The organism is Streptococcus infantis (genome assembly GCF_047464215.1).
Lineage (GTDB): Bacteria > Bacillota > Bacilli > Lactobacillales > Streptococcaceae > Streptococcus > Streptococcus infantis_P.
The window spans coordinates 1-49,546 of record NZ_JASHCG010000017.1 but is presented as its reverse complement, the minus strand read 5'-3'; the positions used below and the strand labels follow the sequence as shown (position 1 = coordinate 49,546).

The 49,546-nt window shown below is 41.5% G+C and carries 40 protein-coding genes and 5 pseudogenes; 36 read left to right on the top strand and 9 right to left on the bottom strand.

What is annotated here, in order from left to right; all coding sequences use genetic code 11:
• Window positions 1–633: pseudogene (locus QM469_RS09200) on the bottom strand (IS3 family transposase); the annotation flags it as partial.
• Window positions 634–826: 193 nt separating this feature from the next.
• Here QM469_RS09200 and QM469_RS09195 point away from each other — a divergent pair.
• The 7 genes and pseudogenes from QM469_RS09195 to tnpA all read left to right on the top strand — a co-directional run bounded on the left by QM469_RS09195 (window position 827) and on the right by tnpA (window position 5,159).
• Entirely contained in the window at window positions 827–1,027 is a 201-nt protein-coding gene (locus tag QM469_RS09195; RefSeq protein WP_414276612.1) for a hypothetical protein, read from the top strand.
• A gap of 3 nt (window positions 1,028–1,030) precedes the next feature.
• Window positions 1,031–1,225: a hypothetical protein gene (locus QM469_RS09190; protein ID WP_006154913.1), complete on the top strand. Its 195-nt coding sequence runs from the start codon at window positions 1,031–1,033 to the stop codon at window positions 1,223–1,225.
• Window positions 1,212–2,096 carry an ABC transporter ATP-binding protein gene (locus QM469_RS09185; RefSeq protein ID WP_281335290.1) on the top strand — a complete coding sequence of 295 codons (885 nt, stop codon included), beginning with the start codon at window positions 1,212–1,214 and terminating at the stop codon, window positions 2,094–2,096. The genes QM469_RS09190 and QM469_RS09185 overlap by 14 nt, the downstream gene beginning before the upstream one ends.
• Before the next feature lies 1 nt (window position 2,097).
• Window positions 2,098–2,835: an ABC transporter permease gene (locus tag QM469_RS09180; RefSeq protein ID WP_315640359.1), complete on the top strand. Its 738-nt coding sequence runs from the start codon at window positions 2,098–2,100 to the stop codon at window positions 2,833–2,835.
• Window positions 2,835–3,932 carry a sensor histidine kinase gene (locus QM469_RS09175; protein ID WP_414276611.1) on the top strand — a complete coding sequence of 366 codons (1,098 nt, stop codon included), beginning with the start codon at window positions 2,835–2,837 and terminating at the stop codon, window positions 3,930–3,932. Before QM469_RS09180 ends, QM469_RS09175 begins: the two co-directional genes overlap by 1 nt.
• Window positions 3,933–4,532: a response regulator transcription factor gene (locus QM469_RS09170; RefSeq protein ID WP_281335293.1), complete on the top strand. Its 600-nt coding sequence runs from the start codon at window positions 3,933–3,935 to the stop codon at window positions 4,530–4,532. It abuts the gene before it with no gap.
• A 168-nt stretch (window positions 4,533–4,700) separates the two neighbouring features.
• A pseudogene (gene tnpA, locus QM469_RS09165) lies at window positions 4,701–5,159 on the top strand (IS200/IS605 family transposase).
• A 189-nt stretch (window positions 5,160–5,348) separates the two neighbouring features.
• Here tnpA and dusB read toward each other — a convergent pair.
• Together dusB and hslO are read right to left on the bottom strand one after the other, a co-directional pair.
• Entirely contained in the window at window positions 5,349–6,329 is a 981-nt protein-coding gene (gene dusB / locus QM469_RS09160; RefSeq protein WP_414276610.1) for a tRNA dihydrouridine synthase DusB, read from the bottom strand.
• Complete coding sequence (hslO, locus tag QM469_RS09155) at window positions 6,316–7,188, bottom strand: Hsp33 family molecular chaperone HslO (RefSeq protein ID WP_414276609.1); 873 nt, start codon at window positions 7,186–7,188, stop codon at window positions 6,316–6,318. The genes dusB and hslO overlap by 14 nt, the downstream gene beginning before the upstream one ends.
• 165 nt (window positions 7,189–7,353) lie before the next feature.
• Here hslO and QM469_RS09150 point away from each other — a divergent pair, with 165 nt between their 5' ends.
• The 14 genes from QM469_RS09150 (at window position 7,354) to QM469_RS09085 (ending at window position 23,663) form a co-directional block, all read left to right on the top strand.
• Window positions 7,354–8,781 carry a helix-turn-helix domain-containing protein gene (locus tag QM469_RS09150; protein ID WP_414276608.1) on the top strand — a complete coding sequence of 476 codons (1,428 nt, stop codon included), beginning with the start codon at window positions 7,354–7,356 and terminating at the stop codon, window positions 8,779–8,781.
• Between the two features lie 158 nt (window positions 8,782–8,939).
• Entirely contained in the window at window positions 8,940–10,448 is a 1,509-nt protein-coding gene (gene glpK, locus QM469_RS09145) for a glycerol kinase GlpK (protein WP_075232366.1), read from the top strand.
• A 51-nt stretch (window positions 10,449–10,499) separates the two neighbouring features.
• Window positions 10,500–12,326 (top strand): type 1 glycerol-3-phosphate oxidase, encoded by a 1,827-nt coding sequence (glpO, locus tag QM469_RS09140; RefSeq protein WP_414276607.1) that lies wholly within the window; start codon window positions 10,500–10,502, stop codon window positions 12,324–12,326.
• Between the two features lie 70 nt (window positions 12,327–12,396).
• Complete coding sequence (locus QM469_RS09135; RefSeq protein WP_414276606.1) at window positions 12,397–13,101, top strand: MIP/aquaporin family protein; 705 nt, start codon at window positions 12,397–12,399, stop codon at window positions 13,099–13,101.
• Window positions 13,102–13,330: 229 nt separating this feature from the next.
• On the top strand, window positions 13,331–13,462 hold the full coding sequence (locus tag QM469_RS09130) for a teichoic acid D-Ala incorporation-associated protein DltX (RefSeq protein WP_000358457.1): 132 nt from the start codon (window positions 13,331–13,333) through the stop codon (window positions 13,460–13,462).
• A 20-nt stretch (window positions 13,463–13,482) separates the two neighbouring features.
• On the top strand, window positions 13,483–15,033 hold the full coding sequence (gene dltA / locus QM469_RS09125; RefSeq protein WP_414276605.1) for a D-alanine--poly(phosphoribitol) ligase subunit DltA: 1,551 nt from the start codon (window positions 13,483–13,485) through the stop codon (window positions 15,031–15,033).
• The gene (gene dltB / locus QM469_RS09120; protein WP_414276604.1) at window positions 15,030–16,274 is read left to right on the top strand and encodes a D-alanyl-lipoteichoic acid biosynthesis protein DltB; all 1,245 of its coding nucleotides are present in this window, start codon (window positions 15,030–15,032) and stop codon (window positions 16,272–16,274) included. Before dltA ends, dltB begins: the two co-directional genes overlap by 4 nt.
• Before the next feature lie 13 nt (window positions 16,275–16,287).
• On the top strand, window positions 16,288–16,527 hold the full coding sequence (gene dltC / locus QM469_RS09115; protein WP_000351968.1) for a D-alanine--poly(phosphoribitol) ligase subunit DltC: 240 nt from the start codon (window positions 16,288–16,290) through the stop codon (window positions 16,525–16,527).
• Window positions 16,520–17,788 carry a D-alanyl-lipoteichoic acid biosynthesis protein DltD gene (gene dltD, locus QM469_RS09110; protein WP_414276603.1) on the top strand — a complete coding sequence of 423 codons (1,269 nt, stop codon included), beginning with the start codon at window positions 16,520–16,522 and terminating at the stop codon, window positions 17,786–17,788. Before dltC ends, dltD begins: the two co-directional genes overlap by 8 nt.
• 141 nt (window positions 17,789–17,929) lie before the next feature.
• Window positions 17,930–19,963, top strand: coding sequence for a cell surface ecto-5'-nucleotidase Nt5e (gene nt5e / locus QM469_RS09105; RefSeq protein WP_414276602.1), 2,034 nt, complete (start codon window positions 17,930–17,932; stop codon window positions 19,961–19,963).
• A 244-nt stretch (window positions 19,964–20,207) separates the two neighbouring features.
• The gene (gene adcR / locus QM469_RS09100; protein ID WP_414276601.1) at window positions 20,208–20,648 is read left to right on the top strand and encodes a zinc-dependent transcriptional regulator AdcR; all 441 of its coding nucleotides are present in this window, start codon (window positions 20,208–20,210) and stop codon (window positions 20,646–20,648) included.
• On the top strand, window positions 20,648–21,352 hold the full coding sequence (locus tag QM469_RS09095) for a metal ABC transporter ATP-binding protein (protein WP_414276600.1): 705 nt from the start codon (window positions 20,648–20,650) through the stop codon (window positions 21,350–21,352). The genes adcR and QM469_RS09095 overlap by 1 nt, the downstream gene beginning before the upstream one ends.
• Window positions 21,345–22,151, top strand: a complete 807-nt coding sequence (locus tag QM469_RS09090) for a metal ABC transporter permease (protein WP_060956260.1) — start codon at window positions 21,345–21,347, stop codon at window positions 22,149–22,151. The genes QM469_RS09095 and QM469_RS09090 overlap by 8 nt, the downstream gene beginning before the upstream one ends.
• A gap of 9 nt (window positions 22,152–22,160) precedes the next feature.
• Entirely contained in the window at window positions 22,161–23,663 is a 1,503-nt protein-coding gene (locus QM469_RS09085) for a zinc ABC transporter substrate-binding protein AdcA (RefSeq protein ID WP_414276599.1), read from the top strand.
• Window positions 23,664–23,805: 142 nt separating this feature from the next.
• On the opposite strand, the gene QM469_RS09080 is transcribed toward QM469_RS09085, so the two are convergent.
• On the bottom strand, window positions 23,806–24,663 hold the full coding sequence (locus QM469_RS09080; RefSeq protein WP_223339512.1) for a 5'-nucleotidase, lipoprotein e(P4) family: 858 nt from the start codon (window positions 24,661–24,663) through the stop codon (window positions 23,806–23,808).
• Window positions 24,664–25,093: 430 nt separating this feature from the next.
• Here QM469_RS09080 and QM469_RS09075 point away from each other — a divergent pair, with 430 nt between their 5' ends.
• The 3 genes from QM469_RS09075 (at window position 25,094) to QM469_RS09065 (ending at window position 33,274) form a co-directional block, all read left to right on the top strand.
• On the top strand, window positions 25,094–28,696 hold the full coding sequence (locus QM469_RS09075) for a DNA-directed RNA polymerase subunit beta (protein ID WP_301559182.1): 3,603 nt from the start codon (window positions 25,094–25,096) through the stop codon (window positions 28,694–28,696).
• Between the two features lie 32 nt (window positions 28,697–28,728).
• A complete protein-coding gene (rpoC, locus tag QM469_RS09070) occupies window positions 28,729–32,391 on the top strand; it encodes a DNA-directed RNA polymerase subunit beta' (protein ID WP_414276598.1) in 3,663 nt (1,220 codons plus the stop codon).
• A 319-nt stretch (window positions 32,392–32,710) separates the two neighbouring features.
• The gene (locus tag QM469_RS09065; protein WP_414276597.1) at window positions 32,711–33,274 is read left to right on the top strand and encodes a sugar O-acetyltransferase; all 564 of its coding nucleotides are present in this window, start codon (window positions 32,711–32,713) and stop codon (window positions 33,272–33,274) included.
• Between the two features lie 137 nt (window positions 33,275–33,411).
• On the opposite strand, the gene QM469_RS09060 is transcribed toward QM469_RS09065, so the two are convergent.
• Both QM469_RS09060 and QM469_RS09055 read right to left on the bottom strand, forming a co-directional pair.
• Window positions 33,412–34,095 carry a DUF4956 domain-containing protein gene (locus QM469_RS09060; RefSeq protein WP_049530160.1) on the bottom strand — a complete coding sequence of 228 codons (684 nt, stop codon included), beginning with the start codon at window positions 34,093–34,095 and terminating at the stop codon, window positions 33,412–33,414.
• Window positions 34,088–34,863: pseudogene (locus QM469_RS09055) on the bottom strand (polyphosphate polymerase domain-containing protein). Before QM469_RS09055 ends, QM469_RS09060 begins: the two are co-directional and overlap by 8 nt.
• A 207-nt stretch (window positions 34,864–35,070) precedes the next feature.
• Here QM469_RS09055 and QM469_RS09050 point away from each other — a divergent pair.
• The 4 genes from QM469_RS09050 to QM469_RS09035 all read left to right on the top strand — a co-directional run bounded on the left by QM469_RS09050 (window position 35,071) and on the right by QM469_RS09035 (window position 38,903).
• Entirely contained in the window at window positions 35,071–36,306 is a 1,236-nt protein-coding gene (locus tag QM469_RS09050; protein ID WP_006154049.1) for a carbohydrate-binding domain-containing protein, read from the top strand.
• A gap of 133 nt (window positions 36,307–36,439) precedes the next feature.
• Window positions 36,440–37,156 carry an ABC transporter ATP-binding protein gene (locus QM469_RS09045; RefSeq protein WP_021144116.1) on the top strand — a complete coding sequence of 239 codons (717 nt, stop codon included), beginning with the start codon at window positions 36,440–36,442 and terminating at the stop codon, window positions 37,154–37,156.
• 1 nt (window position 37,157) lies between these two features.
• Complete coding sequence (locus QM469_RS09040) at window positions 37,158–38,240, top strand: ABC transporter permease (RefSeq protein ID WP_006154045.1); 1,083 nt, start codon at window positions 37,158–37,160, stop codon at window positions 38,238–38,240.
• A gap of 39 nt (window positions 38,241–38,279) precedes the next feature.
• On the top strand, window positions 38,280–38,903 hold the full coding sequence (locus QM469_RS09035) for a TetR/AcrR family transcriptional regulator (protein ID WP_049508119.1): 624 nt from the start codon (window positions 38,280–38,282) through the stop codon (window positions 38,901–38,903).
• Window positions 38,904–39,065: 162 nt separating this feature from the next.
• On the opposite strand, the gene QM469_RS09030 is transcribed toward QM469_RS09035, so the two are convergent.
• The 3 genes from QM469_RS09030 to QM469_RS09020 all read right to left on the bottom strand — a co-directional run bounded on the left by QM469_RS09030 (window position 39,066) and on the right by QM469_RS09020 (window position 40,573).
• Window positions 39,066–39,269 carry a CsbD family protein gene (locus tag QM469_RS09030; protein ID WP_006153995.1) on the bottom strand — a complete coding sequence of 68 codons (204 nt, stop codon included), beginning with the start codon at window positions 39,267–39,269 and terminating at the stop codon, window positions 39,066–39,068.
• A 222-nt stretch (window positions 39,270–39,491) separates the two neighbouring features.
• Window positions 39,492–40,124, bottom strand: a complete 633-nt coding sequence (locus QM469_RS09025) for a DUF421 domain-containing protein (RefSeq protein ID WP_414276596.1) — start codon at window positions 40,122–40,124, stop codon at window positions 39,492–39,494.
• Complete coding sequence (locus tag QM469_RS09020) at window positions 40,121–40,573, bottom strand: DUF3290 family protein (protein ID WP_075232385.1); 453 nt, start codon at window positions 40,571–40,573, stop codon at window positions 40,121–40,123. Before QM469_RS09020 ends, QM469_RS09025 begins: the two co-directional genes overlap by 4 nt.
• A 188-nt stretch (window positions 40,574–40,761) precedes the next feature.
• On the opposite strand from QM469_RS09020, the gene QM469_RS09015 reads away from it, so the two are divergent.
• From QM469_RS09015 to QM469_RS08980, 8 genes and pseudogenes are all read left to right on the top strand, one after another.
• The gene (locus QM469_RS09015) at window positions 40,762–41,526 is read left to right on the top strand and encodes a nucleoside phosphorylase (protein ID WP_414276595.1); all 765 of its coding nucleotides are present in this window, start codon (window positions 40,762–40,764) and stop codon (window positions 41,524–41,526) included.
• 33 nt (window positions 41,527–41,559) lie between these two features.
• Window positions 41,560–42,939, top strand: coding sequence for a TrkH family potassium uptake protein (locus tag QM469_RS09010; protein ID WP_414276594.1), 1,380 nt, complete (start codon window positions 41,560–41,562; stop codon window positions 42,937–42,939).
• A gap of 13 nt (window positions 42,940–42,952) precedes the next feature.
• On the top strand, window positions 42,953–43,618 hold the full coding sequence (locus tag QM469_RS09005) for a potassium channel family protein (protein WP_075232388.1): 666 nt from the start codon (window positions 42,953–42,955) through the stop codon (window positions 43,616–43,618).
• Between the two features lie 158 nt (window positions 43,619–43,776).
• Window positions 43,777–46,451, top strand: a pseudogene (locus QM469_RS09000) (SSURE domain-containing protein).
• 123 nt (window positions 46,452–46,574) lie between these two features.
• Window positions 46,575–47,273 carry a response regulator transcription factor gene (locus tag QM469_RS08995; RefSeq protein WP_414276593.1) on the top strand — a complete coding sequence of 233 codons (699 nt, stop codon included), beginning with the start codon at window positions 46,575–46,577 and terminating at the stop codon, window positions 47,271–47,273.
• On the top strand, window positions 47,270–48,322 hold the full coding sequence (locus QM469_RS08990) for a sensor histidine kinase (protein WP_414276592.1): 1,053 nt from the start codon (window positions 47,270–47,272) through the stop codon (window positions 48,320–48,322). Before QM469_RS08995 ends, QM469_RS08990 begins: the two co-directional genes overlap by 4 nt.
• A gap of 194 nt (window positions 48,323–48,516) precedes the next feature.
• Window positions 48,517–49,128, top strand: a complete 612-nt coding sequence (rpsD, locus tag QM469_RS08985) for a 30S ribosomal protein S4 (protein ID WP_000092756.1) — start codon at window positions 48,517–48,519, stop codon at window positions 49,126–49,128.
• A gap of 204 nt (window positions 49,129–49,332) precedes the next feature.
• Window positions 49,333–49,546 (top strand): annotated as a pseudogene (locus QM469_RS08980) (sigma-70 family RNA polymerase sigma factor); the annotation flags it as partial.

The following is a 49,546-nucleotide window of genomic DNA, read 5'->3' as shown; positions in this document are numbered from 1 at the left end:
AAATGGATTGAATTTTAGCTTTAAGCTCTTGGTCCTTATCTGGTTTGTCTAGCTGTTTCAAGTGATAGTAGTAGGTCGAACGAGCTAGTTTAATGGCTTTTAGAAGAATATCTAACGAAAACTCAGTGATTAATTCTTGAACAATTTCTGTCTTTCTTCTTTCTCTTTTTCCTCCTTCAATCGGAGTTCTCTCAACTTTTTTAGAATGGCATTCTCCGCTCTCAGGTACTCATTTTCTGCTTGAAGACGTTCTAATTCTGTCATCTCTTCAGGTCTCTTTTTTGGCTTACGTCCCATTTTAGGTGGTCTCCCTCTTGTTTTCTCAACAATAGTATACCCGTTTTTCTTGTATTGTGCTAGCCAATTAAGAAGTATCGTACGACTTGGGAGACCGTATTCAAGAGAAGCTCTATCTTTAGTCCAGCCTTCATGTAAGACTTTATTAATCATTTCTTGTTTTAAATCAGGAGAATAGTAACGATTTTTTCCTTTTTTGACGAACTCTATTCCATAACGATCAATCAATTTAATCATGTACTGAAGATTAGAAATGTTTATCCCAAATTGATCTGAAAGCTTTCTAAAGCTCTCTCCTTGCTTTTTGAGTTCATAGATCCGATAAGTTAATTTCATAATAAAAACACCCCAAAAGTTAGATTTTTATGTCTAACTTTTGGGGTGCAGTTCAGATTTTCCCGACCTCTTTTTGATTTGCAGAGAATTCTATTTTCATAGCTGAGTGAACTTTTTGTGACATTTGTCATATCTCCTCATGACAGAAGCTTCTAGTGACACAACCTTCAAAGAATTATACTAGATGTATCAAATGGAGGAAGAAAAAATGAAACATAAAGTAATTGTCGCAATGAGTTTAGTAGCAGCAGGAGTCATGACTTATCTCATGTTTTCAGGATTGGATGAAGGTTTCTATCATTTTCCTTGGGAGCTATTTGCAGGATTTGGGATCATGTCTTGGTTGATCCGAGAAGGTTTGAAATTGGTCTCAGATGTGAAAAAAGGAGTTTGAAAAATGAAAAAAGCGATTCTCTATCTCTTTATTGGACTGTCACTAGTGGTATGGTTGGTCGAAATGTTTACAGGTTGGTTTGACCAAGCCTTCCTTCACCAAGCCATTCGCGGTGCCTGGGGTCTAGGATTTATGATTTTTATCGCCTTTCCGATGGGAAAGGAGTGGTTGAAAGGAGAATATCATGAACATGATTAAGGTAGAAGGCTTAAATAAAAACATCAAGGGCAAGGCTATATTGAAGGATATTTCCTTTGAGGTGGCTGAAGGTGAATGTGTCGCCTTGATTGGGCCCAATGGTGCTGGTAAGACAACACTCTTGGACTGTTTGCTTGGAGATAAACTGGTCACCAGCGGTCAAGTATCCATCCAAGGATTGCCAGTGACGAATTCTCAGTTAGACTATATTAGAGGCTACCTCCCTCAAGAAAATGTCATTGTTCAGAAATTAAAGGTTAAAGAGTTGATTGCTTTCTTTCAAAGCATTTACCCAAATCCCTTGAGCAACCAGGAGATTGATCAACTATTGCAGTTTGACAAGCAACAAAAAGAGCAGTTGGCAGAAAAATTGTCAGGTGGGCAAAAACGTCTCTTCTCTTTTGTCTTGACCTTGATTGGGCGACCAAAACTTGTCTTTTTAGATGAGCCAACTGCGGCCATGGATACTTCAACCCGTCAACGTTTTTGGGAAATTGTCCAAGACTTAAAAGCGCAGGGAGTTACCATTCTCTATTCGTCTCATTATATCGAGGAAGTAGAGCATACAGCAGACCGGATTTTGGTCTTAAATAAGGGAGAATTGATCCGTGATACGACACCTCTAGCCATGCGCAGTGAGGAGATTGAAAAGCACTTTGTCCTACCTCTAGCTTACAAGGAAGTCGTCGAACAGTCTAACTTGGTTGAAAACTGGTCACAAAAACAAGATGCCCTGCAAGTAGTCACACGCGAAGCGGATGCTTTCTGGGAACGGTTAGTCCAGGCAGGATGTAGGATTCAAGAAATTGAAGTCACTAACCGTAGCTTGCTGGATACAATCTTTGAAGAAACACAAAAGGGAGATGACTAAGATGAAACGATGGATTGCACTAAACAAGATAGAATTTCTATTGACCAAACGACAATTAGTCTATTATCTATTATCTGTAGGGATGCCGACGGCCTTCTATTTATTCTTTTCAGGCATGTACCAGGATACACCAAGTGGGCCGGCTAATTTTATGCGCGACTACCTTATCTCTATGACGGCCTTTTCCATGATGTCGACAGCTATGTTTTCATTCCCAGCTGTTTTACATACCGATAAGATCAACAACTGGCAGAAAACATTACGCCATACTCCAGTAAATATGGTAGAATATTATCTATCAAAGATAACAAGTATGATGGTTGATTATTTGGTTTCAATCCTGGTTGTTTTCTCAGTTGGGCACTTGGTCAGGGGTGTGGATATGCCTCTAGGAAGCTGGATTGGGGCTGCGCTCTTGCTTATTGCGGGAAGTGTAGCTTTTGTAGCGCTTGGCTTGATCCTGACACTCTTACCGTCTAGTCAGCTGATGTCTGTCGTGGGCAATCTTCTCTATCTAGGATTGGCTGTTTTAGGCGGACTCTGGATGCCCATCACTTTATTTCCAGACTGGATGCAAGCAATCGGGAAGTGTCTACCAACCTATCAGTTGATGGAGTTGCTCAAGACCTTCTTAAACGAGGGTGGCATCAATTTATCAGCCACAGTTTATCTACTTGTTTTTTCAGCAGTTTTATTTGGTTTGACTATTTACCTTCAAGGTCATAAGGAGAATTCTTAATGCTTGAAAAACTGAAAAGCATACATTATATGTTTTGGGCCAGTTTGATTTTTATGGTTTTTCCTATCCTCTCTGCAGTAGTTGGGGAGATTCCTAGCTGGCATTTACTAGTTGATATTCTATTTGTGGTGGCTTACTTAGGCGTTTTGACAACCAAGAGCCAGCGATTATCCTGGCTCTTTTGGATTATCATGCTAGCCTATGTAGCTGGGAATACCGTCTTTATTTATGGCAACTATGTCTGGTTCTTCTTTTTCCTTGCCAATCTCTTGATTTATCATTTTAGAGTGCGTAGCCTACGTTCTCTTCATGTCTGGACTTTCCTTCTTGCTCAAGTTCTTGTTGTTGGACAACTCATGATGTTTCAGTCAGTCGAAACTGAGGCTGTAGCCTTTGAACTTGGGATTCTCACTTTTGTCGATTTGATGACATTGGGCTTGGTTCGGATTCGCATTGTCGAGGATTTGAAAGAAGCTCAGGCCAAGCAAAATGCCCAGATAAATCTATTGCTTGCTGAAAATGAACGTAGTCGTATCGGTCAGGATTTGCATGATAGCCTGGGGCATACCTTTGCCATGCTGAGTGTCAAGACAGATCTGGCCCTGCAGTTATTTCAGATGCAGGCCTATCCACAGGTGGAGAAGGAATTAAAAGAAATTCACCAGATCAGCAAGGATTCCATGAATGAAGTGCGAACCATCGTGGAAAATCTGAAATTACGGACTTTAGCATCAGAGCTTGAGACTGTCAAGAAGATGCTGGAGATTGCTGGAATTGAAGTTGAGGTTGACAATCAATTGGACAAGGCTAGCCTGACCCAAGATGTGGAGTCGACGGCTGCTATGATTTTGTTAGAACTGGCGACCAATATCATCAAGCATGCCAGCGCTAATAAAGCCTATCTAAAACTGGAACGTACAGATCAGGAATTGCTCCTGACAGTTAGAGATGACGGGAAAGGTTTTGTAACTGTAAAAGGGAATGAACTCCATACAGTCCGAGATCGTGTAGCAGCCTTCTCAGGTCAAGTAGAGCTGGTCAGTTTGAAACATCCAACAGAGGTGCGCGTGCATCTGCCTTATAAGGAGAGAAAGTAGATGAAAGTATTAGTCGCAGAAGATCAAAGTATGCTTAGAGATGCCATGTGCCAGCTCTTAAGCTTTCAACCAGATGTGGAGACTGTCTTGCAGGCGAAAAATGGAGCTGAAGCTATCGAGGTTTTGGGGAAAGAAACAGTAGATATTGCCATCCTTGACGTCGAAATGCCAGTCAAAACAGGACTAGAAGCGCTCGAGTGGATCAAACAAGAAGTGCCTGAAATCAAGGTGGTTATCGTTACGACCTTTAAACGCCCAGGTTATTTTGAACGAGCGGTCAAAGCAGGAGTCGACGCCTATGTCTTGAAAGAGCGAAGCATCGCCGAACTCATGCAAACCCTGCATACGGTGTTAGAGGGACGCAAGGAATATTCTCCAGAGCTGATGGAAGTCATGATGACCCATCCCAATCCCTTGACCGAGCAAGAAGTCGCTGTTTTGCATGGAGTTGCACAGGGGCTGTCCAACCAAGAAATTGCGGATAAGCTCTACCTCTCAAACGGCACCGTCCGTAATTACATGACCAATATCCTCTCCAAACTAGGCGCCAGCAACCGAACCGAAGCAGCCAAAACTGCCGAAGAAGAAGGCTGGTTGTGAGGGAGAGAAAGAAAAAATCTCTTAGAAATGAATCTAAGAGATTTTTTGTGTTATGTGACTATTAGTCCGTCTCGCTCCGTTAGGTGCGCGTCGAAGGTTATACTAAAAAACTCCAAACGCGATACAATAAAGGTGTTCAAGTCAATTGTAAAGCGAAAGGAGAAAACCATGGCACAAAAGTCTCATAGTTTATCACACACAAAGTGGATGTGTTCCATCACATTGTGTTCACCCCTAAGTATAGACGAAAAATCATCTATAATCAATATCGAAGTAGTTTAGGCGAAATATTTCATCGCTTGTGTAGTTATGAAGGTATTGAAATTATCGACGGACACTTAATGCGTGATTATGTACATATGTTGGTAAGTATTCCACCAAGGATAATTCATGGGTTATTTAAAAGGCAAAAGTGCACTCATGATGTTTGATAAACACGCCAACCTCAAGTATAAGTTTGGAAATCGGTATTTCTGGGCGGAAGGTTATTATGTGAGTACAGTAGGGCTCAATGAAGCCACAATTAAGAAATATATTCAAGATTAAAGAAATTATCCAGTGGATGATTTCTTCACGAGTATGAAAATTTGAGAACGAGTAAAGCATGATATAGCACTAGATAAATGAAGTGTGAAAGAATATGAGGATCCCTTTAGGGATGGTGGTAAGTAATACTCACGCCTCTTTAAGAGGCAAGTGACGAGTCAAGAGCAATGAGGCTTGAACAACGCGTGAAAGCCAGCGTCTTTAGGCGCTGGCTGGTAATTTGGGCTTATAGCCCTGGTGCAAACCACCCGTTAGACGGGTGGTTATGATTTATGCTTTCTCTAACTGTAAGAGTGCTTCAATCTCAGTCAGTGTGCTTGCTTGTGAGATAGCTCCACGAAGTTTAGCTGCACCTGATGTTCCACGGAGGTAGTGAGGAGCGAGTCCACGGAATTCACGGACCGCAACCTTTTCTCCCTTGAGGTTGATTAAGCGTTTCAAATGCTCGTAGGCGATGTTCATCTTATCTTCAAAGGTTAAATCAGGAAGGATTTCTCCAGTTTCAAAGTAGTGATTGATTTGATTGAAGAGGTAAGGATTTCCCATGGCTGCGCGTCCAATCATAACGGCATCAGCACCGACTTCTTCGATGCGTTGTTTGGCTTCTTGGACAGTGCGAATGTCACCGTTAGCGATAAATGGAATTTTTGTCAGAGCTTGTGCAACCTTGTGAAGGGTCTCAAGGTCTGCGTGACCAGTATACATTTGTTCACGAGTACGACCGTGCATAGCAAGGGCAGAAACACCTGCAGCTTCCGCAGCGAGGGCATTTTCCACAGCTAGAGATGGATCAGACCAGCCTGTACGCATTTTGACAGTGAGAGGGATATCAAGGACTGATTGAACTTTGTTAATGATAGAGTAGATCTTGTCTGGATCCTTGAGCCACATAGCGCCAGCTTCGTTTTTGACGATTTTATTAACTGGGCATCCCATGTTGATATCCACAATATCGGTCTTGGTATTTTCTTGGATGAATTCTGCTGCGCGTGCTAGGCTGTCTTCATCGCTACCAAAAAGTTGGATAGAGACTGGGTTTTCGCCTTCATCAATATGAAGCATGTGAAGAGTTTTTTCGTTGTTGTATTGGATTCCCTTGTCAGAGACCATTTCCATGACAACGAGTCCAGCTCCGAGTTCTTTAGCAATGGTACGAAAAGCTGAGTTAGTCACGCCGGCCATGGGTGCTAAAACGGTACGATTGGGAATCTCAACATTGCCAATCATAAAAGGTGTATTAAGATTTGTCACGAATGAGTTCCTCCAGGTCATTTTCGTTAAAGTTGTAAGTTGTTTGACAGAATTGACAAGTGATTTCTGCCCCGTGATCTTCATCCTTCATTTCCTGCAAGTCTGAGCTTGGGAGACTAGAAAGAGCCTTCATAAAGCGTTCTTTGCTGCAGTCACATTGGAAACGAATCTCTTCTTCAGACAAGCGTTTGTATGGCTCGTCGCCATAGATGGCTTTAAGAAGAGATTCAATATGGTCTTCACTTTCGAGAAGGGTTGAAATGGCAGGCATTTCTTGGATGCGTTTTTCAAAGCGAGCAATCTCTTCTTCCTTGGCTCCTGGCAAGACTTGAACTAGGAAACCACCTGCAACCTTGACCTTGTCTTCTTCGTCCAAAAGGACATTGAGACCAACTGCTGACGGAGTTTGCTGGCTTTCTGTCAGGTAAAAGGCAAGGTCTTCTCCGATTTCTCCAGAGATGAGGGGAGTCATGGAGTTGTATGGATTTCCAGTGCCGTAGTCTGTGATAACGAGAAATTGACCATTGCCGACGAAAGGTCCGACTAGAACTTCACCAGTTGCAGTCTTTTTGATGTCAACACCAGGATTTTGAACGTAACCTTTGACGTTCCCCTTGGTATCAGCTACGGTGATGATGGCACCTAGAGAGCTAGTTCCAAGAACTTTAACCGTTAGCTTGGTATTTCCTTTTTCATTGGCTGCGAGAATCTGGCTAGCAATAAGGGTGCGACCAAGTGCTACAGTTGAGCTAGCTTGGGTTTGATGTTTTTCTTGAGCAGTGCTGACGGTTTCAGTGCTATCAAGAACATAAGCACGAAAAGCCCCACTTTCTGATATAGTTTTAATAATTTTATCCATAGCTACTATTTTAGCATAAAAATGCCCAAAGGGGGAGTGGCGTGTTTGCTGATTCTGAGGATTATTTGAGTTTGAAACTAGGGAAAAACCGAAAAGATAAACAGATTATTTTAGCATTTTTTTAATTTATGCTATGCTTGAAGAAGAAAATGAAAGGGGTAACAAATGTATTTAGGAGACTTGATGGAAAAAGCTGAAGCTGGTCAATTTTTAGTCCTTTCTTTTTTATTGCAGGAGTCACAAACGACCTTAAAAGCACTGATGGAGGAGACGGGCTTCTCTAAAGCGACTGTGACCAAGTACATCTTATTCACAAATGAAAGAGCGCAAACAGTTGGTCTAGATGTACAGATTCATTTACAGGAAGAGCAGGTCAACTTGTCAGTCGGTGCGACTACTAAGGGGCGTGATATTCGTCGTCTATTTTTAGACAATGCGGTGAAATACCAGATTTTACTGTATCTGCTCTATCACCAGCAGTTTCAAGCCCATCAGCTGGTTCAAGAATTGATGGTCAGTGAGGCCACGCTTGGGCGCCACTTATCTGGTTTAAATCAGATTTTATCCGAATTTGATTTATCTATCCAAAACGGACGTTTGCGAGGTCCAGAGCACCAGATTCGTTACTTTTATTTCTGTCTTTTACGTAAGGTTTGGTCGAGTAAGGACTGGGGAAATGAAATGCAAAAGCCTGAGAGAAGGCGGGAGATTGCTAGTTTAGAAGAAATCTGTGGTGCTCAATTGTCTTCGGGGCAGAAGTTAGACTTGATTTTGTGGAATCATATCAGCCAACAACGTCTCCGGGTCAATGCCTGTCAATTTCAAGTCATAGAAGATAAAATGCGAGGCTATTTTGACAATATTTTCTACCTTCGCTTGTTGAGAAAGACACCGTCCTTTTTTGCTGGGCAACACATTCCTTTGGGAACTGAGGATGGTGAGATGATGATTTTCTTCTCTTTTCTTCTTTCTCATCGCATTTTGCCCCTACATACCATGGAGTATATCCTTGGGTTTGGAGGGCGGCTGGCAGATTTGTTGACGCAACTGATTCAAAAAATGAAGAAAGAGGGCTTGCTAGGCGGTTATACGGAAGACCATGTCACCTATGAACTGAGTCAATTTTGTGGTCAAGTCTATCTATTCAAGGGCTATATTTTACAAGACCGCTATAAGTACCAGTTAGAGAATCGTCATCCTTATTTGCTGATGGAACATGATTTTAAAGAGACAGCAGAGGAGATTTTTCATACTTTACCTGCCTTTCAGCAGGGGACGGACTTGGATAAAAAAATACTTTGGGAATTGCTTCAATTGATGGAATACATGGCAGAAAATGACGGTCATCATATGCAGATTGGTCTAGATGTAACAGCGGGTTTTCTTGTCTTTTCAAGAATGACTGCTATCTTGAAACGCTATTTGGAATACAATCGTTTTATTACTATTGAAGCCTATGATCCTAGTCGACACTACGATTTGCTGGTTACCAATAATCCTATTCATAAAAAAGACCAGACTCCAGTATATTATTTAAAAAACGACTTAGATATGGAAGATTTGGCAGCGATTCGTCAGATACTATTTGCTTAAAAGGCTTGGGAATCCAGGTCTTTTTTGTGAAATTCTCACAATCTTATCAATTTTTTTTAAAATTTTAAAAAACTTGATAAACAAGAAAGCGCTTTATTTTGTATACTAGTTACTGTAAAGAGGAAATAACCTCAAGATCTTTATCAGGAGGACAGCACATGTCACAAGAAAAATACATTATGGCCATTGACCAAGGGACTACCAGTTCTCGTGCCATTATTTTTAACAAAAAAGGGGAAAAGGTCAGCTCAAGTCAAAAAGAATTCACACAAATCTTTCCACAAGCAGGTTGGGTTGAGCACAATGCCAATGAAATTTGGAACTCAGTCCAGTCAGTAATCGCTGGGGCTTTTATCGAAAGTGGTATCAAGCCAAATCAAATCCAAGCTATCGGGATTACCAACCAGCGTGAAACGACAGTTGTTTGGGATAAAAAGACAGGTCTTCCTATCTATAATGCCATCGTTTGGCAGTCTCGCCAGACAGCGCCTTTGGCTGAACAACTAAAAAAACAAGGTTATGTAGAGAAATTCCATGAGAAGACAGGTCTGATCATCGATGCTTACTTCTCTGCGACCAAGGTTCGTTGGATCTTGGACCATGTAGAAGGCGCTCAAGAGCGAGCTGAAAAAGGAGAATTGCTCTTTGGTACTATCGATACTTGGTTGGTTTGGAAATTGACTGATGGTGCGGCTCACGTGACCGACTACTCAAATGCGGCTCGTACCATGCTCTATAACATTAAAGAACTCAAATGGGATGATGAGATTTTGGAAATCCTCAACATTCCGAAGGCTATGCTTCCAGAAGTTCGTTCTAACTCTGAAATCTACGGTAAGACAGCTCCTTTCCATTTCTACGGCGGTGAAGTGCCAATCTCAGGTATGGCTGGGGACCAACAGGCAGCCCTCTTTGGACAGTTGGCTTTTGAGCCTGGTATGGTCAAAAATACTTACGGAACAGGTTCTTTCATCATCATGAATACTGGTGAAGAAATGCAGTTGTCTGAAAACAACCTCTTGACAACCATTGGTTATGGTATTAACGGCAAGGTTTACTATGCCTTGGAAGGTTCTATCTTCATCGCAGGAAGTGCCATTCAATGGCTTCGTGACGGACTTCGCATGGTTGAAAACTCACCAGAGTCTGAAAAATATGCTCGTGACTCTCACAATAATGACGAAGTTTATGTCGTTCCAGCCTTTACAGGTCTAGGTGCTCCATACTGGAACCAAAACGCTCGTGGTTCTGTCTTTGGCTTGACTCGTGGAACAAGCAAAGAAGACTTTATCAAAGCAACCTTGCAGTCTATCGCTTATCAAGTGCGTGATATCATCGATACCATGCAGGTGGATGCTCAGACAGCTATCCAAGTCTTGAAGGTGGATGGCGGTGCAGCTATGAACAACTTCCTCATGCAGTTCCAGGCTGACATCTTAGGAATCGATATTGCCCGCGCCAAAAACTTGGAAACAACTGCTCTAGGAGCAGCCTTCCTAGCAGGTTTGTCAGTAGGCTACTGGAAGGACTTGGATGAGTTGAAACTCTTGAATGAGACAGGAGAACTTTTTGAGCCATCCATGAACGAATCGCGCAAGGAACAACTCTACAAGGGCTGGAAGAAAGCTGTGAAAGCAACTCAAGTCTTTGCGGAAATCGACGACTAATAACAACTAATACTAGGAGAATAAAGCGACTCAGTTAGAAAGTGTGTAAATATGGAATTTTCAAAGAAAACACGTGAATTATCAATTCAAAAAATGCAGGAACGTACCTTGGATCTCTTGATTATCGGTGGAGGAATCACAGGGGCTGGTGTAGCCTTGCAGGCGGCAGCTAGTGGTCTTGAAACTGGTTTGATCGAAATGCAGGACTTCGCAGAAGGAACATCTAGCCGTTCAACAAAATTGGTTCACGGAGGTCTTCGTTACCTTAAGCAATTTGACGTAGAAGTAGTATCAGATACGGTTTCAGAACGTGCAGTGGTTCAACAAATTGCTCCACACATTCCAAAACCAGATCCAATGCTCTTGCCAGTTTACGATGAGGATGGAGCGACCTTTAGCCTCTTCCGTCTCAAAGTAGCCATGGACTTGTATGACCTTTTAGCAGGAGTTAATAACACGCCAGCTGCTAACAAAGTTTTGAGCAAGGAAGAAGTTTTGGAACGCCAGCCAAACTTGAAGAAAGAAGGTTTGGTAGGAGGTGGGGTTTACCTTGACTTCCGTAACAACGATGCCCGTCTCGTGATTGAAAACATCAAACGTGCTAACCAAGACGGTGCCCTCATTGCCAACCACGTGAAGGCAGAAGGCTTCCTCTTTGACGAAAGTGGCAAGATTACTGGTGTCGTAGCCCGTGATTTGTTGACAGACCAAGTCTTTGAAATCAAGGCTCGTCTGGTGATCAACACAACAGGTCCTTGGAGCGACAAGGTACGTAATTTGTCTAATAAGGGAACCCAATTCTCGCAAATGCGTCCAACTAAGGGAGTTCACTTGGTAGTGGATTCAAGCAAGATCAAGGTTTCACAGCCAGTTTACTTTGACACAGGTTTGGGTGATGGCCGTATGGTCTTTGTTCTCCCACGTGAAAACAAGACCTACTTCGGTACAACTGATACAGACTACACAGGTGATTTGGAACATCCCAAAGTGACTCAGGAAGATGTGGATTATCTACTTGGTATTGTCAACAACCGCTTCCCAGAAGCTAACATCACCATTGACGATATCGAAAGTAGCTGGGCAGGTCTTCGTCCATTGATTGCAGGCAATAGCGCTTCTGACTACAATGGCGGAAATAACGGAACTATCAGTGATGAAAGCTTTAATAACTTGATTGCGACTGTTGAAGCTTATCTATCGAAAGAAAAAACGCGTGAAGATGTTGAATCTGCTGTTAGCAAGCTTGAAAGCAGTACTTCTGAGAAACATTTGGATCCATCTGCAGTTTCTCGTGGTTCGAGCTTAGATCGTGATGACAATGGCCTTTTGACCCTTGCTGGTGGTAAAATTACAGACTACCGTAAGATGGCTGAAGGAGCTATGGAGCGCGTGGTTGACATTCTCAAAGCAGAATTTGACCGCAGCTTTAAACTCATCAACTCTAAGACTTACCCTGTTTCAGGTGGAGAATTGAACCCAGCAAATGTGGACTCAGAAATCGAAGCCTTTGCGCAACTGGGAGTTTCTCGTGGTTTGGATAGTAAGGAAGCCCACTATCTAGCAAATCTTTACGGTTCAAATGCACCGAAGGTCTTTGCCCTTGCTCACAGCTTGGAACAAGCGCCAGGACTCAGCTTGGCAGACACCTTGTCTCTGCACTATGCAATGCGCAATGAGTTGGCTCTTAGCCCAGTTGACTTCCTTCTTCGTCGTACCAACCACATGCTCTTTATGCGTGATAGCTTGGATAGCATCGTTGAGCCAGTTTTGGATGAAATGGGACGATTCTATGACTGGACAGAAGAAGAGAAAACAACTTACCGTGTGGATGTCGAAGCAGCTCTTGCTCAAAATGACTTGGCAGCATTAAAAAATTAAGAAAAACTAGAAGAGAGGGAGACAAGCGTTCCTTACTTTCTCTCTCCTTCTTTTAAATGGAGACAAAGATATGATGAAAGAATTATTTGGAGAATTTTTGGGAACTTTAATCCTGATTCTTCTAGGAAATGGTGTTGTTGCAGGTGTGGTTCTTCCCAAAACTAAGAGTAACAATTCAGGATGGATTGTGATTACTATGGGTTGGGGGATTGCTGTTGCTGTCGCAGCCTTTGTGTCTGGCAAGCTCAGTCCAGCTCATTTAAACCCAGCTGTGACCATTGGTGTGGCCTTAAAAGGTAGCCTGCCTTGGGCATCAGTATTTCCTTATATCCTAGCCCAGTTTGCAGGAGCTATGCTCGGTCAGATTTTGGTTTGGTTGCAATTCAAACCACATTATGATGCAGAAGAAAATGCAGGCAATATCCTGGCAACCTTCAGTACTGGTCCAGCCATCAAGGATACAGTTTCTAACTTGATCAGTGAAATCCTTGGCACCTTTGTTTTGGTGTTGACAATCTTTGCTTTGGGGCTGTACGATTTTCAGGCAGGTATCGGAACCTTCGCAGTGGGTACCTTGATTGTCGGTATCGGTCTATCACTTGGTGGGACAACAGGCTATGCCTTGAACCCTGCTCGTGACCTTGGACCTCGTATCATGCACAGTATCTTGCCAATTTCAAACAAGGGAGACGGAGACTGGTCTTACGCTTGGATTCCAGTTGTAGGCCCTGTTATTGGTGCAGCCTTGGCCGTGCTTGTATTCTCACTTTTCTAAGATAAAAGAGCTATTTGTAACAAAGTTTGGGATTGGCTTCTCAAACTTTGTTGTTTTTTGAGGGCAAAACATTAATATTTTAACTTGTCTTAAAATAAGCTAAAATGTGCTTTCTAAAAATGGTAAACAGTTGAAAATAGAGGGAATAAAGTGGTAAAATGGGAACAAGAAAAAATAGTAATTGTATATTTGCATAAAATTATTGAAAATTTACAAAAAGAAGTTAATTATGGATAAAAAGAAACCAATCTATGTTTTTTTAGGACAAACGGTCCTGTATTTTATTGTTCTACTTGGTTTGCTTTACTTTTTTAGTTACCTAGGACAAAGTCAGGGAAGCTTTATTTACAATGAATTTTAGTTTAAAGGAGAAAAATCATCGTGTCTAATAAGCCGATAAAAGATATGATTGAAGCGATTGAATATTTCGCCCAAACTCAACCTACCTTTCCAGTATACAATGTCTTAGGGCAAGAGCACACTTATGGTGATTTAAAGGCTGATTCAGATAGTTTGGCTGCAACCATTGATCAGCTAGGATTACCTGAAAAATCTCCAGTAGTCGTTTTTGGTGGTCAGGAGTATGAGATGTTGGCTACCTTTGTAGCCTTGACCAAGTCAGGTCATGCCTACATTCCAATTGACAGTCATTCGGCCTTGGAGCGAGTTTCGGCTATTTTAGAAGTGGCAGAGCCAAGTTTGATTATTGCTATCTCAGACTTTCCATTGAAGCAGGTTTCTACACCGATGATGAATCTAGCTCAGGTTCAAGAAGCCTTTGCTCAAGGGGCAAGCTATGAGATGACGCATCCGGTCAAAGGGAATGATAACTACTACATCATCTTTACCTCAGGGACAACTGGGAAACCAAAAGGGGTGCAGATTTCGCATGATAACCTTCTCAGCTTTACCAACTGGATGATTACGGATAAGGAATTTGCGACGCCAAGTCGTCCACAAATGCTGGCTCAGCCACCTTATTCTTTTGACCTGTCTGTCATGTACTGGGCACCGACCTTGGCTCTTGGAGGAACCCTTTTTGCTCTTCCATCAGCCATCACTCAAGACTTTAAGCAACTCTTTGCGACCATCTTTTCACTTCCGATTGCTATCTGGACTTCAACGCCATCTTTTGCAGATATGGCTATGTTGTCTGAGGATTTCAATGCTGAAAAGATGTCAGGAATTACCCATTTTTACTTTGATGGGGAAGAGTTGACAGTCAAGACTGCTCAGAAATTGCGCGAGCGTTTCCCAAATGCACGCATTATCAATGCTTACGGTCCAACGGAAGCAACAGTTGCTTTATCAGCAGTCGCTATTACAGATGAGATGTTAGCAACCTTGAAACGTCTTCCAATTGGCTACACCAAAGAAGATTCACCTACCTTCATCATCGATGAAGAGGGCAATAAACTGCCAAACGGAGAACAAGGGGAGATCATCGTATCTGGTCCAGCTGTTTCAAAAGGTTACATGAATAATCCTGAAAAAACAGCTGAAGCCTTCTTCGAATTTGAAGGTCTTCCAGCCTATCATACGGGAGATGTGGGAACTATGACAGATGAAGGTCTCCTTCTCTATGGTGGACGGATGGACTTCCAGATCAAGTTTAACGGTTACCGCATTGAGCTAGAAGATGTTTCTCAAAACTTGAATAAATCTCAGTATGTTGAATCCGCTGTTGCAGTTCCACGTTACAACAAAGACCACAAGGTTCAAAACCTCTTGGCCTATGTTATCTTAAAAGATGGCGTCAAAGAACAATTTGAGCGCGAAATTGATATCACGAAAGCTATCAAGGAAGACTTGGAAGATATTATGATGTCTTACATGATGCCATCTAAGTTTCTTTACAGAGAGGAATTGCCACTGACTCCAAATGGCAAGATTGATATCAAAGGATTGATTAACGAGGTGAATAATAGATGATGGATTTCCTGAAACAGCTGCCTCATATTGAGCCGTATGGGAATCCGCAGTACTTTTTGTACGTGATTACTGCTACCTTGCCCATCTTTATCGGGCTCTTTTTCAAAAAACGCTTTGCATGGTATGAAATGCTGGTTAGTCTATTCTTTATCGTTACCATGTTGACGGGTGGCAAGACCAATCAGTTGGCTGCTTTGGCTATTTACCTATGCTGGCAAATTGTACTGGTTCTTTTTTACAAGCAGTATCGAAAAAGTAAGGATGGCAAGTGGATTTTCTATCTCGTTAGTCTGTTGTCGTTACTTCCAATCATATTTGTAAAGGCGCAAACAGCCATTAACGGAACACAATCCTTGCTGGGTTTTATCGGAATTTCTTATTTGACATTTCGTTCGGTGGGAATCATCATCGAACTTAGAGATGGAGTCATTAAGGATTTGAAAATGTGGGAGTATTTGCGTTTTCTTCTCTTTATGCCGACATTTTCAAGTGGTCCTATTGATCGTTTCAAACGTTTTAATGAAAATTATAAGACGATACCAGAGCGCGATGAGTTGCTAGATATGCTAGCCGAGTCCGTTCGGTATATCATGTGGGGTTTTCTATATAAATTTATCCTAGCTCATATTTTAGGCGAGATTTTATTGCCACCGCTAAAGAATTTAGCTTTACAAACAGGTGGCGTCTTTAACTATTATGTAGTGGCCATCATGTACACATTTGGTTTGGAGCTCTTCTTTGACTTTGCAGGTTACTCTATGTTTGCTCTAGCTATTTCAAATCTGATGGGGATTCGTAGTCCGATCAACTTCAACAAACCTTTTTTATCAAGGGATTTGAAGGAGTTTTGGAATCGTTGGCACATGAGTTTATCCTTCTGGTTCCGTGACTTTGTCTTTATGCGCATGGTCATGGTGATGACGAGAAAGAAGCTCTTTAAGAATCGAAATGTGACCTCAAGTGTCGCCTATATCCTGAATATGCTCCTTATGGGGTTCTGGCATGGGATAACTTGGTTTTACATCGCCTACGGACTCTTTCATGGAGTGGGCTTAGTCATTAATGATGCCTGGGTTCGAAAGAAAAGAACGCTCAATAAAGAACGTAAGAAAGCAGGGCGACCTCCCTTGCCTGAGAATCGCTGGGTTCAGTTGCTTGGCATGGTGATAACCTTCCATGTCGTGATGATTTCATTCTTAATCTTCTCTGGGTTTTTGAATGATTTATGGTTTAAAAAATAAAAGGAATTAAAAAATGGATATCAAATCAGAAGTTATTGAAATTATTGATGAATTGTTTATGGAAGATGTTTCTGACATGATGGATGAGGATCTTTTTGATGCAGGTGTCTTGGATAGTATGGGGACAGTTGAATTAATTGTGGAAATCGAAAACCGCTTTGATATTCGTGTCCCAGTTACAGAATTTGGTCGTGATGACTGGAATACAGCTAATAAAATCGTAGCAGGGATTACGGAGTTAAAGAATGCTTAAACGCTTGTGGCTGATTTTCGGGCCTGTCTTTGTAGCGGGCTTGCTGGTGTGCCTTCTTATCTGTTTCTATCCAAGTAGTCCAAGTCATAATCTCATGGAGGAAAAATACTCTGCAGCCTCGATAAGTGCAGAAAGTTTCAAAGAGAGAAGCCAAAAAGTGAGAGCTCTCACGGATCCTAATATACGTTTTATACCTTTTTTGGGTTCGAGTGAATGGATTCGTTTTGATAGCATGCATCCAGGAGTATTAGCTGAAAAGTATAACCGCTCCTATCGTCCTTATTTTATGGGGCAGGCAGGAGCAGCTTCTCTTAGTCAGTACTTTGGACTACAACAAATCACATCTGAGCTTGAAAACAAACAAGCGGTATTTGTAATCTCTCCGCAATGGTTTACAAAAGAGGAGCACGATGCGCCTACTTTTCAAAGCTTTTTTAACAATGACCAGTTGACTGCCTTTTTGGAAAATCAATCCGGAGATCTGGCTGCTCAATATGCGGCTACTAGACTTTTGAAGCAAAATCCAAGAGTACCGATGAAGGGGATTGTTGAGAAGCTTGCCAAGAATGAACAATTGTCAGACTTTGATCAAACGATGGTTAATCTCTCTGCCGAGTTCAATGAAAGACAAGCTGCTCTTTTTGGTCAATTTTCCATTCATGGTCGATTAAAGTACAAAGATCATGTTGAGAAATATTTGAGCAGTCTCCCAGAACAATTTTCTTATGAAGAATTGGAAAATATTGCACGTAAAGATGCAGAGGAAAATACGACCAATAATGATTTGGGAATGGAGAACCACTTTTATAATACTCAACTAAAGAAGGACTTAAAAAATTTAGAAGGCTATCAAAAGAATTATAACTTTCTCCAATCAAGTGAGTACAATGATTTGCAGCTAGTGCTCGATCAATTTGCCAAGTCTAAGGTTAATGTGCTCTTTGTCTTTCAACCTGTCAATCAAAAATGGATGAACTATACAGGTTTGGACGAAGAAATGTATCAACACTCTATTGAAAAAATTCGTTACCAGTTGGAAAGTCAGGGTTTCACTAATATCGCTGACTTTTCAAAAAATGGTGGAGATCCCTACTTTGTTAAGGATACGATTCATATCGGTTGGTTAGGCTGGTTAGCATTTGATAAGGTGGTAAATCCCTTTTTGAGCAATCCGACAACAGCACCTACTTACCAAATGAATGATCGTTTCTTTAGCCAAGATTGGGCGAATTACGATGGTAACATCAAAGATTTTCAATAATAATATAGAAAAGAGTTTGAGCTTTTTGTTCAGACTTTTTTTATGAAATGTCGGATAGGTTACCTTCAAAAGGGTTAAAAGTTTTAAAATGATGCTAAATAGCGTATAATGGTAGAAGAAAGAAGAGAAAGGGATTTCAATATGAATAAACGTTTTTTGTTGCCTGTCCTATCGACAGCCCTATTAGCTCCAGCCTTTTTAGCTGGACAAGTCTATGCTGAAGAAAATACTAGTTCTTCAGAGGTTACAGAAGTTGTGAGCACTGCAGAAGCACCAGTAGTAGCAGCGACTCCTGAGGTTGTTACAAGTACGGCAACACCAGCTGAAGAGGTTGCACCTCAAAAAGAAGAAGCAGATACTGTTATCTTGCATACTAATGACGTGCATGGTCGTATCGTAGAAGAAAAAGGAGTAATCGGAGATGCCAAACTCGCGACAGTTATTGAGAAGGAGCGAGAAAAGGGCAACCAAACGACTCTAGTAGTGGATGCAGGTGATGCCTTCCAAGGTCTTCCGATTTCAAACTCTACAAAGGGTGAAGCTCGTGCCAAAATCCTAAATGAGATGGGTTATGATGCCATGGCTGTAGGAAATCATGAGTTTGACTTTGGACTTGACGAAGCTAAAAAATACAAAGAAATCTTGAACTTCCCATTGCTCAGTTCAAACACTTATGTGAATGGGGCTCGTTTATTTGAAGCAGCAACAATTGTTGATAAGAACAAGGATGTTGCAGGTGATGAGTTTGTCGTCATCGGTGTGACAACACCTGAGACAGCTACTAAGACCCACCCTAAAAATGTTAAAGGCGTAACCTTTACAGAACCTATTGCAGAGGTTAACAAGGTTATCGAAGAAATTCAAGCTAAAGCCTTGGCAGAAGGCAAAGACTACAAACACTATGTTGTTCTCGCTCACTTGGGAGTCGATACAACAACACCTGTAGAATGGCGTGGTTCAACACTTGCAGAAGCACTCTCAAAAAATCCTCTTTTGAAAGGTAAGCGTGTCACTGTTATCGATGGTCATTCACATACTGTAGAATCAACCACATATGGCGACAATGTAACCTATAACCAGACTGGAAGCTATCTCCATAATGTCGGTAAAATCACTTACAAATCTCGTCAATTATTAGGAAATCCAAGCCAGGTACCTGCTGCAGATGCTAAGAAATTAGAAGCCAATCCAAAGATTGCAGCCATGGTCAAAGAAATCAAAGAAAAATATGACGCTGAAAATGCTGTAGAAGTTGTTTCAAATAGTCCAGTTGAATTGAACGGTGACCGTGAAAATGTTCGTGTCCGCGAAACTAACCTTGGAAATGTCGTCGCAGATTCTCTCTATCAGTACGGTCAAACAGGCTTCAGTCATCCAACAGATATCGCTGTGACAAATGGTGGAGGCTTACGTGAAACGATTGCCAAGGATAAGCCAATTACAAAAGGAAATGTCATTGCAGTCTTGCCATTTGGAAACACAATCTCACAAATTCAAGTAACTGGTCAGCAAGTTCTGGATATGTTTGAAAAATCACTCGGATCTATTTTGCAGGTTGATAAGGCAGGGAAAACTGTCTTGGATGAAAATGGTCAACCATTGCTAGAACCAAGTGGCGGATTCTTACAGATTTCAGGAGCCAAGGTCTACTACGATACAAATCTAGCTGCAGGCAAACGTGTCTTGGCTATTCAAGTTAAGAATCGTGCGACTGGTCTTTATGAAAAACTAGATTTGGAAAAAGTTTACTACCTAGCAACCAATGACTTCCTTGCAGCAGGTGGTGATGGTTATACCATGCTTGGTGGTGCCAGAGAAGAAGGCCCTTCAATGGATGCTGCCTTTGAAGATTACCTTAAAACAGCTGATTTGACTCAGTATGAAAAGGTAAATCCAAACTCACGCACGATTTCTGTGGACTCAAAAACATTTAAACTTTCTGAAGAAGGTAAAGAGCAAGATCCAGCTAAACCAGTAGAAGACCAAGCAACAAAACCGACTCAACCTTCTACTGTAAAAGTTGATTATAAGGTTGCAGATAAGTTTGCTAAGAAAACAGTAGTCTCAGAGAAACTACTTCCAAATACAGGTAGTGAGCAATCTATTTTCATGATGCTATTGGGTATGATTCTTGGAGCGACAGCCCTCTGGACTAGCCGTAAACAAGAAAAATAATTCTAAAAGATGAAAACATCTCAGGTGTTTTCATCTTTTTTCTTGACTCCTTGCTTGGATGTGATATACTTAACTAGTAAAGGAATGGTGTGATACTCAATAAAAATCAAAGAGCAAACTAGGAAGCGAGACGCAGGCTGTACTTGAGTACGCCAAGACGAAGCTGACGTGGTTTGAATTTGATTTTTGAAGAGTATGAAAACCTTGTATTTATAGAAATTCCGTTCTGAGAAAGGAGCAAATCATGAGACAGTTGGCAAAAGATATCGATCATTTTTTAAATGAGATTATTCTCAAGGCGGAAAATCAGCATGAAATTCTCATTGGTCATTGTACCAGTGATGTAGCCTTGACCAATACCCAGGAGCATATTCTCATGCTTTTATCAGAGGAGTCGCTCACCAACTCTGAGTTGGCGCGTCGTCTCAATGTTAGTCAAGCTGCCGTTACAAAGGCTATCAAATCCCTGATTAAGGAGGGGATGTTGGAGACATCTAAGGATCCTAAGGATGCTCGCGTTGTCTTCTATCAATTGACAGACTTGGCTCGACCTATTGCTGAGGAACACCACCATCATCATGAACATACCCTCTCGACTTATGAACAGGTTGCCACTCAGTTTACACCAAACGAACAAAAAATTATCCAGCGGTTTTTAACTGCTTTAGTAGGAGAAATCAAGTAATGAGATACATCACAGTAGAGGATTTGTCCTTCTATTATGACAAGGAACCGGTTCTTGAGCATATCAATTACAGTGTTGATAGTGGGGAATTTGTCACACTGACAGGAGAAAATGGAGCGGCAAAGACTACTCTTATCAAGGCTAGTCTAGGTATTTTACAACCGAGAATTGGGAAAGTAACCATCTCAAAGACAAATATTCATGGGAAAAAGCTAAGAATTGCCTATCTTCCTCAACAGATTGCAAGTTTTAATGCAGGCTTTCCAAGTACCGTTTATGAATTTGTCAAATCAGGTCGCTACCCAAGAAAGGGCTGGTTCCGTCGTTTGAATGCTCACGACGAAGAACACATTAAGGCTAGTTTAAACTCAGTTGGTATGTGGGAACATCGGGATAAACGCATTGGTTCTCTCTCTGGTGGGCAAAAGCAAAGAGCTGTTATCGCACGTATGTTTGCTTCAGATCCAGATATCTTTATCTTGGATGAGCCGACAACAGGGATGGATGCTGGCACCAAAAATGAATTTTATGAACTCATGCACCATAGTGCCCACCATCATGGCAAGGCTGTTTTGATGATTACTCACGATCCTGAAGAGGTCAAGGATTACGCAGATCGTAACATTCACCTGGTTCGAGATCAAGATTCGCCATGGCGTTGTTTCAATGTCCATGAAAGTGACCAGGAGGTGGACCATGTTTAATCTATTTTCTTATGATTTTATGCAGCGGGCCTTTTTGGCTGTTATTGCCATGAGTCTCTTTTCGCCAGTACTGGGAACCTTCCTCATCTTGCGTCGTCAAAGTCTCATGAGTGATACACTGAGTCACGTATCGCTATCAGGTGTGGCCTTTGGTTTGGTTTTAGGGATTTCTCCGACCATCTCGACTATTGCTATTGTCTTGATTGCGGCGGTCTTTCTTGAATATCTACGTACGGTTTACAAGAGCTTTATGGAGATTGGAACAGCCATCCTCATGTCAACAGGTCTTGCGGTTTCACTTATTGTCATGAGTAAGGGTAAGAGCTCTAGCTCGATGAGTTTGGACCAATACCTCTTTGGTTCTATTGTGACTATTAGTCAAGAGCAGGTAATTGGACTCTTTGTCATTGCAGCGGTTGTCTTAATCCTGACCTTCCTCTTTTTAAGACCTATGTACATCTTAACTTTTGACGAGGATACAGCTTTTGTAGATGGTCTTCCAGTGCGTACTATGTCTATCCTCTTTAATATGGTGACGGGTGTGGCCATTGCGCTTATGATTCCAGCTGCAGGAGCACTCTTGGTATCGACCATCATGGTCCTACCAGCTAGTATCGCGTTGCGTTTAGGGAAAAACTTTAGTTCGGTGATGATTCTTGCCAGCGTCATTGGCTTTCTGGGCATGGTGGCAGGACTTTATATTTCCTACTATGCAGAGACACCTCCTAGTGCAAGTATTACCATAATCTTTGTAGTTGTCTTCTTGTTAGTCAGCTTACTCAAACGTTTTATCAAATAGGAGAAGAAAATGAAAAAACTAGGCCTACTTTTGGCAAGTCTTGTGACACTATTCTTAGTCGCTTGTTCCAATCAAAAACAAGCAGATGGAAAATTAAATATCGTGACAACATTCTATCCTGTCTACGAATTTACCAAGCAAGTAGCAGGAGATACAGCCAATGTCGAGCTCTTGATTGGGGCAGGGACAGAACCACATGATTATGAACCATCGCCTAAGGCAGTTGCTAAAATCCAAGACGCTGATGCCTTCGTTTATGAAAATGAGAACATGGAAACATGGGTTCCCAAGCTTTTAGATTCACTAGATGCGAAAAAAGTAAAAACAATCAAGGCTACTGGAGATATGTTGCTTCTTCCAGGTAGTGAAGAAGAGGAAGACCATGATCATGGTGAAGAAGGCCATCATCACGAGTATGACCCTCATGTATGGTTGTCTCCTGCGCGTGCAATCAAACTTGTAGAGCACATTCGTGACAGTTTATCAGCTGACTATCCTGATAAAAAAGCAACCTTTGAGCAAAATGCAGCAGCCTATATCGAAAAATTGCAAGCCTTGGATAAGGCCTATACTGAAGGACTTTCTAGTGCTAAACAAAAGAGTTTTGTGACTCAACACGCTGCCTTTCGTTACTTAGCTTTAGACTACGGACTCAATCAAGTCTCTATCTCAGGTCTATCACCAGATGCTGAGCCGTCAGCAAGTCGCTTGGCAGAATTGACCGAGTATATCAAGAAAAACAAGATTTCTTATATCTACTTTGAAGAAAATGCCTCACAAGCTCTAGCTAATACTCTTTCAAAAGAAACAGGAGTTAAGTTAGATGTTCTGAATCCTCTGGAAAGCTTGACCGAAGAGGACATGAAGGCCGGTGAGAACTATATCTCTGTCATGGAGAAAAATCTCAAAGCCCTCAAGCAAACAACTGACCAGGCAGGGGCAGAAATTGAACCAGAAAAAGCCGAGGAAACTAAAACCGTTCAAAATGGTTACTTTGAGGATGCTGATGTCAAGGATCGTACCTTGAGTGACTATGCTGGTAACTGGCAGTCAGTCTATCCTTTCCTTGAAGATGGTACTCTAGACCAAGTCTTTGACTACAAGGCTAAGTTGACTGGTAAGATGACTAAGGATGAATATAAAGCCTACTATCAAAAAGGCTATCAAACGGATGTATCTAAGATTAATATCACGGATAACACTATGGAATTCATCCAAGGTGACCAAAGTAAGAAATATACCTACAAGTATGTCGGCAAGAAAATCTTGACCTATAAGAAAGGGAATCGAGGAGTTCGTTATCTCTTTGAAGCGACAGATGCAGACGCTGGACAATTTAAGTATGTTCAATTCAGCGACCACAATATCGCACCAGTCAAGGCAGAGCATTTCCATATCTTCTTTGGAGGCACTAGCCAGGAAGCCCTCTTTGAAGAAATGGATAACTGGCCAACCTACTATCCAGATGGCTTATCTGGTCAAGAAATCGCCCAAGAAATGCTGGCTCATTAAGATACGATTCACATGATAAAAGCGAACAGGAAAGTTTTCTGGTTATCAGAATCCTCTCTTGTCCGCTTTTTTGAGTTTTGTCAGTTAAAGAGCTTTTGCACTTCTTTTTGTACTTATGGCCTTATTGAATACCAAGTTTTCATTACTTGTCAAAGCCTTGTAAAGCCTTTTCACGTTCTTCTACTTGTCCCTTGGCATCGAGTTTATTACCACCGTAAACTGCTGTTTCCCATGATCCATACATTGGATTTGGGAAGATGATGAATTTTTCACCAAATTCTTTTTGCAATTCTTCAAGTTGTTTGTCACGATCAGCTTCAGAAGTCTTAGAAAAATCTGCAAAGTCTACAAGGTTATCACCAAATAGTAACACAAGATTTGTCTTTTCTTGAACCGCTTGTCGACGACCTTCTTTGGATTTTACACCACTTTCTAGGAACATGAGGTGATCACGTCCTTGTACAGGAATACCTTCGCTTTCTAGATTTTTAATGGTAGCATCTACTTGGTCGACTGAACGGTCAGAAATATAGTAGATTTGGACACCGTTTTGATCGGCAAACTGAAGAAAATCTTTAGCACCTGGGACGGCTTTTGCTGCAGCTTTTTGGACCCAAACATCCCAATTTTCAGGTGTGAATGCTGTTCCATCTTTGACATTTTGAACTTGATAAGGACTGTTATCTAGGACCGTTTCGTCCAAGTCCAAAACAATCGAATAAGGCTTGTCTGATTCTGTTTTCAGTAATTCCTTTAGACGATCTGTAGCAACATTATAACCTTGTAGATACAAGGCTTTTGTTTCGGCCGCTTTTTGATACCAGAGAGTTGACATGGTATTTTCTCTAGACCGTAGTTGGTCGTAAGTCATTGTAATCTGATTGTCAGATGAGTTATTAGCGGATGTTTGTGTTTCTGTGGATTTTGTGGCGCAGCTGGTCAATAAGATGACAGATGCAAGTGCAGAAACGATTGTAACAGTGGTTTTAGCTGTTTTCATAAAATGTCTCCTGTCTATTAATTTCAATAACAGTATAGCATGAGGGAATAGTTAAGGCAAGCGTTTTCCTAAATATGGACTTGATTTTCCAAAGAAAGATGTAGATAATTAACGGATTAGAGGAAGAGAAAAATATTTTAAAACCTTGAAAAATCTAGCTAAATAGGGTATAATATAAATAATCATTTGTCGTAGGTTTTGTCTGAAATATTGTCCGGACAAGGCTCACAGCAGTTAAATCTCCTGAAAAAGTCGGATTTAGCTGCTCTTTTTGTGCTTTTTTTCAAGTTTTTTGACCTTTGTAACAAAGATTTAAAGATTCTGAAAATTAGTCGAGGGGGATAAGTTGATAGGGTTTTTAGAACCATCTAACGATAATTACTAGCTTAGATCACTAAGCTTGGAACTTTAATTAAAAAGGAGAATCATCTTGGCAGGACATGACGTTCAATACGGGAAACATCGTACCCGTCGTAGTTTTTCAAGAATCAAAGAAGTTCTTGACTTACCAAATTTGATTGAAATTCAAACTGATTCATTCAAAGATTTCCTAGACCATGGTCTGAAGGAAGTGTTTGAAGATGTATTGCCAATTTCAAACTTCACAGACACAATGGAGTTGGAATTTGTTGGCTACGAAATCAAAGAACCTAAATATACGCTTGAAGAAGCTCGTATCCATGATGCCAGCTACTCAGCACCTATCTTTGTAACCTTCCGCTTGATTAACAAAGAAACTGGCGAAATTAAAACCCAGGAAGTATTCTTTGGTGATTTCCCAATCATGACTGAGATGGGTACTTTCATCATCAACGGTGGTGAACGAATTATCGTATCACAGTTGGTGCGTTCTCCAGGTGTTTACTTTAATGACAAGGTAGACAAAAATGGTAAAGTGGGTTACGGTTCAACTGTTATCCCTAACCGTGGAGCTTGGTTGGAACTTGAAAGCGACTCAAAAGACATCGCCTACACTCGTATCGACCGTACTCGTAAAATTCCATTTACGACCTTGGTTCGTGCGCTTGGTTTCTCAGGCGATGATGAAATCTTTGATATCTTTGGTGACAGCGATCTTGTTCGTAACACTGTTGAAAAAGATATTCACAAGAACCCAATGGACTCTCGTACAGACGAAGCTTTGAAGGAAATCTACGAACGCCTTCGTCCAGGTGAGCCTAAGACTGCTGAAAGCTCACGTAGCTTACTTGTAGCTCGTTTCTTCGACCCACGTCGTTATGACTTGGCTGCAGTTGGTCGTTACAAGATCAATAAAAAACTCAATGTTAAAACACGTTTGCTCAACCAAACTATTGCTGAACCATTGGTAGACCCTGAAACTGGTGAAATCTTGGTAGAAGCTGGAACAATCATGACTCGTAGCGTGATTGAAAGCATTGAAAGCCATTTGGATGGTGATTTGAACAAGATTGTCTACATTCCAAATGATGCTGCTGTAGTAACAGAGCCAGTTGTTCTTCAAAAATTCAAGGTTGTTGCACCAACCGATCCAGACCGTGTTGTAACAATCATCGGTAATGCAAATCCAGATGACAAGGTTCGTATCGTAACGCCTGCAGATATTTTGGCTGAGATGAGCTACTTCCTCAACTTAGCAGAAGGTATTGGTCGTGTGGATGATATCGACCACCTTGGAAATCGTCGTATTCGTGCTGTTGGTGAATTGCTTGCCAACCAAGTGCGTCTTGGACTTTCACGTATGGAACGTAACGTTCGTGAACGTATGTCTGTTCAAGATAACGAAGTACTAACACCACAACAAATTATTAATATCCGTCCAGTAACTGCAGCGATCAAAGAATTCTTTGGTTCTTCTCAATTGTCACAGTTCATGGACCAACACAACCCGCTTTCTGAGTTGTCACACAAACGTCGTTTGTCTGCCTTAGGACCTGGTGGTTTGACACGTGACCGTGCTGGATATGAAGTGCGTGACGTGCACTACACTCACTATGGTCGTATGTGTCCAATCGAGACACCTGAGGGACCAAACATCGGTTTGATCAACAACTTGTCTTCATACGGACATCTTAACAAGTATGGTTTCATTCAAACACCATATCGTAAGGTTGATCGTGAAACTGGAAAAGTAACTAACGAAATCGTTTGGTTGACAGCCGATGAAGAAGATGAGTACACAGTAGCACAGGCTAACTCTAAATTGAACGCAGATGGCACTTTTGCTGAAAAAGTTGTCATGGGACGTCACCAAGGGGTTAACCAAGAATACCCAGCTTCAAGTGTTGATTACATGGACGTTTCTCCAAAACAGGTAGTTGCCGTTGCGACAGCATGTATTCCTTTCCTGGAAAACGACGACTCCAACCGTGCCCTCATGGGTGCCAACATGCAACGTCAGGCTGTACCATTGATTGATCCAAAAGCACCTTACGTTGGTACTGGTATGGAATATCAAGCAGCCCATGACTCTGGAGCGGCTGTTATTGCTCAGTATGATGGTAAAGTTACTTATGCCGATGCTGACAAAGTAGAAGTTCGTCGTGAAGATGGCTCATTGGATGTTTACCATATCCAAAAATTCCGTCGTTCAAACTCAGGTACTGCCTACAACCAACGTACGCTTGTTAAAGTTGGTGATCTTGTAGAAAAAGGCGACTTTATTGCAGATGGACCTTCTATGGAAAATGGAGAAATGGCGCTTGGACAAAACCCAATCGTTGCCTACATGACATGGGAAGGTTATAACTTCGAGGATGCCGTTATCATGAGCGAACGCTTGGTGAAAGACGATGTCTACACATCTGTCCACCTTGAAGAATACGAATCAGAAACTCGCGATACAAAGCTTGGGCCTGAAGAAATTACTCGTGAAATTCCAAACGTTGGTGAAGATGCTCTTAAAGACCTTGACGAAATGGGTATTATCCGTATCGGTGCTGAGGTTAAAGAAGGAGATATCCTTGTAGGTAAAGTAACACCTAAGGGTGAAAAAGATCTTTCTGCTGAAGAACGTCTCTTGCACGCTATCTTCGGAGATAAATCTCGTGAAGTTCGTGACACTTCCCTTCGCGTACCACACGGTGCCGATGGTGTTGTTCGTGATGTTAAAATCTTTACACGTGCAAATGGAGATGAGTTGCAATCAGGTGTTAACATGCTGGTTCGTGTTTACATCGCTCAAAAACGTAAGATCAAGGTCGGAGATAAGATGGCCGGACGTCACGGAAACAAAGGGGTTGTATCTCGTATCGTTCCTGTAGAAGACATGCCTTACCTTCCAGACGGAACTCCAGTCGACATCATGTTGAACCCACTTGGGGTGCCATCACGTATGAATATCGGTCAGGTTATGGAGCTCCACCTTGGTATGGCAGCTCGTACCCTTGGTATTCACATCGCAACACCAGTCTTTGACGGAGCAAGTTCTGAAGATCTTTGGTCAACTGTTAAGGAAGCAGGTATGGATAGCGATGCTAAGACTATCCTTTACGATGGACGTACTGGTGAACCATTTGATAACCGTGTGTCAGTTGGTGTCATGTACATGATCAAACTCCACCACATGGTTGATGATAAATTGCACGCTCGTTCTGTCGGACCTTACTCGACCGTTACCCAACAACCACTCGGAGGTAAAGCTCAGTTTGGTGGACAACGTTTCGGTGAGATGGAGGTTTGGGCGCTTGAAGCCTATGGTGCATCAAATGTCCTTCAAGAAATCTTGACTTACAAGTCTGACGATATCAACGGACGTTTGAAAGCATATGAAGCTATTACAAAAGGAAAACCAATTCCAAAACCAGGTGTTCCAGAATCCTTCCGAGTTCTTGTCAAAGAATTGCAATCTCTTGGTCTTGACATGCGTGTCCTTGACGAAGATGATCAAGAAGTGGAACTTCGTGATCTTGATGAGGGAATGGACGAAGATGTCATCCACGTAGATGACCTTGAAAAAGCACGTAAAAAAGCTGCTGAAGAAGCAAAAGCTGCTTTTGAAGCTGAAGAAGGTGCAAAAGCGGAAGCAACAGAAGAAGCTACTGAACAAGAATAAGTAGCTCACTTAGAATAGAAAGGGAAGAAATAGTGGTTGACGTAAATCGTTTTAAAAGTATGCAAATCACCCTAGCTTCTCCAAGCAAAGTCCGTTCATGGTCTTATGGAGAAGTCAAAAAACCTGAAACAATCAATTACCGTACGTTGAAACCAGAACGTGAAGGACTCTTTGACGAAGTGATCTTTGGTCCTACAAAAGACTGGGAATGTGCTTGTGGTAAGTACAAACGCATTCGTTACAGAGGGATTGTTTGTGACCGTTGTGGGGTTGAAGTAACGCGTACAAAAGTTCGTCGTGAACGTATGGGACACATCGAGTTGAAAGCTCCTGTATCTCATATCTGGTATTTCAAGGGAATTCCAAGCCGTATGGGCTTGACCCTTGATATGAGCCCTCGCGCCCTCGAGGAAGTAATCTACTTTGCTGCTTATGTGGTGATCGATCCCAAGGATACACCACTCGAGCACAAGTCTATCATGACAGAGCGTGAATATCGTGAGCGCTTGCGTGAATATGGCTACGGTTCATTCGTTGCTAAAATGGGTGCCGAAGCTATCCAAGACCTCTTGAAACAAGTAGATCTTGAAAAAGAAATTGCTGAACTTAAAGAAGAATTGAAAACAGCAACTGGACAAAAACGTATCAAAGCTATCCGTCGTTTGGATGTTTTGGATGCCTTTTACAAGTCTGGAAACAAACCTGAATGGATGATTCTTAACATCCTTCCGGTTATTCCACCAGATCTTCGTCCAATGTTGCAGTTGGATGGTGGCCGTTTTGCCTCATCTGACTTGAATGACCTATACCGTCGTGTTATCAACCGTAACAACCGTTTGGCTCGTTTGCTTGAGTTGAACGCACCAGGTATCATCGTTCAAAATGAGAAGCGTATGCTTCAAGAAGCGGTTGACGCTTTGATTGACAATGGTCGTCGTGGTCGTCCAATCACAGGACCAGGTAGCCGTCCACTTAAATCATTGAGCCACATGCTCAAAGGTAAACAAGGACGCTTCCGTCAAAACTTGCTCGGTAAACGTGTTGACTTCTCAGGACGTTCCGTTATCGCCGTTGGTCCAACTCTTAAGATGTACCAATGTGGTGTGCCACGTGAAATGGCTATCGAGCTCTTTAAACCATTCGTTATGCGTGAAATCGTAGCTCGTGATATCGTGCAAAACGTTAAAGCCGCTAAACGCTTGGTGGAACGTGGAGATGAACGTATCTGGGATATCCTCGAAGAAGTGATTAAAGAACACCCAGTGCTTTTGAACCGCGCACCGACTCTTCACCGTTTGGGTATCCAAGCCTTTGAACCTGTCTTGATTGACGGTAAAGCCCTTCGCTTGCACCCACTTGTCTGTGAGGCCTACAATGCCGACTTTGACGGGGACCAAATGGCCATCCACGTACCACTTTCAGAAGAAGCCCAAGCAGAAGCTCGTATCTTGATGCTTGCTGCTGAGCATATCTTGAACCCTAAAGATGGGAAACCAGTTGTTACTCCATCTCAGGACATGGTTTTGGGTAACTACTATCTAACTATGGAAGAAGCTGGTCGTGAAGGTGAAGGCATGGTCTTCAAAGATCGTGATGAAGCTGTTATGGCTTACCGCAATGGTTATGTTCACCTCCACTCACGTGTTGGTATCGCAACAGACAGCCTCAACAAGCCTTGGACAGAAGAGCAAAAACACAAGGTCTTGCTTACAACAGTTGGTAAAATCCTCTTCAACGACATCATGCCAGAGGGTCTACCATACTTGCAAGAACCAAACAATGCCAACTTGACAGAAGGCGTTCCAGCTAAATACTTCTTGCCACTTGGTGGAGATATCAAGGAAGCTATCAGCAAACTTGAACTCAACCCACCATTCAAGAAGAAAAACCTTGGAAATATCATCGCTGAAATCTTCAAACGTTTCCGTACGACAGAAACTTCTGCTCTACTTGACCGCATGAAGAACCTCGGTTACCACCACTCAACACTTGCAGGATTGACAGTGGGTATCGCCGATATCCCAGTTGTTGAAGACAAGGCTGAAATCATCGAAGAATCACACAAACGTGTTGAACAAATCACTAAACAATTCCGTCGTGGTATGATCACAGACGACGAACGTTACAATGCTGTTACAGCTGAATGGCGTGCTGCCCGTGAAAAACTGGAGAAACGATTGATTGCCAACCAAGATCCTAAGAACCCAATCGTTATGATGATGGACTCTGGAGCCCGTGGTAACATCTCAAACTTCTCACAGCTTGCCGGTATGCGTGGTCTGATGGCTGCTCCGAACGGACGTATCATGGAATTGCCAATCCTTTCAAACTTCCGTGAAGGTTTGTCAGTACTCGAAATGTTCTTCTCAACTCACGGTGCTCGTAAAGGTATGACCGATACGGCCCTTAAGACAGCCGACTCAGGTTACTTGACTCGTCGTTTGGTTGACGTTGCCCAAGACGTGATTATCCGTGAGGATGACTGTGGAACAGACCGTGGTCTCTTGATCCGTTCTATCACTGAAGGTAAAGAGATGATTGAGTCTCTTGAAGAACGTCTCAATGGTCGTTACACTAAGAAAACTGTTAAACACCCAGAAACTGGTGCAGTTATCATTGGTCCAAATGAATTGATCACAGAAGACAAGGCGCGTGAAATTGTCAATGCTGGTGTTGAAGAAGTAACCATCCGTTCCGTATTTACATGTAACACTCGTCATGGTGTCTGCCGTCACTGTTACGGTATCAACTTGGCAACTGGTGATGCGGTTGAAGTTGGTGAAGCAGTTGGTACAATCGCTGCCCAATCTATCGGGGAACCTGGTACACAGCTTACAATGCGTACCTTCCACACGGGTGGGGTTGCCTCAAATACCGATATCACTCAGGGTCTTCCTCGTGTCCAAGAAATCTTTGAAGCCCGCAATCCTAAAGGGGAAGCAGTTATCACAGAAGTCAAAGGACAAGTTACTGCTATCGAAGAAGATGCTTCAACTCGCACTAAGAAAGTCTTCGTTAAAGGTGAAATTGGAGAAGGCGAATACGTGGTACCATTTACAGCCCGTATGCGTGTCGAAGTTGGAGACCAAGTTTCTCGTGGTGCGGCATTGACAGAAGGTTCTATCCAACCAAAACGTCTCCTTGCTGTACGTGATGTCTTGTCAGTTGAAACCTACCTTCTCGGTGAAGTACAAAAAGTTTACCGTAGCCAAGGGGTAGAAATCGGAGACAAACACATTGAGGTAATGGTTCGTCAAATGATCCGTAAAGTTCGTGTTATGGATCCAGGAGACACAGATCTTCTCATGGGAACGCTTATGGACATCAACGACTTTACAGATGCTAACAAGGATGTTCTCATCGCAGGTGGAGTGCCAGCGACTGGTCGTCCAGTCCTTATGGGAATCACCAAAGCCTCACTTGAAACAAATAGTTTCTTGTCAGCAGCTTCCTTCCAGGAAACAACTCGAGTCCTTACAGACGCAGCTATCCGTGGTAAGAAAGACCATCTCCTTGGTCTTAAGGAAAATGTTATCATCGGTAAGATCATCCCAGCTGGTACTGGTATGGCTCGCTACCGTAACCTTGAACCACAAGCAGTCAACGAAGAGTCTTACCTAGCATCTTCACAAGAAGAAGCTCCAGTTGATACGACTGTAGAAGAAGTCGTTGAAACTGTTGAAGTAAGTGAATAAGTAGATGTTACTTAAGATCTGAGATGAAAAGATTAATCATTCACTATAGATTCTTAAGAAGGATCCACTAGATAAAAAAGCGAACAAGGCAGAATTCTGATTGTCAGAAAACTGGATTTGTTCGCTTTTTGTATTTAAGGTTAGACTTGTGTTTTATAGTAGATCGAATACAAAACAGCACACTGTGAATTCTAAAAAATGCTAGAAATTGACTTAACTGCTCTAGTAAATTTGTTCAGATTTTATTTCATTTCACTATAATTTGCTCTAGATTCAAAACTATGCTACAATCATCTAAAACAAGCAAAAAAGAAATAACATGAAAACAGAATATCAAAAAATGATCGCAGGAGAACCCTATCACCCATTCGACCCAGACCTCCGTTCTCTAGCACAAACAGCGCGACAAAAGCAAGCAGCTTTTAATGGAGAAGTCGATCCAGTAAAAGGTATGGAAATCATCAAAGGATGGTTTGGTTCTACTGGTGAAAATCTCTACATCAACACTCGCTTGATGGTAGATTACGGGATCAATATTCATCTGGGAGAAAATTTTTATTCCAATTGGAATTTAACGATGCTAGATGTTTGTCCTATAACCATCGGTGACAATGCTATGATTGGTCCCAACTGTCAATTTTTAACACCCCTTCACCCACTGGACCCCGACGAACGAAACTCAGGACTAGAATTTGGCAAACCCATCACGATTGGTAAGAACTTTTGGGCAGGTGGTGGTGTCATTGTCCTTCCAGGTGTTACTTTAGGGGATAATGTCGTTGCAGGAGCAGGAGCGGTCATTACAAAATCCTTTGGTGACAATGTAGTTCTAGCAGGAAATCCAGCACGAGTTATTAAAGAGATTCCAGTTAAAGGAAACTAAAGGTTGTAGATCAAAAAAATGAAGTCTTTTTCACAAGAGCTCTTTGGAATCGAAAAGCCTAACCAGTCTCAGTGTCAAAAACTTATTGCTAGCAAAAAACGAGGTCGGAATTTTTATCCCAGCCTCGTTTTTCGTCTTTAGAGATTTTTTCTCTTTTTAGCTTTTTTAGTCAATGCCACATCGCATTGATCAATATTTTGTGTAAGATAGCTAGTCACTTGGAAATCATCGACCTCTGTTTTTAGCTCGACTTCATAGACAATGCTAAGGTTGTCCCCTGCATTTGTGCTATTGATCGTAATCATGTCAATTTCTGAGCAGAATTGGTCAAGAGCAGATTGAATAGCATCTTGAATCTTCTCTTGATTAGCTACCGTGATTGTCAAAAGTCTACGGCGTTGATTGTCAGTTTTAATCTGTTGATTTTCCAAAAGGAACCAAACACCCAAGATAAAGAGGGTGAAGAGAATAGCCAGGAAGAGATAGCCTGTTCCACAAGCCAAACCGATAATCATGGCAAGGAAAATCGCAATCAGTTCTCTTGAACCACTCGTTGCAGAACGGAAACGAATCAAACTAAAGGTTCCGGCTACGGCAATTGACGTACCCAAGCTCCCATTGACCAGAAAAATAACCAAGGTCATAAGGCAGGGAAGCAGAGTCAAGCTGATAGCAAATTCTCTGGTGTAGAGGGTCCGATATTTGTAGGTCCAAGTAAGTGCCAAACCGAGGACTAGACTTACTAGAAGTGCCAGCAGTAGTTGGAAGGGATCTGCACTTGCAGTGGCGTTGTTGAAAATGGAGTTAAATAGATTAAGCATAAGCGGTACCTGCGCTTTCTATACTGGGACGTGGTGCATAAGGAAGCCCTTGAGATTTGTGGTAAGCACAACTGTATTTTGAAAATTTGTGCTCCATCAAACCATACTTGTCTAGAATGTCTTGTAACCACTGAGGTTTGTTTCCAGGAGCTTTAATCTCCATAATCACAGTATTGTCATCTAATAGAGGAGCCCCTTGATTTCCTGCGAAGAGACTGACATTTTCATCTCTATAGATTAGATTTTGGTCAATGGTGATACGAATTTTATTATAGTCATAGCCCTCGATGTATTTTTTTCTTTTAATGAATAACGATCGTAGTAGATGTACATACGAGGCTTGATAGCCTGCTTGTAATCTTGGTGAAGCTTTTTCACTTTTTCAATGACAACTGTATCAGTAATACTAGCATCCAAGTGCCTTTTGGTCATAAAGTTAAGGATAGAAATAGGAGTTGAGAGTAGTCTGAATTTGCGACCAATCCCTTCTTGGTCCTTAGTTTTGATTTCTAAAAAAACTTGACTATCTATTTTAGCTTGGCTGAGATAGGTCCGCATCCGTACCTTTTCTTTTCGTTTGTCGCCAAGATGCTCATCTTGGAGAATATCAAAGTCTTCTGTATCAAAGTAGATATTTGATATTGTTGAAATTGGATAGTCGTCTTCTACCGAATATTCCTTTAAATCTTGGATGAGTTTATCTAAAATTTCTTTGGAGACAACATATTTGGTTTCAATCCGTTTAAAAGTTGTTTCGATTGGTTTCATAAGTCCTTCTCCTCTAATCTTAGGTTATACTATTTTTAAACAAGGACGAGCTTGTTTGTCTAGGATTTTAAAGAGTTTATCTAAAACTTTTGTTAAATTTAACTTAATTGAAACTAAACTTAAGAAAACTTTCAGAAAAAGTTTAGGCTTATTTTAGGAAAGTCACGTAGACTAAGAGCATGTAAAATGAAAGTCGAGGAAACGAGCATGAAAGCAAAAAAATGGACATTCTTATTAACGAGTATAGCAACTCTAGCACTAGTAACAGCTTGTACCCAGTCAACTTCAAATACAACAGCTAGCAATACTGCGACAACGAAAACGACATCAACTACAGAAGCTAAGAAAACTAGCTATTTTACAGACAAGGACTATGATACTTCTTATGATGAAAAGACAGCAGCAACTGTAACCTTGTCAGAATCAACAGCGAAGGTATCAGGTGATGGAGTTGCCGTATCAGGATCTACCGTTACAATCTCCAAGGCAGGAACCTATGTCATATCTGGTCAATCCGACGGAGTTCAAATCAAGATTGAAGCCGAAAAGACTGATGATGTACATATTGTTCTAAAGGGTGTGACCATGACCAATACCAATGCTGCTATATCTGCAACATCAGCCGGTCATGTTTACCTAACTCTAGCAGATGGCACAACTAATAGCCTATCAGATTCAGCAACTAATAGTGACGAAAAAGCGGATGCAGCGCTCTTCTCTAAAGTGGACTTGACCATCAACGGTAAAGGAACTCTCAATGTAGATGGTAAGAAAAACAATGGTATCAAGGCAAATGATACACTTCACATCACAGGTGGAAGCTACAACATCACAGCAGTCGGGGATGCCTTTAATGTTAATGATGAACTCAACATTACCGGCACAACTATGACTATCGATGCCAAGGAAGACGGAGTTAAGGTCGACAATGATGAGGACACATCTGTAGGAACCATGTATCTCTCTGACAATACCATCACTGTTACTGCTGGAGATGATGGTATCCACGCATCAGGTGATTTGGTTATTGATAGTGGTACCTATACCGTTAAGAATTCTACAGAAGGGCTTGAAGGTAAGTCAATTACTATCAACGGTGGAGATATCGCCATCTATTCAACGGATGATGGTGTCAATGCAGCCAACAAAAATGCTCAACAAAGTGAAATTTTCTTCACTATGAATGGTGGGAACTTGACGGTTGAAGTTGGTCAAGGGGACACGGATCCAATTGACTCAAATGGTAATATTACAGTTAATGGAGGAACCATCAAAATGACTGGTCAAACTGGTTTTGACTTTGATGGAACAGCGACCTACACAGGCGGAGATATCTATCTCAATGGTGAAAAACAAACTGAGATTGTCAGTTCTATGCCTGGAGGCGGAGGGGCACCTGGAGGTGGACCTCAAGGAAATGGAGGCCCTGGTGGACGACCATAAAAAAATCTCCTTTCTCGAAAGAGAAGGGAGATTTTTTTTCAATTTTCTACTTTCTACTTGACAAGTGAGCGTTCACTCACTATAATAGTCTCATGATTAAAAAGTGAGTAAACACTCACCTGAGAGGATTCAAATGAAAAAATTGTTACATTTAAAAGATTTAGAAAAATCTTTTGGTCGTCAAATGGTCTTAGATCACGTTGGTTTTGATTTACAGCCTGGAGAAATCATTGGTCTAATCGGTCCATCAGGTGCTGGTAAATCAACTATGATTAAAACCATGCTAGGAATGGAAAAGGCGGATAGCGGTATCGCTTTAGTCTTGGACCATACTATGCCAAATCGTCATATTTTAGGTGATATTGGCTATATGGCTCAGTCTGATGCTCTTTATGAGGCCTTGTCAGGTCAAGAAAATCTAGAATTTTTTGGTCAGCTAAAAGGGCTATCCAAAAGAGATCTGACAGCTGAAATTGCCCATGTGGCTCAAGTTGTGGATCTGACAGAGCATTTGAATAAAACGGTATCCGGTTATTCTGGAGGAATGAAGCGACGCTTGTCTTTAGCCGTCGCGCTTCTGGGGAATCCTCAGCTCTTGATTTTGGACGAACCGACAGTTGGAATCGACCCTTCTCTTCGAAAGAAAATCTGGAAAGAATTATTCGCGCTTAGAGACAATGGGGTAGGGATATTAGTTACTACCCATGTTATGGATGAAGCAGAGTTAACGGATAAGGTCGGCTTATTATTAGGTGGAAAAATCATTGCTTTTGATACACCGCAACACTTAAAAGATAGTTATCAAGTTTCAAGTATTGAAGAAGTCTTTTTGAAAGCAGAAGGAGAGTAAGATGAGAACCATTGCTATTGCTAAAAAAGTTATCAAAGAATTGCTTCGTGACAAACGAACCTTGGCTATGATGTTTGTAGCGCCGGTATTTATTATGTGGCTGATGAACCTCATGTTTTCAGCTAGTACAACCGTGAATGTCAAGTTAGCGACACAAGATCTACCAACTGGTTTGGTAACAAAAATGGATGAGCTCGATCATGTGGACGTCGAGACTTATCAAGACTTAGATCAGGCTAAAAAAGCTCTAGCTGACGAGAAAGTAGATGCAGTCATATCGTATAAAGATGGTGAGTATCAGGTCGACTACGCAAATACGGATGCTTCTAAAACAACTATGACACGACAAGTGTTACGAACAAGTATCGTCAATGAAGGCACCGATCAGTTATTATCTCGTGTCAAACAAGCTCTTCCACAATTGAAATTAGATGAAAAGGCGCCTGAAATCAAAGAATCTTACCAATATGGAGATAAAAATACTGGATTCTTTGCACGTATGATTCCAATTTTAATTGGCTTTGTGGTCTTCTTCTTTGTCTTTTTGATTTCTGGTATGGCACTGTTGAAAGAGCGAACAAGTGGAACCTTGGATCGCTTGTTAGCAACCCCAGTGAAACGTTCTGAAATCGTCTATGGCTATATGTTGTCTTACGGTATTATTGCGATTTTTCAAACGGCAGTTGTCGTTTTAGCAGCAATTTGGCTACTAGATGTAGAAGTTGTAGGAAATATTTTAAATGTTATAATAGTTAATGTGGTACTGGCTCTTGTAGCACTAGCTTTTGGAATTCTCTTGTCTACTCTAGCAAAATCAGAATTCCAAATGATGCAATTTATTCCTCTCGTGATTATGCCCCAACTTTTTTTCTCAGGAATTATTCCATTGTCATCCATGGGAGAATGGGCTCCAACTGTGGGGAAATTTTTGCCATTAACCTATTCTGGTGATGCAATAAGCCAGATTATTCTTTACGGACACAATCTTGGTGATATTTTGTCAAATCTTGGTGTTTTAATGATTTTCTTGATCATTTTAACAATTCTCAATATTGTTGGATTGCGTCGTTATCGTAAAGTTTAGAAATCAACATAAATAATGCTAAAAAGGTGTGAAGATTGGATGGATAAGACTGTTTTTGAATCGTTTGAAGATTACTTAGAAGAAGCGAATTACCCTCAAGGAAAGAAAAAAATCATGCAGGCAGCAGTGGATCTCATATCAACCAGGAGTTACCATGGGACCTCAACTCTTCACATAGCTGAGCGTGCTGGACTAAGCCAGGCAACTTTGTTTAAGTATTTTAAGACGAAGGATGATTTACTGACGGCTATTTTACATCCTGTAGTCCCAGGCATTCTCGGTAGTTTTTTTGAGGAACTCTTAGCTTTTGAAACGACAGAAGAGAGGGTTCGTTATCTCGTCCATAATCGTATGAGCTATCTCAAAAAAAATCGTGCCTTGATGAAAATCATTCTACAAGAGAGTTTTTCAAATAAAAAACTAAAAAATGAACAGATTTTTATCTGGAATGCTATTCAAGATAAACTTCGAGTGCTTCATAAGGAATTGCTAGCAGATCCACGTGTAAATCCAGAGATAACGATTCCTCAAATGGTTCGCATCTGTATAGGTCCATTGTTAGCTTACTTCTCTCAACTATATGTCGTTGGCGTCAATGGCGAAATGAGAGAAGAGGACTTAGGCTTATTGGAAAAACAAATCTTAGGTGGTTTGTGGAAATAGGAGGAGTATAGGAATTAGTTCTTTTTGCTTTAGGTTGAGCAACACATCATAAGAAGTATTTTCTAATATTAAAAAACATAATAATTTAAAGAAAAAACTCTTATCCCTAGCATATTAACAGCTTGGAATAAGAGTTTCTTATGTTATTAGGACGAGAAAGAATTATTCTCCGTCTTTTTTAAAGATGTTTTTTACGCCAGATACTGCACCTTCGACAGCTTCTTTTGCATCTTCAGCAACTTCTTTAGCTTTTGAAGCTACCTTTTCTGCAGCTCCTTCTGTTTGAGTTTTTGTATCGCCAGTTAGTTTACCAAAACCTTCTTTAACAGAACCTTTAGCTTGGTTGAATTTTTCTTCGATTGACATGGGGGATACCTCCGTTAATTTTTGTATTATCTAAACTAATACTCAATGAAAATCAAAGAGCAAACTAGGAAGCTAGCCGAAGGCTGTACTCTAGTACGGCAAGGCGAAGCTGACGTGGTTTGAATTTGATTTTTGAAGAGTATAAATCAGATATTAATTTAAGTATACACCCTTTATTATTAAAAAGCAAAAAACTGATACGAAAAGCATCAGTTTATTTTTTTAATAGGTTACAACATTCAATTGCCCTTTATCATATTCAGCGATAAAGATATTTGAGACTTCTTCGAAACCTTCTTCTTTCAATTGTTCTGTTAGCCACTCCTCGGATTTGCCAATGGTTTCTAGGATTTCAACTTGGACAACACCGTCTGTAATGACTGGGTACTTAGGATTCTCGTCACCCATTCTTACAACAATCAGCTGCCCGTTTTGCTCAATCACAGCTCTCTTGACATCCTTTAATTGAAAGATTCCTTGAGCGCGCAATTTAAGAGCAACATCAGCAGCAGCTAGACCTTTTGAACGACAGGCTTCTGGATCTAATTTTCCATTTTTAATGATAATCGTAGGTTTTCCGTCAATCAGATGTTTAATGAAGGAAACATTAGTATTCAGCCATTTGAGGAGCAAAATGAGAATAGTCCAAATAATGAGGATAACAATGTATTGGATGATGGTGATTGAACTATTGTAGATGATCCCGCCGATAATACCCCCGAGAACAAAGTTCTGTATTTGGTCTACTGCAGAACTTGGTGCTAGATTTCCTTTACCTGTTACATTGATAACAAAAACAAGAGACAGAAGCCCCAAGGCCAATTTAATCGCAATTGTAGCAAAAAAGCTTATCATTTTTCAACCTCCACGAGTTCAACGTCTGATTTATACAGTTCCATTTTTTCTAATAAATAGCTATCTTGGTCAGTCCCGCTAATCGCACGATAAAAATTGTCGCCAACCTTAATAATCGCTCCATCAGTTATAGCCGAAGTATTGACATAAACATCTTTTTTATCAATACCTAACTCTTTTGATACAATCTCGATGAAGTGTAAGGAACTACGAAATTGATTATCGTTGGATTGACTGCTTTGAAGATTCGTAATGCTTATCAAAACGAATGCGATTAAGGTCAAAATAGAAATAATCGATAATTCACGGAACTTACTTCCTCTCTTATCTTGAAAAGCCTTAAATGCAAAAAATCCAGTCACGATAAGCAGTAAAGCTGATACAATAATCATGACCCAATTCTGTTGACTAATCTGACTGAGCACATAGTCATAGGAATAGAATTTCATAAGAACCTCCACTTTTTTTAAAAATTCAATCTATTATAAACTATTTCCTAAGCTATAGCAATTTTATTATGACGAAAAAAGCATTTAATTGTTGTTTCCTATTTAAATTCAATTTTTCTGAATTGTGACTCGACCTTGACTTTCTTTCTGTTTTTGATACAATAGTAAAAATTTAGAGGAGGTGCCCTATGATTCAAAAACATGCCATTCCTATTTTAGAGTTTGATGATAATCCTCAGGCAGTCATCATGCCAAATCACGAAGGATTAGATTTACAGTTGCCAAAGAAGTGCATCTATGCATTTTTGGAGGAGGAGATTGACCGCTTTGCTCAGGAAGTAGGGGCGGAGTGCGTTGGGGAGTTTGTGTCTGCCACTAAGACCTACCCCGTTTATGTCATGAGTTACAAGGGTGAGAAAGTTTGTCTGGCCCAGGCTCCTGTTGGTTCTGCCCCTGCGGCCCAGTTTATGGATTGGTTGATTGGTTACGGTGTGGAGAAAATCATCTCTACTGGTACTTGTGGCGTGTTAACGAATATAGAAGAAAATGCCTTTCTGGTTCCAGTACGAGCCCTGCGTGATGAAGGAACTAGTTACCATTATGCACCACCTTCTCGTTATATGGATGTGCATGTTCAAGCGATTTCTGCTATCGAGCAAGTCTTGGAACAACTAGGCATTCCTTATGAAGAGGTTATGACTTGGTCGACAGACGGTTTTTACCGAGAAACAGCTGAAAAAGTTGCCTATCGTAAGGAAGAAGGCTGTGCAGTTGTGGAGATGGAGTGCTCCGCTCTTGCGGCAGTAGCCCAGCTACGTGGGGTTGTCTGGGGAGAGTTGCTCTTTACCGCAGATTCTTTAGCCGATTTAGAAAATTATGATAGCCGCGATTGGGGTTCGGAAGCTTTTGACAAGGCCTTGGAACTCTGTCTTGAAATCGTTAGTCATATGTGACAGCTTTAACTGATTTTGTGGTACAATGTAGCTATGTTATTCAAATCATTTTCGGAAAAAATAAACACGACCTTGGGGCGTTTATCACCTGCTCGTCGAATTTTTTTAAGTTTTGCTTTAGTTATTTTCGCAGGCTCTCTCCTTTTGAGTCTGCCATTTGTGCAAGCTCCAACATCTCATGCCGGTTATTTTGATCATTTGTTTACAGCTGTATCCATGGTTTGTGTGACAGGACTATTTACCTTACCTGTCGCTTCTACCTACAATGTTTGGGGGCAGTTGATTTGTATGGTCTTGATTCAGATTGGTGGTTTGGGGCTCATGACCTTTATAGGGGTCTTCTATATTCAAAGCAAGCAAAAGCTAAGTCTTCGAGGTCGTGAAACGATTCTGGAGAGTTTTAGTTTTGAAGAAACTCAGTCTTTGAAGGATTTCCTACGTTCCATCTTTTTGACGACTTTTTTAGTAGAAGGTTTAGGAGCCTTTCTGTTAAGTTTTCGTTTTGTCCCCGAGTTTGGTTGGGGACGGGGAATTTTTACTTCTATTTTCGTAGCTATTTCAGCTTTCTGTAATGCTGGATTTGATAATTTTGGAAGTACAAGTTTAGTAGCTTTTCAAACTGATCCTTTGATTAATTTAGTGATTGCAGGATTGATTATTACAGGTGGCCTAGGTTTCATGGTCTGGTTTGATCTAGCTACCCAGTTAGGAAAGAAGAAAAAGCGTCGTCTTCGTTTCCATACTAAGCTGGTCCTCTTCTTAACAGCGGGGATTTTATTTGCTGGAACAGTTTCAACCCTCTTGATAGAGTGGAACAATTCGGGAACGATTGGCAATCTCAGCTTCCCAGATAAATTGCTGGTTAGTTTCTTCCAAACTGTCAGCATGCGGACGGCAGGATTTGCTTCTATTGATTTTACTCAGACTAGGCCTGTTACCTTGATGATCTATATTTTGCAGATGTTTCTGGGTGGGGCACCTGGCGGTACAGCAGGGGGACTAAAAATCACAACCTTCTTTGTTCTATTAGTATTTGCGCGCAGTGAACTTTTAGGGTTACCTCATGCAAATATAGCTCGGAGAACGATTGAACCTCGAACAGTCCAAAAATCATTCAGTGTGTTTATTGTTTTCTTATTGACTTTTCTGGTTGGCTTGATTTTACTAGGAATAACAGCAGAAGGAAATCAGCGCTTTATCTACATTATGTTTGAAACTATTTCAGCGCTTGCCACGGTTGGAGTAACAGCTAATTTGACACCAGAGTTAGGTAAGCTAGCGCTTAGTGTCATCATGCTACTGATGTTTATTGGGCGAATCGGACCTCTGACGCTATTAGTTAGTTTGGCTGAGTATCGACCAGATAAGAAAGATATGATCCACTATATGAAAGCGGATATTACCATAGGATAAGAAAGGATAAACTATGTCAGATCGGACAATCGGAATTTTAGGCTTGGGTATTTTTGGGAGTAGTGTTCTGGCTGCTCTCGCCAAGCATGATATAAATATTATCGCTATTGATAACCATGAGGAACGAATCAATCAATTTGAACCAGTCTTGGTGCGTGGTGTTGTTGGAGATATCACCGATGAAGAGCTCTTGCTATCAGCTGGAATTGATACCTGCGATACCGTAGTCGTCGCAACTGGTGAAAATCTAGAGTCTAGTGTTCTTGCAGTCATGCATTGCAAGAGTCTGGGTGTACCGACTGTTATTGCTAAGGTTAAAAGCCATACAGCAAAAAAAGTCCTTGAAAAAATCGGTGCAGATTCAGTCATTTCACCAGAGTTTGAGATGGGGCGTTCGTTGGCACAGACGATTCTCTTTAATAACAGTGTGGATGTCTTTCAGTTGGACAAGAATGTCTCGATTGTCGAGATGAAAATTCCACAGTCCTGGGCAGGGCAGAGTCTTAGTCAACTAGACCTTCGAGGACGGTACAATCTCAATATCCTCGGTTTTCGTGATTACGAAAATGCTCCCTTAGATGTACAGTTTGGACCAAATGATTTATTAAAATCGGATACCTATATCATGGCGGTGATTAATAACCAATATTTGGATACCCTAGCAAGCCTTAGTGAGTAGAAGAGGAATGACTATTCTTTTTTTCAACGACTATTGAGTCAATATAAGTATTTTATAAGAGGGATTTAAGAAAAATTTTAACTTTTTCTTAATCCCTTTTAATTTTAGGAGATTATACTAGAGTCATCAAATAAAGAAAAAACTCTAAGGAGAATCCTATGAAATTCAATCCAAATCAAAGATATACTCGTTGGTCTATTCGTCGTCTCAGTGTCGGTGTCGCCTCAGTTGTTGTGGCCAGTGGCTTCTTTGTTCTCGTCAGTCAACCAAGTTCTGTACGTGCCGATGTGGTCAATCCGACCCCTGCTCAAGTCGTGCCAGATGCAGATTCGGTGAGTGCAAAGAGCGACTTACCAGTAGAGCTACTAAAAGAAGCAGTGGATACTACTCTTCCTTTAGAACAGGCAGACTCAGCACCTAAAGCAAGCTTGGATACTATAAGCTCACCAGAAAAAGCGGATGTAGCCACTAAAGATCAAGTAGTAGCACTAAAAGAAGAAGTGCAAGCAAAACCAGAATCTAAGAAAGAAACAGAAGATGTGGTTAAACCTATGGAAGGTCCTGCGCCTGCAGTTACTGGACAAGACCGTGAAGCAAGTGAAGATCAACCAGCAACCACTCCAGCCGAAGTGCAAAAAGGTGTAGCCGACAACACTAAAGACACGGTAGACGTCCCAGCTACATACTTGGATAAAGCCAATTTCCCTGGTCCATTCACAGCCGGTGTTAATCAAGTCATTCCATATGAATTTTTCGCAGGTGACGGTATGTTGACTCGCCTTATCTTGAAAGCTTCTGATAAAGCTCCATGGTCAGACAACGGTTCAGCTAAAAATCCTGCTCTCCCACCAGTAGAAAAATTGGGCAAAGCCCTCTACTTCTATGAAGTGGATTTGGCTGGCACTCAAGGTAAATCAGATGAAGAGCTTCTTGACCTCTTGAAACAAAACGGCACTCAAAGTTATAAAGCTACCATCAAGGTTTACGGTGCGAAAGATGGCAAAGCAGATTTGAGCAACCTCGTAGCGACTAAGGATTTGGATGTCAACTTGAACGGCTTGACCACTCCAGCTGAAGTACAAAAAGGTGTGGCTGAAAACACCAAAGACACAGTTGATGTCCCAGCTACTTACTTGGACAAGGCAAACTTCCCTGGCCCATTCACAGCCGGAGTCAACCAAGTCATTCCATACGAATTCTTCGCTGGTGACGGTATGTTGACTCGCCTCATCTTAAAAGCATCCGATAAGGCCCCATGGTCAGACAACGGTTCAGCCAAAAATCCTGCTCTCCCACCAGTAGAGAAATTGGGCAAAGGTCTCTACTTCTATGAAGTGGATTTGGCCAGCACCCAAGGTAAATCTGATAAAGAGCTTCTAGACCTCTTGAAACAAAACGGTACACAAAGCTATAAAGCTACTATCAAGGTGTACGGTGCTAAAGACGGCAAGGCCGATTTGAGCAATCTTGTAGCGACTAAGGATTTGGATGTCAACTTGAATGGCTTGACTACTCCAGCTGAAGTACAAAAAGGAGTGGCCAACAACACCAAAGACACCGTAGATGTCCCAGCCACTTATTTGGACAAAGTCAATTTCCCAGGTCCATTCACAGCCGGAGTCAACCAAGTCATTCCATACGAATTCTTCGCTGGCGACGGCATGTTGACTCGCCTTATCTTGAAAGCCTCAGACAAGGCTCCATGGTCAGACAACGGTTCAGCTAAAAATCCAGCTCTCCCACCAGTAGAGAAATTGGGAAAGGCCTCTACTTCTATGAAGTGGATTTAGCAGGTACTCAAGGCAAATCAGATAAAGAGCTGCTTGACTTGTTAAAACAAAACGGCACTCAAAGCTATAAAGCTACTATTAAAGTGTATGGTGCGAAAGATGGCAAAGCAGATTTGAGCAACCTCGTAGCGACTAAGGATTTGACAGTGAACTTGAACGGCTTGACCACTCCTGCTGAAGTGCAAAAAGGTGTGGCTGATAATACCAAAGACACAGTTGATGTTCCAGCTACTTACTTGGACAAGGCTAACTTCCCTGGCCCATTCATAGCCGGAGTCAACCAAGTCATTCCATACGAATTCTTCGCAGGTGACGGTATGTTGACTCGCCTCATATTAAAAGCATCCGATAAGGCCCCATGGTCCGATAACGGCTCAGCCAAAAATCCTGCTCTCCCACCAGTAGAGAAATTGGGCAAAGGTCTCTACTTCTATGAAGTGGATTTGGCAGGTACTCAAGGTAAATCAGATAAAGACCTTCTTGACCTCTTGAAACAAAACGGCACTCAAAGTTATAAAGCTACAATTAAGGTGTACGGTGCGAAAGATGGCAAAGCAGATTTGACTAACCTCGTAGCGACTAAGGATTTGACAGTGAACTTGAATGGACATCAGTCTCTTATTCCGATGCAGTCAGGTTTCGTTCCATCTTCTAATGGTTCAGCTATGCCGACTCCAATGATGAATAGTCATCAAGGTGCTTCTAATATGAAAGCTCAAATGCCAGCTGCTAGCCAGGATAAGATGATGCCTAACAAAGAGCGAGACAAAACCATGAATGTTAGTCAGCTAATGGCAACTCCAAGTATGAAGCAAGACCAAGCTCCAGCAGCCTCAAGCAAAATGTCTGATGAAGGCAAGATGGCATCTAATAATAAGGTATCAAGTCCAATGATGGCTGATCAAATGAAAGAACCAAAAGGCATGCTTCCATATACTGGTGAAGCACAAACCTCAATGGCTACTATTGGATTCTTTGGCCTCGCCTTGGCCGGACTGCTAGGTGGTCTCGGTTTGAAAGCTAAAAAAGAGGATAATGACTAGTCTAGCTACAGACTTTCTATCTAGGATTTGAAAAATCCAGATATGGTTTAGAATGTTCGTAAAGCGATTAAAATAGTGTTATACTATTGTGGTATAGCACTGTTTTTTTCAAAGGAGAGACAGATGGGAAAGACAATTTTACTCGTTGACGACGAGGTAGAAATCACAGATATTCATCAACGCTATCTGGTTCAAGCAGGGTATCAGGTTTTGGTGGCTCATGATGGAGTAGAGGCCTTAGAAATCTTCAAGCGAAAACCAATTGATTTGATTATTACAGATATCATGATGCCTCGGATGGATGGTTATGATTTGATTAGTGAGGTCCAGTATCAATCTCCAGATCAGCCTTTTCTCTTTATCACGGCTAAGACCAGTGAGCAGGACAAGATTTATGGCCTGAGTTTAGGGGCAGATGACTTTATTGCCAAGCCCTTTAGCCCACGTGAGCTGGTTTTGCGTGTCCACAATATCTTGCGTCGCCTTCATCGTGGAGGTGAGACAGAGGTCGTCAGTCTCGGGGATTTACGGATGAATCACGGTAGCCATGAGGTTCAAGTTGGAGATGTGGCGCTTGATTTGACAGTCAAATCCTTCGAACTTCTATGGCTTTTAGCTAGTAATCCAGAGCGGGTTTTCTCTAAGACAGATCTCTATGAAAAGGTCTGGCAAGAAGACTATGTGGATGATACCAATACCTTGAATGTTCATATTCATGCTCTTCGACAGGAGTTGGCTAAACATACCAGTGCAGAAACGCCCACCATCAAAACCGTCTGGGGCTTGGGCTACAAAATTGAGAAAGCACGAGGTAGTCAATGAAATTAAAAAGTTATATTCTAGTGGGTTATATCATTTCAACACTCTTAACGATTATCGTAGTTTTTTGGGCAGTCCAGCGAATGTTAATTGACGAAAGAGAGATTTATTTCCTAGTGGGAATGACTCTCATGGCAAGTTTTGTTGGTGCTGGGATTAGTCTCTATCTCCTATCACCAGTCTTTACTTCATTGGAGAAACTCAAGGAACATGCCAAGCGAGTAGCGGACAAGGATTTTCCTTCAAATCTGGAGGTTCAAGGGCCTGTGGAATTTCAGCAGTTAGGGCAAGCTTTCAATGAAATGTCTCATGATTTACAGGCGACCTTTGATTCCTTGGAAGAAAGCGAACGAGAAAAGGGTTTGATGATTGCCCAGTTGTCGCATGATATCAAGACCCCCATCACTTCGATCCAAGCGACGGTAGAAGGGATTTTGGACGGGGTTATCAAGGAAGGAGAACAAGCCCATTATCTAGCAACCATTGGACGCCAGACAGAACGGCTTAATAAACTGGTTGAGGAGTTGAATTTTTTGACCCTAAATACAGCTAGAAATCAGGAGAAGACGACTGGAAAAGACAGCATTTTTCTGGATCAACTTTTGATTGAGTGCATGAGTGAATTTCAGTTCTTGATTGAGCAGGAGGAGCGAGATGTCCACTTACAGGTAATTCCTGAGTCTGCTCGAGTTGACGGAGATTATGCCAAACTTTCTCGTATCTTGGTGAATCTGGTCAATAACGCTTTTAAATACTCTGCTCCAGGAACCAAGCTGGAGGTGGTAGCTAAGCTTGAGGATAACAAGCTGTCAATCAGTGTGACGGATGAGGGACAGGGGATTGCCCCAGAGGACTTGGAGAATATTTTCAAACGCCTTTATCGTGTCGAAACTTCGCGCAATATGAAAACAGGTGGTCATGGCTTAGGTCTTGCTATTGCGCGTGAATTAGCCCATCAATTAGGTGGAGAGATCACAGTTACCAGCCAGTACGGCCTAGGAAGCACCTTTACCCTCCTTCTCAACCTTTCTGGTAGTGAAAATAAAGCTTAACCCCCCTTTACAAATCCAGCCATTCATGGTAAAATAGAGTTTGTGTGAAATATCAGCAGGAAAGCATGAAGCTCGTCAACAGGTGTCTTATAATAAGTAACCTTGGCTGTTTAGGCGAAGGGCATCTGCACGAATCAGGGCTTTCTAAGTGACTATTTCCACCGAAATATTATTTATATCAGGAGGACATTCACATGTCACGTTATACAGGACCATCTTGGAAACAAGCTCGTCGCCTTGGCCTTTCACTTACAGGTACAGGTAAAGAATTGGCACGTCGTAACTACGTACCAGGACAACACGGACCAAACAACCGTTCTAAATTGTCAGAATACGGTTTGCAATTGGCTGAAAAACAAAAACTTCGTTTCACTTACGGTGTAGGTGAAAAACAATTCCGTAACTTGTTCGTACAAGCTACAAAAATCAAAGGTGGAATCCTAGGTTTCAACTTCATGCTTCTTTTGGAACGTCGTTTGGATAACGTTGTTTACCGTCTTGGTCTTGCGACTACTCGTCGTCAAGCTCGTCAATTCGTAAACCACGGCCACATCCTTGTTGACGGAAAACGCGTTGATATCCCATCATACCGTGTAACTCCAGGTCAAGTGATCTCAGTTCGTGAAAAATCATTGAAAGTTCCAGCTATCCTTGAAGCAGTAGAAGCAACTCTTGGACGTCCAGCATTCGTATCATTCGATGCTGAAAAATTGGAAGGTTCATTGACTCGCTTGCCAGAACGCGATGAAATCAACCCAGAAATCAACGAAGCACTTGTCGTTGAATTCTACAACAAAATGCTTTAATTTTAAGATTTGTTTTACAAAAAGCCTACAACAGTGGGCTTTTTGCTTTTTCTGAAAATTAGACTATGAAAACTAGCAAGCTTTATGTGAATTACAAACTCATAATCAATAACATTACAGACTTGAAAAAACACAAGACAGAAACCAAAGCCCTTCTTTCCCCCTTTCTCTGCTATACTACAAGCAGAGAAAGGGGGAAAGCAAATGCTTGAAAAGTATTATGAGAAGGTAAAAGGTATTGTCCATAGATGCCGAAAAGATTATTATCTTCATCTATGGGAAAAAGAAGACTGGGACCAAGAAGGCATGATTTGTCTCCATGAACTTCTAGAACACCATCCAGAACTAGTGGAAGAAGAAAAGAAACTCTACGTCTACTTCAAAACAAAATTTCGCAATCAAATCCTTGATAGCGTCA

What these genes read in the sequence shown, in the direction of transcription:
- QM469_RS09010 (WP_414276594.1), top strand. Translation starts at nt 41,560, where the DNA reads ATGTTATTCAAATCATTTTCGGAAAAAATAAACACGACCTTGGGGCGT.
- QM469_RS09195 (WP_414276612.1), top strand. Translation starts at nt 827, where the DNA reads ATGGAGGAAGAAAAAATGAAACATAAAGTAATTGTCGCAATGAGTTTA.
- QM469_RS09025 (WP_414276596.1), bottom strand. Translation starts at nt 40,124, where the DNA reads ATGATAAGCTTTTTTGCTACAATTGCGATTAAATTGGCCTTGGGGCTT.
- dltB (WP_414276604.1), top strand. Translation starts at nt 15,030, where the DNA reads ATGATGGATTTCCTGAAACAGCTGCCTCATATTGAGCCGTATGGGAAT.
- QM469_RS09180 (WP_315640359.1), top strand. Translation starts at nt 2,098, where the DNA reads ATGAAACGATGGATTGCACTAAACAAGATAGAATTTCTATTGACCAAA.
- QM469_RS09095 (WP_414276600.1), top strand. Translation starts at nt 20,648, where the DNA reads ATGAGATACATCACAGTAGAGGATTTGTCCTTCTATTATGACAAGGAA.
- QM469_RS09020 (WP_075232385.1), bottom strand. Translation starts at nt 40,573, where the DNA reads ATGAAATTCTATTCCTATGACTATGTGCTCAGTCAGATTAGTCAACAG.
- dltD (WP_414276603.1), top strand. Translation starts at nt 16,520, where the DNA reads ATGCTTAAACGCTTGTGGCTGATTTTCGGGCCTGTCTTTGTAGCGGGC.
- QM469_RS09085 (WP_414276599.1), top strand. Translation starts at nt 22,161, where the DNA reads ATGAAAAAACTAGGCCTACTTTTGGCAAGTCTTGTGACACTATTCTTA.
- QM469_RS09040 (WP_006154045.1), top strand. Translation starts at nt 37,158, where the DNA reads ATGAGAACCATTGCTATTGCTAAAAAAGTTATCAAAGAATTGCTTCGT.
- QM469_RS09035 (WP_049508119.1), top strand. Translation starts at nt 38,280, where the DNA reads ATGGATAAGACTGTTTTTGAATCGTTTGAAGATTACTTAGAAGAAGCG.
- QM469_RS09080 (WP_223339512.1), bottom strand. Translation starts at nt 24,663, where the DNA reads ATGAAAACAGCTAAAACCACTGTTACAATCGTTTCTGCACTTGCATCT.
- rpsD (WP_000092756.1), top strand. Translation starts at nt 48,517, where the DNA reads ATGTCACGTTATACAGGACCATCTTGGAAACAAGCTCGTCGCCTTGGC.
- QM469_RS09045 (WP_021144116.1), top strand. Translation starts at nt 36,440, where the DNA reads ATGAAAAAATTGTTACATTTAAAAGATTTAGAAAAATCTTTTGGTCGT.
- adcR (WP_414276601.1), top strand. Translation starts at nt 20,208, where the DNA reads ATGAGACAGTTGGCAAAAGATATCGATCATTTTTTAAATGAGATTATT.
- QM469_RS09050 (WP_006154049.1), top strand. Translation starts at nt 35,071, where the DNA reads ATGAAAGCAAAAAAATGGACATTCTTATTAACGAGTATAGCAACTCTA.
- QM469_RS09090 (WP_060956260.1), top strand. Translation starts at nt 21,345, where the DNA reads ATGTTTAATCTATTTTCTTATGATTTTATGCAGCGGGCCTTTTTGGCT.
- nt5e (WP_414276602.1), top strand. Translation starts at nt 17,930, where the DNA reads ATGAATAAACGTTTTTTGTTGCCTGTCCTATCGACAGCCCTATTAGCT.
- QM469_RS09015 (WP_414276595.1), top strand. Translation starts at nt 40,762, where the DNA reads ATGATTCAAAAACATGCCATTCCTATTTTAGAGTTTGATGATAATCCT.
- QM469_RS09005 (WP_075232388.1), top strand. Translation starts at nt 42,953, where the DNA reads ATGTCAGATCGGACAATCGGAATTTTAGGCTTGGGTATTTTTGGGAGT.
- QM469_RS09190 (WP_006154913.1), top strand. Translation starts at nt 1,031, where the DNA reads ATGAAAAAAGCGATTCTCTATCTCTTTATTGGACTGTCACTAGTGGTA.
- QM469_RS09150 (WP_414276608.1), top strand. Translation starts at nt 7,354, where the DNA reads ATGTATTTAGGAGACTTGATGGAAAAAGCTGAAGCTGGTCAATTTTTA.
- QM469_RS09130 (WP_000358457.1), top strand. Translation starts at nt 13,331, where the DNA reads ATGGATAAAAAGAAACCAATCTATGTTTTTTTAGGACAAACGGTCCTG.
- glpO (WP_414276607.1), top strand. Translation starts at nt 10,500, where the DNA reads ATGGAATTTTCAAAGAAAACACGTGAATTATCAATTCAAAAAATGCAG.
- QM469_RS09135 (WP_414276606.1), top strand. Translation starts at nt 12,397, where the DNA reads ATGATGAAAGAATTATTTGGAGAATTTTTGGGAACTTTAATCCTGATT.
- dltC (WP_000351968.1), top strand. Translation starts at nt 16,288, where the DNA reads ATGGATATCAAATCAGAAGTTATTGAAATTATTGATGAATTGTTTATG.
- QM469_RS09060 (WP_049530160.1), bottom strand. Translation starts at nt 34,095, where the DNA reads ATGCTTAATCTATTTAACTCCATTTTCAACAACGCCACTGCAAGTGCA.
- QM469_RS08995 (WP_414276593.1), top strand. Translation starts at nt 46,575, where the DNA reads ATGGGAAAGACAATTTTACTCGTTGACGACGAGGTAGAAATCACAGAT.
- glpK (WP_075232366.1), top strand. Translation starts at nt 8,940, where the DNA reads ATGTCACAAGAAAAATACATTATGGCCATTGACCAAGGGACTACCAGT.
- hslO (WP_414276609.1), bottom strand. Translation starts at nt 7,188, where the DNA reads ATGGATAAAATTATTAAAACTATATCAGAAAGTGGGGCTTTTCGTGCT.
- QM469_RS09065 (WP_414276597.1), top strand. Translation starts at nt 32,711, where the DNA reads ATGAAAACAGAATATCAAAAAATGATCGCAGGAGAACCCTATCACCCA.
- QM469_RS09030 (WP_006153995.1), bottom strand. Translation starts at nt 39,269, where the DNA reads ATGTCAATCGAAGAAAAATTCAACCAAGCTAAAGGTTCTGTTAAAGAA.
- QM469_RS08990 (WP_414276592.1), top strand. Translation starts at nt 47,270, where the DNA reads ATGAAATTAAAAAGTTATATTCTAGTGGGTTATATCATTTCAACACTC.
- QM469_RS09185 (WP_281335290.1), top strand. Translation starts at nt 1,212, where the DNA reads ATGAACATGATTAAGGTAGAAGGCTTAAATAAAAACATCAAGGGCAAG.
- QM469_RS09170 (WP_281335293.1), top strand. Translation starts at nt 3,933, where the DNA reads ATGAAAGTATTAGTCGCAGAAGATCAAAGTATGCTTAGAGATGCCATG.
- QM469_RS09175 (WP_414276611.1), top strand. Translation starts at nt 2,835, where the DNA reads ATGCTTGAAAAACTGAAAAGCATACATTATATGTTTTGGGCCAGTTTG.